The sequence below is a fragment of the Anaerobacillus alkaliphilus genome (assembly GCF_004116265.1).
Taxonomy (GTDB): Bacteria; Bacillota; Bacilli; order Bacillales; family Anaerobacillaceae; genus Anaerobacillus; species Anaerobacillus alkaliphilus.
Window position 1 is genome coordinate 115,343 of record NZ_QOUX01000042.1, and the last position, 57,671, is coordinate 173,013.

General features: G+C 36.9%; 53 protein-coding genes, 1 other RNA gene, 1 riboswitch and 1 other annotated feature (2 of these 56 running past the window's edge). Of the genes, 47 read left to right on the forward strand and 7 right to left on the reverse strand.

Features of this window, described 5'->3' with window-relative positions:
• The 9 genes from DS745_RS13455 to DS745_RS13495 all read left to right on the forward strand — a co-directional run.
• Positions 1-1,002, forward strand: partial view of a transglycosylase domain-containing protein gene (locus DS745_RS13455; protein ID WP_129078753.1) — the 3' end only. The gene continues 1,146 nt to the left of window position 1, outside the view; only the last 1,002 of its 2,148 coding nucleotides appear in the window; the start codon falls outside the window, past its left edge; the stop codon is at positions 1,000-1,002.
• Between the two features lie 142 nt (positions 1,003-1,144).
• The gene (locus DS745_RS13460) at positions 1,145-1,342 is read left to right on the forward strand and encodes a hypothetical protein (RefSeq protein WP_129078754.1); all 198 of its coding nucleotides are present in this window, start codon (positions 1,145-1,147) and stop codon (positions 1,340-1,342) included.
• Between the two features lie 7 nt (positions 1,343-1,349).
• Entirely contained in the window at positions 1,350-2,471 is a 1,122-nt protein-coding gene (locus DS745_RS13465; RefSeq protein ID WP_129078755.1) for a GerAB/ArcD/ProY family transporter, read from the forward strand.
• A 1-nt stretch (position 2,472) separates the two neighbouring features.
• On the forward strand, positions 2,473-3,666 hold the full coding sequence (locus DS745_RS13470) for a Ger(x)C family spore germination protein (protein WP_129078756.1): 1,194 nt from the start codon (positions 2,473-2,475) through the stop codon (positions 3,664-3,666).
• A gap of 10 nt (positions 3,667-3,676) precedes the next feature.
• Positions 3,677-5,194 (forward strand): spore germination protein, encoded by a 1,518-nt coding sequence (locus tag DS745_RS13475; RefSeq protein WP_129078757.1) that lies wholly within the window; start codon positions 3,677-3,679, stop codon positions 5,192-5,194.
• Positions 5,195-5,441: 247 nt separating this feature from the next.
• Entirely contained in the window at positions 5,442-6,476 is a 1,035-nt protein-coding gene (hemE, locus tag DS745_RS13480; RefSeq protein ID WP_129078758.1) for a uroporphyrinogen decarboxylase, read from the forward strand.
• Positions 6,477-6,594: 118 nt separating this feature from the next.
• A complete protein-coding gene (gene hemH, locus DS745_RS13485; RefSeq protein ID WP_129078759.1) occupies positions 6,595-7,539 on the forward strand; it encodes a ferrochelatase in 945 nt (314 codons plus the stop codon).
• The gene (gene hemY / locus DS745_RS13490) at positions 7,539-8,948 is read left to right on the forward strand and encodes a protoporphyrinogen oxidase (protein ID WP_129078760.1); all 1,410 of its coding nucleotides are present in this window, start codon (positions 7,539-7,541) and stop codon (positions 8,946-8,948) included. The genes hemH and hemY overlap by 1 nt, the downstream gene beginning before the upstream one ends.
• 345 nt (positions 8,949-9,293) lie before the next feature.
• Positions 9,294-9,890 carry a polysaccharide deacetylase family protein gene (locus DS745_RS13495; protein ID WP_129078761.1) on the forward strand — a complete coding sequence of 199 codons (597 nt, stop codon included), beginning with the start codon at positions 9,294-9,296 and terminating at the stop codon, positions 9,888-9,890.
• 67 nt (positions 9,891-9,957) lie between these two features.
• Here DS745_RS13495 and DS745_RS13500 read toward each other — a convergent pair whose 3' ends face one another.
• The 3 genes from DS745_RS13500 to DS745_RS13510 are packed head-to-tail and all read right to left on the reverse strand — an operon-like array spanning position 9,958 to position 12,555.
• The gene (locus DS745_RS13500) at positions 9,958-10,953 is read right to left on the reverse strand and encodes an aliphatic sulfonate ABC transporter substrate-binding protein (protein ID WP_129078762.1); all 996 of its coding nucleotides are present in this window, start codon (positions 10,951-10,953) and stop codon (positions 9,958-9,960) included.
• A 53-nt stretch (positions 10,954-11,006) separates the two neighbouring features.
• Positions 11,007-11,774, reverse strand: a complete 768-nt coding sequence (locus DS745_RS13505; RefSeq protein WP_129078763.1) for an ABC transporter permease — start codon at positions 11,772-11,774, stop codon at positions 11,007-11,009.
• On the reverse strand, positions 11,707-12,555 hold the full coding sequence (locus DS745_RS13510; protein WP_129078764.1) for an ABC transporter ATP-binding protein: 849 nt from the start codon (positions 12,553-12,555) through the stop codon (positions 11,707-11,709). Before DS745_RS13510 ends, DS745_RS13505 begins: the two co-directional genes overlap by 68 nt.
• 392 nt (positions 12,556-12,947) lie before the next feature.
• Here DS745_RS13510 and DS745_RS13515 point away from each other — a divergent pair, with 392 nt between their 5' ends.
• The 4 genes from DS745_RS13515 (at position 12,948) to pheA (ending at position 16,362) form a co-directional block, all read left to right on the forward strand.
• A complete protein-coding gene (locus tag DS745_RS13515; protein WP_129078765.1) occupies positions 12,948-13,493 on the forward strand; it encodes a Spo0B C-terminal domain-containing protein in 546 nt (181 codons plus the stop codon).
• A 42-nt stretch (positions 13,494-13,535) separates the two neighbouring features.
• Positions 13,536-14,819 carry a GTPase ObgE gene (obgE, locus tag DS745_RS13520; protein ID WP_129078766.1) on the forward strand — a complete coding sequence of 428 codons (1,284 nt, stop codon included), beginning with the start codon at positions 13,536-13,538 and terminating at the stop codon, positions 14,817-14,819.
• A 181-nt stretch (positions 14,820-15,000) separates the two neighbouring features.
• Positions 15,001-15,453, forward strand: a complete 453-nt coding sequence (locus DS745_RS13525; protein WP_129078767.1) for an ACT domain-containing protein — start codon at positions 15,001-15,003, stop codon at positions 15,451-15,453.
• Positions 15,454-15,477: 24 nt separating this feature from the next.
• On the forward strand, positions 15,478-16,362 hold the full coding sequence (gene pheA / locus DS745_RS13530; protein ID WP_129078768.1) for a prephenate dehydratase: 885 nt from the start codon (positions 15,478-15,480) through the stop codon (positions 16,360-16,362).
• Positions 16,363-16,402: 40 nt separating this feature from the next.
• Here pheA and DS745_RS13535 read toward each other — a convergent pair whose 3' ends face one another.
• Together DS745_RS13535 and DS745_RS13540 are read right to left on the reverse strand one after the other, a co-directional pair.
• Positions 16,403-16,954 (reverse strand): transcription repressor NadR, encoded by a 552-nt coding sequence (locus DS745_RS13535; protein ID WP_129078769.1) that lies wholly within the window; start codon positions 16,952-16,954, stop codon positions 16,403-16,405.
• 14 nt (positions 16,955-16,968) lie between these two features.
• Positions 16,969-18,093 carry an IscS subfamily cysteine desulfurase gene (locus DS745_RS13540; RefSeq protein WP_129078770.1) on the reverse strand — a complete coding sequence of 375 codons (1,125 nt, stop codon included), beginning with the start codon at positions 18,091-18,093 and terminating at the stop codon, positions 16,969-16,971.
• Positions 18,094-18,386: 293 nt separating this feature from the next.
• On the opposite strand from DS745_RS13540, the gene nadB reads away from it, so the two are divergent.
• The 12 genes from nadB to yajC all read left to right on the forward strand — a co-directional run bounded on the left by nadB (position 18,387) and on the right by yajC (position 30,612).
• Complete coding sequence (nadB, locus tag DS745_RS13545) at positions 18,387-19,961, forward strand: L-aspartate oxidase (protein ID WP_241657818.1); 1,575 nt, start codon at positions 18,387-18,389, stop codon at positions 19,959-19,961.
• A gap of 20 nt (positions 19,962-19,981) precedes the next feature.
• On the forward strand, positions 19,982-20,815 hold the full coding sequence (gene nadC / locus DS745_RS13550) for a carboxylating nicotinate-nucleotide diphosphorylase (RefSeq protein ID WP_129078771.1): 834 nt from the start codon (positions 19,982-19,984) through the stop codon (positions 20,813-20,815).
• Positions 20,816-20,889: 74 nt separating this feature from the next.
• Complete coding sequence (nadA, locus tag DS745_RS13555) at positions 20,890-21,993, forward strand: quinolinate synthase NadA (protein ID WP_129078772.1); 1,104 nt, start codon at positions 20,890-20,892, stop codon at positions 21,991-21,993.
• Between the two features lie 259 nt (positions 21,994-22,252).
• On the forward strand, positions 22,253-23,500 hold the full coding sequence (safA, locus tag DS745_RS13560) for a SafA/ExsA family spore coat assembly protein (RefSeq protein ID WP_129078773.1): 1,248 nt from the start codon (positions 22,253-22,255) through the stop codon (positions 23,498-23,500).
• 142 nt (positions 23,501-23,642) lie between these two features.
• Positions 23,643-25,076: a YhcN/YlaJ family sporulation lipoprotein gene (locus DS745_RS13565; RefSeq protein WP_161568265.1), complete on the forward strand. Its 1,434-nt coding sequence runs from the start codon at positions 23,643-23,645 to the stop codon at positions 25,074-25,076.
• A gap of 173 nt (positions 25,077-25,249) precedes the next feature.
• Entirely contained in the window at positions 25,250-25,858 is a 609-nt protein-coding gene (locus DS745_RS13570) for a BofC C-terminal domain-containing protein (protein WP_338324540.1), read from the forward strand.
• A 152-nt stretch (positions 25,859-26,010) separates the two neighbouring features.
• Positions 26,011-26,619, forward strand: a complete 609-nt coding sequence (ruvA, locus tag DS745_RS13575) for a Holliday junction branch migration protein RuvA (protein ID WP_129078775.1) — start codon at positions 26,011-26,013, stop codon at positions 26,617-26,619.
• Between the two features lie 133 nt (positions 26,620-26,752).
• On the forward strand, positions 26,753-27,751 hold the full coding sequence (gene ruvB / locus DS745_RS13580; RefSeq protein WP_129078776.1) for a Holliday junction branch migration DNA helicase RuvB: 999 nt from the start codon (positions 26,753-26,755) through the stop codon (positions 27,749-27,751).
• Positions 27,751-27,969, forward strand: a complete 219-nt coding sequence (locus DS745_RS13585) for a DUF2905 domain-containing protein (protein WP_129078777.1) — start codon at positions 27,751-27,753, stop codon at positions 27,967-27,969. The genes ruvB and DS745_RS13585 overlap by 1 nt, the downstream gene beginning before the upstream one ends.
• Positions 27,970-28,096: 127 nt before the next feature.
• A complete protein-coding gene (queA, locus tag DS745_RS13590) occupies positions 28,097-29,140 on the forward strand; it encodes a tRNA preQ1(34) S-adenosylmethionine ribosyltransferase-isomerase QueA (RefSeq protein WP_129078778.1) in 1,044 nt (347 codons plus the stop codon).
• Entirely contained in the window at positions 29,141-30,280 is a 1,140-nt protein-coding gene (gene tgt, locus DS745_RS13595; RefSeq protein WP_129078779.1) for a tRNA guanosine(34) transglycosylase Tgt, read from the forward strand.
• A gap of 68 nt (positions 30,281-30,348) precedes the next feature.
• Positions 30,349-30,612, forward strand: coding sequence for a preprotein translocase subunit YajC (gene yajC / locus DS745_RS13600; RefSeq protein ID WP_129078780.1), 264 nt, complete (start codon positions 30,349-30,351; stop codon positions 30,610-30,612).
• 130 nt (positions 30,613-30,742) lie between these two features.
• Here the strand turns inward: yajC and DS745_RS13605 are convergent, their stop codons facing one another.
• A complete protein-coding gene (locus tag DS745_RS13605; protein ID WP_129078878.1) occupies positions 30,743-31,102 on the reverse strand; it encodes a TIGR04086 family membrane protein in 360 nt (119 codons plus the stop codon).
• Positions 31,103-31,320: 218 nt separating this feature from the next.
• Between DS745_RS13605 and DS745_RS13610 the strand changes: the two genes are divergently transcribed.
• Both DS745_RS13610 and DS745_RS13615 read left to right on the forward strand, forming a co-directional pair.
• Positions 31,321-32,607: an ArsB/NhaD family transporter gene (locus DS745_RS13610; protein ID WP_129078879.1), complete on the forward strand. Its 1,287-nt coding sequence runs from the start codon at positions 31,321-31,323 to the stop codon at positions 32,605-32,607.
• Between the two features lie 374 nt (positions 32,608-32,981).
• Positions 32,982-33,653: a DUF421 domain-containing protein gene (locus DS745_RS13615; RefSeq protein ID WP_129078781.1), complete on the forward strand. Its 672-nt coding sequence runs from the start codon at positions 32,982-32,984 to the stop codon at positions 33,651-33,653.
• Between the two features lie 44 nt (positions 33,654-33,697).
• On the opposite strand, the gene spoVB is transcribed toward DS745_RS13615, so the two are convergent.
• A complete protein-coding gene (spoVB, locus tag DS745_RS13620) occupies positions 33,698-35,272 on the reverse strand; it encodes a stage V sporulation protein B (protein WP_129078782.1) in 1,575 nt (524 codons plus the stop codon).
• Between the two features lie 153 nt (positions 35,273-35,425).
• Between spoVB and DS745_RS13625 the strand changes: the two genes are divergently transcribed.
• From DS745_RS13625 to DS745_RS13715, 20 genes are all read left to right on the forward strand, one after another.
• Complete coding sequence (locus tag DS745_RS13625) at positions 35,426-35,911, forward strand: COG2426 family protein (protein WP_241657819.1); 486 nt, start codon at positions 35,426-35,428, stop codon at positions 35,909-35,911.
• Positions 35,912-36,128: 217 nt separating this feature from the next.
• A complete protein-coding gene (locus DS745_RS13630) occupies positions 36,129-36,419 on the forward strand; it encodes a post-transcriptional regulator (RefSeq protein WP_129078783.1) in 291 nt (96 codons plus the stop codon).
• Between the two features lie 224 nt (positions 36,420-36,643).
• Positions 36,644-37,933: a protein translocase subunit SecD gene (gene secD / locus DS745_RS24930; protein WP_196121263.1), complete on the forward strand. Its 1,290-nt coding sequence runs from the start codon at positions 36,644-36,646 to the stop codon at positions 37,931-37,933.
• Complete coding sequence (secF, locus tag DS745_RS24935) at positions 37,923-38,846, forward strand: protein translocase subunit SecF (RefSeq protein ID WP_196121265.1); 924 nt, start codon at positions 37,923-37,925, stop codon at positions 38,844-38,846. Before secD ends, secF begins: the two co-directional genes overlap by 11 nt.
• A gap of 129 nt (positions 38,847-38,975) precedes the next feature.
• Entirely contained in the window at positions 38,976-39,875 is a 900-nt protein-coding gene (locus DS745_RS13640) for a cation diffusion facilitator family transporter (RefSeq protein WP_129078881.1), read from the forward strand.
• A gap of 107 nt (positions 39,876-39,982) precedes the next feature.
• A complete protein-coding gene (locus tag DS745_RS13645) occupies positions 39,983-40,297 on the forward strand; it encodes a LapA family protein (protein WP_129078784.1) in 315 nt (104 codons plus the stop codon).
• A 63-nt stretch (positions 40,298-40,360) separates the two neighbouring features.
• Positions 40,361-42,706 carry a single-stranded-DNA-specific exonuclease RecJ gene (recJ, locus tag DS745_RS13650; protein ID WP_129078785.1) on the forward strand — a complete coding sequence of 782 codons (2,346 nt, stop codon included), beginning with the start codon at positions 40,361-40,363 and terminating at the stop codon, positions 42,704-42,706.
• Between the two features lie 37 nt (positions 42,707-42,743).
• The gene (locus DS745_RS13655) at positions 42,744-43,259 is read left to right on the forward strand and encodes an adenine phosphoribosyltransferase (RefSeq protein ID WP_129078786.1); all 516 of its coding nucleotides are present in this window, start codon (positions 42,744-42,746) and stop codon (positions 43,257-43,259) included.
• A gap of 242 nt (positions 43,260-43,501) precedes the next feature.
• On the forward strand, positions 43,502-45,679 hold the full coding sequence (locus DS745_RS13660; RefSeq protein WP_421721820.1) for a RelA/SpoT family protein: 2,178 nt from the start codon (positions 43,502-43,504) through the stop codon (positions 45,677-45,679).
• Positions 45,680-45,694: 15 nt separating this feature from the next.
• Positions 45,695-46,135: a D-aminoacyl-tRNA deacylase gene (gene dtd, locus DS745_RS13665; protein ID WP_129078787.1), complete on the forward strand. Its 441-nt coding sequence runs from the start codon at positions 45,695-45,697 to the stop codon at positions 46,133-46,135.
• Between the two features lie 87 nt (positions 46,136-46,222).
• A complete protein-coding gene (locus DS745_RS13670; RefSeq protein ID WP_129078788.1) occupies positions 46,223-46,399 on the forward strand; it encodes an RNA polymerase subunit sigma-70 in 177 nt (58 codons plus the stop codon).
• A 69-nt stretch (positions 46,400-46,468) separates the two neighbouring features.
• Positions 46,469-46,709: a binding site (T-box leader), on the forward strand.
• A 239-nt stretch (positions 46,710-46,948) separates the two neighbouring features.
• Positions 46,949-48,223: a histidine--tRNA ligase gene (hisS, locus tag DS745_RS13675; RefSeq protein WP_129078789.1), complete on the forward strand. Its 1,275-nt coding sequence runs from the start codon at positions 46,949-46,951 to the stop codon at positions 48,221-48,223.
• Between the two features lie 12 nt (positions 48,224-48,235).
• Complete coding sequence (aspS, locus tag DS745_RS13680; RefSeq protein WP_129078790.1) at positions 48,236-50,023, forward strand: aspartate--tRNA ligase; 1,788 nt, start codon at positions 48,236-48,238, stop codon at positions 50,021-50,023.
• A gap of 187 nt (positions 50,024-50,210) precedes the next feature.
• Positions 50,211-50,366, forward strand: a riboswitch (SAM riboswitch).
• Positions 50,367-50,465: 99 nt separating this feature from the next.
• Positions 50,466-51,716: a homoserine dehydrogenase gene (locus DS745_RS13685; protein WP_161568266.1), complete on the forward strand. Its 1,251-nt coding sequence runs from the start codon at positions 50,466-50,468 to the stop codon at positions 51,714-51,716.
• A gap of 91 nt (positions 51,717-51,807) precedes the next feature.
• A non-coding RNA gene (gene ssrS / locus DS745_RS13690) (6S RNA) lies at positions 51,808-51,985 on the forward strand.
• 196 nt (positions 51,986-52,181) lie between these two features.
• Entirely contained in the window at positions 52,182-52,943 is a 762-nt protein-coding gene (locus tag DS745_RS13695; protein WP_129078792.1) for a tRNA threonylcarbamoyladenosine dehydratase, read from the forward strand.
• A 356-nt stretch (positions 52,944-53,299) separates the two neighbouring features.
• A complete protein-coding gene (locus tag DS745_RS13700) occupies positions 53,300-55,087 on the forward strand; it encodes an L-lactate permease (RefSeq protein WP_129078793.1) in 1,788 nt (595 codons plus the stop codon).
• Between the two features lie 161 nt (positions 55,088-55,248).
• Complete coding sequence (locus tag DS745_RS13705; RefSeq protein ID WP_129078794.1) at positions 55,249-55,968, forward strand: (Fe-S)-binding protein; 720 nt, start codon at positions 55,249-55,251, stop codon at positions 55,966-55,968.
• Positions 55,969-55,981: 13 nt separating this feature from the next.
• Positions 55,982-57,412 (forward strand): LutB/LldF family L-lactate oxidation iron-sulfur protein, encoded by a 1,431-nt coding sequence (locus tag DS745_RS13710; protein ID WP_129078795.1) that lies wholly within the window; start codon positions 55,982-55,984, stop codon positions 57,410-57,412.
• 1 nt (position 57,413) lies between these two features.
• A protein-coding gene (locus DS745_RS13715; protein ID WP_129078796.1) for a LutC/YkgG family protein crosses the window boundary here: on the forward strand, positions 57,414-57,671 show its start. Its footprint extends 462 nt past the window's final position; only the first 258 of its 720 coding nucleotides appear in the window; the start codon lies at positions 57,414-57,416; its stop codon lies off the right edge, out of view.

Consider the following 57,671-nt stretch of genomic DNA (forward strand, 5'->3'; position numbering starts at 1 on the left):
GAGTTATTGAATTATGGTGGTTATGAACCTCGAAACTATAATAACAGCTATGAAGGCATGCTTACGATGTATGATGCCTTAAAAGACTCATCAAATGCGTCTGCAGTCTGGTTGTTAAATGAGCTAACAGTTAATAAAGGTAAAAGTTATTTAGAAAAACTAAACATACCGATTGAAGATGATGGGTTAGCATTAGCACTAGGAGGAATGGCAGAGGGACTAAGTCCGCTTCAATTAGCAACAGCCTACCGCCCCTTTTCTAGGGATGGAAAAAAGATAGAGCCTTATTTTATACAGAAGATTTATGATCGAAATGGCAAACTAGTTGGTGAGAGAGTTACGTTTGAAGAACAAGTTCTTTCTCCCCAAACTGCATGGTATATGACAAGAATGCTAGAAGCTGTCGTTAATGAAGGTACTGGCAGGCATGGTAAAGCTGACATTGCGATTGCTGGGAAGACGGGTACAACATCGTATCAAGGAGTTAAAGGTGGAGCAAGAGATGTTTGGTTTGTAGGGTACACTTCCAAATTCGTTGGTGCTTTATGGATGGGGTTCGATAGAACGGATAATCAGCATTATTTAACTGTTGGAAGCTCTTATCCTACAAAGCTATTTAAGGAGATTGTAAACGATGAAAGTAGCTTAGTAGCTTTCGAAAAACCTGACCATGTTCAGGAATTAGAGTCACCGGTCAGATTTGTTGAAATCAATGACTTGAAGGCAGACCTTACTTTTAAAGGGTTGGGATTAAATGTCAGACTGAATTGGACTACTTCGGATGATGAGAGACTACGTTATCATATATACGAAGTTAGTAATAACGGTATCCTTCTGAAGGTTGGTCAAGTTGATGGAGTAGGAGAATATATCATTCATGGCGTTAACTTATTTTCACTAAACGACTATGTTGTGAAACCTTATAATCCACAAACAAACACGGAAGGTGGCCTATCAAACCAAGCAAGGGTTAATTTTGCTTTTAGGAATGTTGTAGATTGATAAAAAAATAGCATTGCTCATGTAAACTTCACGTTCATATTGAAACGTGAAGTTTTTTGTAATTCTGAGTTTTATGCTATTACATAAATTAGGTTAAATGGTGAAAAATACTATTACGCTAAAACTAATTAAGGTGATAATAATGATTGAAATTGAATATAGACTCTTGGGATTTTTGCCCCAAATGGCAACTTTCGTAATTGCGGTTGGCTTGATAATTTCTTTATTAATCATACAACGAGTGAATGACTGGGTGAATGAAAAGGTGAAATTGCCTTGGATGGAAGAGACAAATCTTCAACAGAGAAAGAGAATGGAACAAAGAAAAGGAAGCGAGTAGTGGATAAATGAACTCTGAAAGTTATCAAATTACAAAATTGGAAATGACGATTACCCTAATTTCAATGATTATTGGTGTAGGTATATTAACTTTGCCTAGAGTACTAGCCAATGTAGTTGGAACTCCTGATGGTTGGATATCACTTATTATTGGGGCAGTTCTTAATATGATCATCGTTTTTCTTATTGTTCATCTTCACCGGCAATTCAGTGGTAAAACATTTATCGGTTTTTTTGGGGACAAACATTTCGGTAAGTGGATTGGGAAACTATTCAGTATAATTTTCCTTTTATACTTTCTTGCTTTGACAGCTTATGAAGCCCGAATTTTATTAGTAGTAGTGAAGATCTACTTGCTGGATCGCACCCCTTCAGAAGTAGTGGCAATTCTGATCTTATTGACAACAACATTTGCTGTTACGAAAGGTGTTCAAGGAATTATCCATTTGAATTTAATGTTCTTTCCTATTGTTATGTTTATCATATTTCTCATCATTATCTTTAATATTCCACAAGCAAATGTAGATGAAATTTTACCGATTCTATCAGAAGGACTTACCCCAATTTTTATGGGGGTTTCGGAGACAGCACTTGCCTTTTTAGGTATTGAAATATTATTTTTCTTTTTAGCATATGTGAAGTCTCAAGATCTGAAAGCTACTACGTTAAACATGGGAATTGGCTTTATTGGATTTTTGTATGTAAGTATTACTTTGTTGTGTTTTACGGTTTTGGGTTTTAACTCTACAGAAACGATTACTTTTCCGTTTGTCGCTTTAGCAAAGGAAGTTGAAATAATTGAAGGGGTAGTCGAAAGGATCGAGCCCTTTATGATAGCTGTCTGGATTATGTCTATTTTTAATACGATGGCTATTATACATTTTCTTGCTTCCAAAATAGTCAAGGATGAGATGTTGAAAAAGGTTAGGTTATCAAGTATTGCCATTTACTTATCAGGTATTATTTTCATTCTCATCTTTATTCCTAATTCTGTGCAAGAAACATTTCTTTTTGGTGATTATATTTCATATTTGGGTTTTGGTCTTACATGTTTGTCATTAGTTACAGGCTACCTTCTGTTATTTTTCAGGAAGAAAGTTTTGAAAAAAGACAAAAGCGAGGCGGTGTAATGTGTATAGATTAGCTCTGGTAGTTATCGTAAGTTTACTTCTACTAACGTCTTGCTGGGATCGAAGAGAAATTGAGGATATTAGCTTTGTCTTGGCCGTAGCACTAGACCCCCTTGAAGATAATGAACGGGAACACTTTGAAGGCCAATTTAGAAAAGAAACAGGTAAAGAACCTGAGCAATTATTTAAGTCGACATTTCAAATTGTAATTCCAGGTACGCTTACAGAAGGGCCTAAATTTGAACAAAAACCCTTTTTTACTATAAGTTCAGTAGGCCGAAATAACTTCAAAATTCTTCGAAGTATAGCAGCAAGAAGAAGTAGGCGTTTAAACTTTGAACACTTAAAAGCAATTATTATTAATGAGGAAATAGCTAGATCTGGGAACATAGGCAAAATGATTGACCTATATGTTAGAGATCATGAGATGCGTAGAAGTACGTTAATGTTTGTCTCAAATGGGAAAGCAGAAGAGGTTTTAGAAAAAAAGCTTCCACTAGAAATGATGACGGCCATCTCCATTAAGATGATTCAAGAAAATTATCCAGCCCATCAAGGGATGCCTTATCCAGTCGAGATTGGAACATTAGGAACAGCTATCATTGGTCACAGGAGTTTCATCATTCCTCGTATTACGGCTAAAAAAGGGACGGATGTTATCGTTTCCGGTGCAGGGATATTTCTTGGAAAGACTAATGAATTCATTGGTTGGTTAGGCGAAGAAGATCTTGAAGGATATAATTTTATTTTAGGGGAAGCAGAAAATTCAATTGTGGAAGCAAGGTTTGAAGAAAATCTATTTGTCTATGAGCTCGACAATATGGATACAGAAGTTGACTATTACAGAAAAAATGAAGCGAATTATTTCAAAGTTAAAATAAAGACTGAGGGAACGTTCGTTGAGAATTGGTTAGAAGGAGTCGAGATTGGTAACCAAACGGAATTGGAAAAGCTTGAGAAGGCATTAGAAGAGGAAATAAAATATGTAGCAGAAAAAATAATCAAGAAAATGCAACAAGAATTTCATGCTGATATTTTTAAATTCCATAGTTTTGTAAAAAAGAAAAATTATCAATATTGGAAAGAAGTTGAAGATCAATGGGACGGAGAAAATGGTGTTTTTTCAAAAGCAGTCGTCGAAATTGATGTGAAAGCAAAGATAAGACACTACATGACTAAAGAAAGATTAACATAGGGTGATACGTATGCTAAAGAAGCTACTTTCTAAATTAAATGCCAAAAGTGTAAGTAAAGAGAATGATTATACAATTGCTTTAACAGGTGATCTAGAAGAAACTGTTCGATCATTAAAAAAGATTGTTGGAGAAAGTGATGATATTTTACATCGAAGATTTCTAATAGGTAAAAAAATACCAGCAATTCTTTTCTTTGTTGATGGGCTTTGTGACAGTCAGAGTATAGAAGAGGACATTATCCGTCCGCTTATGTACTTTGTAGAAAGCCTCGATAAAAGTCAACTTCTGACCTATATTGAAAATGAAGTAGTTACATTAAGTGAGGTTAGAACAGAAGAGTCATTAGAGAAGTCAATGCTACCTTTATTATCTGGAGAAACAATACTAATTGTTGACGGGATAAAGGAATTAATTCTTTTTGAGACACGGAAATTTAACGAGCGTAGTATTGCTGAACCAGAAAGTGAAATTGTTGTTCGCGGTCCTAGAGATGGATTTGTTGAGACTTTGCACACAAATATCTTGCAAATTCGCCGCAGAGTAAGAGATCCCAACCTTGTTGTGCAGTTTGGAACGTTGGGTAGACGTGGTAAAAGTGATTTTGCAATTCTATATCTTAAAGGTATTGCAAATGAGAAACATATCAATGAAATGCGCTATCGAATTGCATGCATTGATAATGATCAAGTGTCTGAAACAGGGACTTTAGAACAATTTATTGAGGATAATGTTCTTTCGATTTTTCCACAAATGCTAAGAACTGAACGACCGGACAAAACAGTCTCCGCCTTGATGGCTGGGCAAGTGGTCGTCTTAAAGGATGGTAGTCCTTTTAGTCTAATGGCTCCTGTGACATTTCATATGTTGTTTCGGTCTCCTGAAGATTACTATGACCGTTGGCAGATTAGTTCTCTAATCAGACTTCTAAGATATTTAGCTGCTTTTATTGCTGTTTTTCTTCCAGCTATATATATTGCCATGGTTTCTTATCACCAAGGAATGATTCCGACATTATTAGCTATATCTATTGCAGGGACAAGAGAAGGGGTACCGTTCCCAGCTTTTGTTGAAGCAATTATAATGGAAGTTACAATTGAGCTCTTAAGAGAGGCGGGGGTACGTTTACCTAGGGCTGTAGGGCAGACGATTGGCATCGTGGGCGGCCTTGTAATAGGGGATGCTGCAGTCCGAGCAGGGATTGTAAGTCCTATTATGGTTATTGTAGTTGCCCTCACTGCAATAGCATCGTTTGCTATACCGGCTTACAACGTGAGTATTACGCTACGAATTCTTCGTTTTGTGATGATGCTAAGCGCTGCATCATTTGGTTTATATGGGATAGTTATTGTCTATATTTTTTTGAATATCCATTTAGTCGGGTTACGCAGTTTAGGCACATATTATACGTCTCCTTTTGCACCTTATCGCTTTAAGGAATGGAAGGATTTAATTGTTCGTCTACCATTAAGTGTTTTAACAAATCGTTTTTCGGAAATAAAGCCTAAAGACAAACAAAAACAAGTCTAGCTTTCATAATTTTTATCAATATTATGAACACTACGTGTAAATAGCTTGTAATGTAAAAAAAATCACATTGAGTTTCTAGTAGTAACTGTAAGATAAAAATAAATCAATTTTATGACATCTTAAGCTAAATTCTATACACTTATTACGAGAAAGGATATATTTATTAGGGTGTATAGAAAAATTACTGAAATAAAATGTTAACATGTACTAGTTTACATAAAGTACCAGTAAGAAGGGTGAGGGTATAATGACAAAGCAATTTAATGATAACTTTTTAAAGGCGACTAGAGGAGAAGAGGTTTCCCACGTTCCAGTTTGGTATATGAGGCAAGCTGGAAGATCACAACCAGAATATCGCGAAATTAAAGAAAAATATTCACTTTTTGAAATTACACATCAACCAGAGCTCTGTGCTTATGTTACTAAGCTACCTGTTGATCAATATAATAATGACGCAGCAATACTTTATAAGGATATTATGACACCTCTTCCTGCAATTGGTGTGGATGTAGAAATTAAGGCCGGGATCGGACCAGTAATTGCAAATCCAATCCGAACGTTTCAGGATGTAGAAAAATTAGGGACTATTAACCCTGAAGCAGATGTACCGTATGTATTAGACACGATTAAACTATTAAGAGAACAATTAACAGTTCCGTTAATTTCATTCGGAGGTGCCCCATTCACACTCGCAAGCTATATGATTGAAGGTGGCCCATCAAAAAATTATAATAAGACCAAGGCTTTTATGTATTCACAACCTGAAAGCTGGTTCTTACTAATGGATAAACTCGCAGAAATGACAATTACGTACTGTAAATCCCAAATACGAGCAGGTTCACAAGCAATCCAAATTTTTGATTCTTGGGTAGGGGCACTTAATGTTCAAGACTACCGCACATTTATTAAACCTGTTATGCACAAGATTTTTACTGCCTTAAAAGAAGAGAATGTACCTTTAATCATGTTTGGTGTTGGAGCTAGTCATTTAGCAAACGAGTGGCATGACCTTCCACTAGATGTCGTTGGTTTAGATTGGAGATTATCGATAAAAGAGGCAGGCGAGCGCGGAATTCAAAAAGCAGTCCAAGGAAACTTGGATCCATCCATGTTACTTGCTCCATGGGAGGTAATCGAGGCTAGAGCTAAGGAAATTCTTGACCAAGGATTAGCACATAAAGGTGGATTTGTGTTTAATCTTGGACACGGAGTTTTCCCGCAAGTTAACCCTGACACACTACGTAGATTAACTGCGTTTGTTCATGAGTATACGGCGAAATAAACTTTGAATTATGAATTATGAATTATGAATTATGAATTGCCTGTTAGTAATGCTAAGAAGCTTCTATACAAAATTCCATATTTCATAATTCGATTTTAGGAAAGAAAGGTGAAAGCAAATGTCAAAAAAAACGATCGGATTACTAGTTATGGCATACGGTACTCCTCGCAGTGTCGAGGAAATAGAACCGTATTATACACATATTAGACGTGGGAGAAAACCTTCTGAAGAAGCTCTAAATGAATTGACAGAGCGTTACGAAGCAATTGGTGGTATTTCTCCTTTAGCACGAATTACAGAAGAACAAGCACAAGCATTAGAAGATAAATTGAATGAACTGAATACAGATGTTCAATTTAAACATTATTTAGGCTTAAAGCACATTGATCCTTTTATTGAAGATGCTGTTGATCAAATGAAGGCAGATGGTATTGAAGAAGCCGTTAGTATTGTGTTAGCTCCACACTATTCAACGTTTAGTGTAAAGTCATACAATGGCCGTGCTAAGGAGCATTCAGAGAACATAGGAGGGCCGACAATACATAGCATTGATAGCTGGTATGATCATCCTAAGTTTATCCAATATTGGGTAGAACAAATTCAGAAAACAATGAGTGATATGACTGAAGAACAGCAAAATCAATCTGTAGTTATCTTCTCTGCACATAGTTTACCAGAGAAAATTTTGCAAAACGGGGATCCTTACGTAGCTCAATTGCAAGAAACTGCAGACTTAATTGCAAAAGCAGCAGAAGTAAAAAATTACACAATTGGTTGGCAAAGTGAGGGAAATACACCTGACCCTTGGATTGGCCCAGACGTTCAAGATTTAACTAGAGATCTATACAATGACCATGGCTATAAAGCATTTGTATACTGTCCAGTTGGGTTTGTGGCAGATCATTTAGAAGTTCTTTATGATAATGATATCGAATGTAAAATTGTTACTGACGAGTTAGGTGTTAATTATTTTCGTCCAGAAATGCCAAATGCTAAGCCACTATTTATCGAGTGTTTAGCAGATGTCGTTATGACCAAACTAAAGAAGGATAGTGGACGCTAATGACCAAAAAGAGGGTAGCCATTATTGGCGGGGGAATTACGGGGTTAACGGTTGCTTATTACTTACAAAAAGAAATCCTCTCGAAACATTTAAACTGTGAATATAAGCTATATGAAAAATCGACAAAGCTTGGTGGGAAAGTTTCAACAGATTACAGAAACGGTTTTGTGATTGAAATGGGGCCGGATTCATTTTTAGCAAGAAAGCAAAGTGCATCACGATTAGCCAGGGAAGTTGGACTAGAAAATGAATTAGTTTCTAACGGAGGCGGGGGTGCATTTATTCTCAATAATGAAAAGCTTTATCCTATACCAGGAGGAGCAATTATGGGGATTCCAACACAAATGGCGCCATTTGCTACGACTAAGCTTTTCTCTCCAATCGGAAAACTCAGAGCCGCAGGTGATTTAATTTTGCCAAGAGCTAGTGATCCGGAAGTTGATATGTCGTTAGGAAGTTTTTTTCGGAAACGATTAGGGAATGAGGTCGTTGACAATCTAATTGAACCTCTGTTATCAGGCATTTATGCTGGAGACATAGATCAGTTAAGTTTAATGGCGACCTTTCCACAATTTCATCAAGTAGAGCAAAAGCACCGTAGTTTAATCTTAGGAATGAAAAAAGCTACTCCACCGAAACCAAAAACACCATCTGCAACAAAGAAGTCTAAAGGGATGTTTCTTTCGTTTAAGAGAGGCTTACAGTCATTAGTTGATGGCGTAGAGAAGTATTTAGATGAAGAAGCAATTATTAAAGGTGTTGGTCTAAATAAAATAGAGAAAAAGGCTGATGCCTATGAGCTTACTTTTTCAAACGGAATTGTTGAAACGTTTGATTTAGTTGTAATGGCTACCCCTCATGCTGTGACAGAGGAAGCGTTAAGGAACTATTCTTTTGTAAAACCTTTGGCACATATTCCTTCAACTTCAGTTGCAACAATCGCGATGGCGTTCAAGCAAAACGCCATAAAAAAAGACATTAATGGCACTGGATTTGTAGTCTCAAAGAAAAATGATTATAATATCACTGCCTGTACATGGACCCATAAAAAATGGCATCATTCAACTCCAGAAGGGTACGCACTTTTACGCTGTTATGTTGGTCGAGCCGGGAATGATGCGATTGTTGATTGGTCTGATGAAGAAATCAGTAATGCTGTCTTAGCGGATTTAAATAAGACGATGCAAATTGATGAGAAGCCTGAATTCACGATCATAAGAAGATGGAAAGAAGCAATGCCTCAGTATGTAGTCGGTCATAAGCAACGTATGGAAGAATTGAAAGAACAGCTACAAAAGCAACTGCCAGGAGTTTATGTTGCCGGTGGTTCTTTTGAAGGAATTGGTTTACCTGATTGTATTGATCAAGGTGAGGCTGTCGTTGCGAAATTGAAGAACCATTTACAATAATAATTTCTGTAAGCTCAACGAGTTACTTATAACAAAAGCGCATGGATTTAACCAATAAATCCGTGCGCTTGTTCTTTTCTTACATAATTAATTGGCTGATATCTTCATCTAGGGTATTTTTCCGATTATTTTAGGATAAAAAAGCCACAATGTTTACGAAAAGAGCCTTTCTATAATCAATTCTTGTTATGCTTCATATAGTGACATTATAGCCCGTGTAAATTGTTTCAATAGCTACTTAACAAAGGAGTGTTGGAGGACAATTAGCTCTATTCAGCTAAATGTAATGTTATATATGGAGGTGATGGTGATTTGAATAGTCCATGAGTAGTCAAAAATGAGGTCGTGTACGACCTTCAAGATCAGCGCTGGATCAAAAATAGTAAGCAACTAGACAGTAGCATAGAAATGAAAGTAGTGCTTACTTTCGATGACGGCCCTAGTCGTCAATTAAATAGGATATTGGACATTCTAAGGGATAGGAAAGTTTCAGCTATTTTCTTTTGGCAGTCTAAATTACTCTACAAAGAAAGACCATGGAAACGAGTGATTGAGGAAGGGCATGCAATTGGAGCACATACCTATAGTCACAAAAATTTAGTTAAACTTAGAAGAGATCAACAGTTGAAGCAAATTAAAATGAACATCTCTCAAATTGAGGATATAACAGGCTATAAAGTAAACTACTTTAGACCACCGTTTGGACAATACAACGAAGATACCATGTCAATCTTAGATGAGTTAGACCTAATCCCGATGATGTGGGAAATATCTTCATATGATTGGGAAAATAAATTGACACCTAACAGAATCATATACAATGTTGTTGAAAATATTATGGATGGCTCGATTATTCTTTTGCATGAATTAGAACAAACGGTAACAATCTTGCCCCAACTTATTGATGAAGTAAGAGGGAAAGGATTTGAGTTTATTGTGTAGCTGTTCTCATATTTATGTTTTAAACGAACGAAAAAAGAGAATGGCTCTTCACCATTCTCTTCTTATACTACTTAGTGTCAGCAATAATTTTATCTAATTTTGAAGTATCAACAAAGCCTTCTAGATTTGGTTCTTTATCAATGAAATTTAGTTCATATGATGCAGTCGCCCATGCTTGAAGTGCATCAGCATGTGTTTCAGTTGTAACAACCATACGCTTCCAAGCATTTTCTAAAACAGACTGTGGAAGTCTTTGTTGTGATAAGTTAAATAATAAGTCGTTAATTGTTACTAAAGTGTCTGCTGTATTTTCATACGTGTAATCAACTGCACGCTTATGAGCTTTTAGGAATTGATCGACAGTTTCAGGGTTTTCTTTTAAGAATTTTGGAGTTGTAACAACAACTACACTTGCTAATGTTTCGCCAAGGTATACTTCATTCCATTCAGTAATTACCTTTGCTCCGAATTCTTCAACTAAATAAGTTCCCCAAGGTTCAGGTGCAGCAGCAGCATCAATTTCACCAGACTCAAACATAATCATCATATTTGCAGGGTTTACACGTGGTTGGTGATCAACAACTCCACCACGTCTAGTTGTTGTTAAGCCCATATCTTGTAACATAATTTCTAATTGTACATTGTGTGTGCATCCATTTCCAGGAGTACAAAATGATTTGCCAGCAAAATCTTCTAACGTTTCAATCCCAGAACCTTCACGTGCAACAATAAGAGTAGCACCATTAGCAGCAGCGCCTAATACTACAATGTCTCCACCTGCTAAGAAGTAGTTAATAGCAGGTCCTGGTCCTACATAACCAATTTGGATAGCATTATTGTCTAACGCATCAATAAAGTCGTTTCCGTTAGGGAAAGAAGTATATTCAACGGTAGTTTCTTTCATTTCCTCTTCAAAAAATCCTTTTTCTTTTCCAACGATTGCAGCTGCATGGTCTAGATTTGGAAAAAAACCAATCGATACTGTATCAGCTTTGTTAGATCCACAAGCTGCTAATACTCCAATAACTAACGATAACATCATTACCAATAAAAACTTTTTCAACTTACATTCCTCCATATAATATATTTATCATAATCTATGAAACTGCTATAAACTTACTTTGAGAGACCCCAACGAGTCATTACTTTTCTTTCAATAGGAGCGAAAATTAAATACTCTACAATTAATCCAATGACTGAGATTATGACCATAATGGCAATAACTAGGTCCATATTAAACATGTCTCTTGCATCAAGTAGTGTTCTACCTAATCCGCCACGGCCCAAAAGCTCCCCTGCCATTAATGCGCGCCAACCAAAAGCCCAAGCTAGACGAGCACCAGTTAAGGCAGCTGGAATTGAAGCGGGGATCATTACCTTCCAAACGAGTTCTGAGCCACTATAGCCCATGGTCCTGGCAGCTCTTATTAGTAATGGTGGGACGTTTTTGATACCCATGCGGACATTCATAGTCATGGCCCAAGTACCACCTAAAACAATAATAAAGATAATTGCTGTATTTCCTTGGCCAAAGAAGATCAGTGCAATTGGGAGCCAGACGATACTTGGTATTGATTGAAGCGCTATAACTAAAGAACCAAGAGTTTCGTCTGCAAGCTTTGATCGTCCTAATAGAATTCCTAATGAAACACCGATTATTAAGGCTAAAGCAAATCCGAAAGTAATCCTTTGTAAACTTGTAATTAAAGCACTACTTAAAATGCCAGTTTCAAAGAATCCTCTATATAATTGCACGACTGCGCCACTTGGCGAAGGGAAAAATCTCGTTTGGAGAAAGCCGAATTCTACATTTAGTCTATATATGCTCTCCCATATTGCGATTAGAGCCGTAAAGAAGACTAGCCTTCTTACTATTGTAGTCATCACCCATTTCCTCCTTCATTACTTTCTCAATCTCCCCAGCTAATAAGCTCATAATATCTTCTTCAATTTTTAGGAACTCTGGGGAAGAAGGTTTACGCGGTCTTGGAAGATCGACTTTAAATTCTTGAATAATACCACCGGGTCTTGTGCCCATTAAGACAATCCGATCTGAGAGAAGAACCGATTCACGAATATTGTGAGTTACAAAGATAATTGTTTTTCCTGTTTGTTCCCAAATGAATTGAACTTCTTTGTGTAACATCGAACGAGTTTGTTCATCTAATGCCCCAAACGGTTCATCCATTAATAGAATTTCAGGATCCATCGCAAGTGCTCTTGCAATCGATACTCGCTGCTTCATCCCACCTGATAATTCATGAGGATAAGATCCTACGAATTTACTTAAATGTACAAGTTTAAGATATTCAAGCGCTTTTTTCTCAGCAACTTCCTTGCTAAGTTTTTGCTTTTTAAGTCCAAACATGACATTTTCTAAGACGGTTAACCAAGGCATTAACGCCGCTTCTTGAAAAACGACACCACGATCAGGTCCAGGACCATTTATCTCTTTTGTTCCAATCGTCACAATTCCATTAGTTGCTTTGTCTAACCCAGCGATAATATTTAACAGTGTTGACTTTCCACAGCCAGATGGACCTAGTAGAGACAAAAACTCACCTTTTTTAATCGTTAGATTAATGTCATTGAAGACTGTAAACGTAGTATTTTCTTCTTTATTAGAAAACGTTTTTTCAACGTTCTTAATCGTAACGTGTTCCATATAAAAACCTCCAAACACATTAATAAGATAAAACATATATTTTTACTCGGAATTAAACTATTACTAGTATATGACGGATAGTGAAAACTGTCAATCATATAATTGCACCTAAAAAAACAGTGACAAAGGGATTTTTTTTTGGTTTATGGAGAAAATGTTGGTAAAAAACAATGAATTCGATTGTTTATTACTATTTTTATGATAACATATAGTGTAGCGCATAGACCGGAATATCTTGGTAGCAGTTAATTCTGGGTTGAATAATTTTCTACTCTTGTTTATTATGCTTTGTTGTCTAACAAGGCATTCTTTTTATAGGAAGTTTGTTTGGAAGGTAGAAAGGGTTTTGTTAATACAGGCAAAACTAAATCTAGTGGAAATAGGTGTTGGATATGAAAGAGGATCGAAATATCTTACAAATACTTCGACATTCTAGGCATGATTGGCTTAATGTCATACAGTTGATCAAAGGAAATCTTACTTTGAAGAAATATGATCGAGTCGAGGAAATTATACAAGAGATTGTAAATCAAACACAAAATGAAAGTAAGCTTTCGAATTTAAATATGCCTAAATTTGCAAGTGATCTATTAGTTTTCAACTGGGTAAACAAAAATCACTTTCAATTAGAGTTTGAGGTTATTGGTGATTGTGTCGATCTTCAATCATATGATGAAAGGCTATTACAATGGTTCATGGAATTTTCAAATCACTTAAACGAAAGCTGTGAGCGGTATGGAGAAAATCACCTACAATTAACAGTTGAGTTAATGGAAGAGGAACTTCCCCGCTTTACATTTGATTTCCATGGGAGTTTACAAGAAGTGGAAAAAATAAATAAATTTCTTGGAAACGAGCAGAATTGGAATGAACAGTTGCAATTAGTGGAATCTTATATTAATAAAGAAGAGTTTTATATAACAATTCAGTTAGTCTAACAGGCTAAGCTAACTGGATAATGATAATTTTGAGGTGAAAAGATGTTTGTAGATAAGGTTACAGTGTATGTTAAAGGTGGCGACGGTGGTAATGGAATGGTTGCATTCCGTCGTGAAAAGTATATTCCTGATGGTGGTCCCGCTGGTGGGGACGGTGGAAGTGGAGCAAATGTTGTCTTTGAGGTAGAGGAAGGTTTAAGAACATTAATGGACTTCCGCTATCAACGCCATTTCAAGGGTGACCGTGGCGAGCATGGAAGATCCAAAAGTCAACACGGCAAAAATGCTAGTGATTTTGTTATAAAAGTGCCTCCAGGGACGACAGTGATTGATGAAGAAACGAAGATAACGATTGCTGACCTAGTGAAACATGGACAAAGGGCCGTAATTGCAAAAGGTGGCCGTGGAGGTCGGGGAAACAGTCGCTTTGCAACTCCAACAAACCCAGCACCAGAAATAGCTGAGAATGGTGAACCAGGTCAAGAGAGAAATATCACGTTAGAATTAAAGCTTCTTGCTGATGTTGGCCTTGTTGGCTTCCCAAGTGTTGGGAAATCAACATTACTATCGGTTGTTTCGGCAGCAAGACCAAAAATTGCAGAGTACCACTTTACTACAATAAAACCTAATTTAGGTATGGTGGAAGTTGAAGAAGGCCGAAGCTTTGTTATGGCGGACTTACCGGGATTAATCGAGGGTGCTCATTTAGGAGTCGGATTAGGGCATCAGTTCCTAAGACATATTGAGCGGACAAAAGTAATTGTGCACGTTATTGATATGTCTGGCCTAGAAGGTCGCGATCCTTATGATGATTACGTAAAGATTAAACAAGAATTGAAAGAATATAATCTTCGTTTAACTGAACGTCCAGAAATTATCGTTGCAAATAAAATGGACATGCCAAGTTCAGAGGAAAACTTAACGTTATTTAAAGAGCAGCTAGGAGAAGATATTCCAATATTCCCAATTTCAGCTCTTACGAAACAAGGTTTGAGAGAACTAATTCTAGCTATTGCTGATAAAGTGGATGTTACTGGTGAATTTCCGCTTACTGAACCAGAAGAAGAAGAAAGTAGAATTGTTTATCGTCATGAAAGAGCCGAGGCTCCATTTAAAATTAGTAGGGATGATGATGGTGCATATGTTCTTTCTGGTGATGCATTAGAGAAGTTATTTAAAATGACTGATTTTAGCCGAGATGAGTCAGTACGTAGATTTGCTCGTCAAATGCGCGGGATGGGTGTTGATGAAGCACTTCGTGAACGCGGTGCAAAAGACGGAGACCTTGTCCGAATTATGAAGTTTGAGTTTGAATTCATTGAATAATTCTAAAAAAGCTACCTTCAAAGGTAGCTTTTTAATTACTAATTATGAATTTTGAATTGGAGAATTTAAAATACTTACATTAAAGCACTAAAATAATGTTCATAATTCATAATTGAATAGTTGTCAAAATAGTCTTGCAAATTTATAATGTAGTAATAGGAAATTTCAGGTGGTGTTGTCATTGTCGAAAAATAGTAGTGATGAATACTATTTGGTAAGGGCTGATATTTTGCCGGAAGCTATGCAAAAGACGTTAGAGGCAAAAGCCCTACTAGATAGTGGAAAAGTGAAAAAAATAAATGAAGCTGTTCAAGCAGTGGATTTAAGTAGAAGTGCTTTTTATAAATATAAGGATGGGATTTTCCCTTTTCATACAATGGTGAAGGAGAAGATCATTACTCTTTCAATACATCTTGAAGACCGTTCTGGGACACTATCACGCTTACTGTCAGTTGTTGCTGAAGCGGGTTCGAACGTATTAACGATCAATCAAACAATTCCGCTTCAAGGTCGTGCAACCATCACGTTATCCATTGAAACAGCTTCAATGAGTATTGGGATTGATCAGTTGGTTAAACAAATTCAACATCTTGATGCAGTGGAGAAAGTAGAGTTAATTGGATCAGGTGCTTAGGTTAGGACCAGGAAGGAGAACAGGATGAACAAAATTGCTTATTTAGGCCCGAAAGGAACCTTTACTGAAGTTGCTGCAAAAGCTGTGTTTCCTAATGATAAACGTGTTCCCTTTTCTTCAATTCCTGATTGTATGGATGGTGTTGCAAAAGGACTTGTAGAGTTTGCAGTAGTTCCGATTGAAAATGCTATTGAAGGCTCGGTCAATCTCACGTTAGATTATTTAATTCATAACCAAAAGCTACTAATTCATGGTGAGGTTATCGTACCAATAGAGCAGCATTTACTCGTACACAAGAACCATGTTTCGAAATGGACAAAAATTGAGAAGGTGTACTCGCATCCACATGCAATTGCTCAATGTCATCAATTTTTACGAACAACATTACCAAATGCAAGCTCAGAGTATATGAATTCAACAGGTGCAGCAGCAGAGTTTGTTGCTAACCATCCAGAGCTGCCTATCGCTGCGATCGGCAATCTTTTAGCGGCCGATCAATATGATTTGGAGATTGCTCAACAGAAAATACACGATTACGAAAATAATCATACTCGTTTTGTTATTTTGAAAAGTGATGAAAGTGACTTTACTACTCAATCGCCATTTTATACTGGAGATAAAACTACACTTATGGTTACCTTACCTGCGGATTACCCAGGTGCGCTTCATCAAGTATTGTCAGCGTTCGCTTGGAGAAAACTAAATTTATCAAAGATAGAGTCAAGACCAATGAAGACTGGTTTAGGAAACTATTTCTTTGTCATAGATGTAGCTATGAAAATGGACGATGTTTTAATTCCAGGAGTAATGGCTGAATTAGAAGCACTCCAATGTCAGGTAAAGCTATTAGGTAGTTACCCATGTTTTTCACTATCAAAAAAGTTTAGTGAGGTTAAAATAAAATCATAAAACAGCTAGGATAGCAGTCCTAGCTGTTTTTGTTTTTTTCCTAACTATCCTCTGCTTTTAACAAGAAGCCTGCTTCCTCTAACGCTTGGCAGATTTCCTCAAGTATACTTATATTTCTTGCTTCTATCGTATGAAGATGAACCCCATCCGTGAGTTGAGACAACAGTGCTGCTTTTGTTGTTGCCATTCTTGTAATAAACTCTTTGACATCTCGGCGATTTCGAAGCATAAGTGATGCAGTTAAATCTCCGTATACGGGGTGTTCTACAACTACATCCTTAACAATGCCTCCAAAATCAACGATGATGTTCAACTCATCTTCTGTTTGCTCGGGAAGATGCTTGCAGGCAACAACCTTTGATACAAAATTCGTCTTTGTTTGTTCTTTCATGTACACATACCCTTGAGCGGTTGCTAAGATTGGGTAGTTTCGCGCTTTAAGAAGTGAGATGTCTTGAACAATTACTTGTCGACTTACATTTGTCTTAGAGGCTAAATGGGTACCGGTAATTGGTTGTTCCTTATCCATAAGCCATTTAAGGATTAGTTCTCTTCGTTCTTCTCCTAATATTTTTTTAGATTGTTGCTTCATTCGCTTGCCCCCTATTACTGAAAGAATTCCTTCACAGTTGCTTCAATAGCTGCTGCTGTTCTTTCTATATGTTCTTCCGTCGTTTGTTTTCCCATGGAAATACGAATTAATTCTGTTGCAGCTTCTTTTATGTAACCTAGTTGGAGCATCGTTTTCGAAGCATTTTGTTCGCCAACTTTACATGCAGTACCAGTAGAAATGGCTATATTTTTCTGATTAAGTTGTAACATGACCCATTGCCCTTCTATTCCATGGATTTGAAGTGACAGATGGTGAGCTAATCGATTTGAGCTGTGGCCGACAAGACTATAAGAGATATTCTTTCCCGATAGTCTTTGAAGCAATAGCTGACTTAATTTCTTAAGGCGAATAGCTTCATGATCTTGATATTTAACAATTTCTATTGCAGCTTCGGCAAAGCTTGCAATTGCTGGTACGTTTACAGTTCCTGCCCTAAATCCTTTTTCGTGTGAAGTATTTGGTATAATTGGTTTCCAGTTTACATGAGGAGAGATATATACTGCTCCAACACCCTTTGGACCATATATTTTATGGCTAGATAGGGAAATGCTATCTAGATTTAGAGCTTTGACATCAACAGGAATCTTTCCAAATGATTGAACGCAATCACTATGAAACAGGATGTTATGTTGTTTTAAGAATAAACCAATTTCAGCTATACTTTGGATAGTGCCTATATCCGAGTTAGCATGTCCAATTGAAACGAGTATGGTATTCTCTTTAATCTCATCCTTTAATTTTGAGATGGATACTAAACCTTCACGGTCTACGTCTAAAAAGGTCACGTCAAATCCTTCTTCTTCTAGTTGTAGAAAAGTATTTAAAACTGAAAAGTGTTCAATGCTTGTAGTGATAATATGGCCCTTTTTTCCCTTAACAAGTGACTTAATTGCCAAGTTGTTAGAGTCAGATCCACCTCCTGTAAAGTAAACCCCACTTGCTTCCCCGTTAATACAGTTAGCGATAGCTGTTCTTGATTGTTCAAGCAAGCTGTTAGCCTTTGATCCTTCGTCGTGTAAACTACTAGGGTTTCCGAAGAAATTCTTGGATGCCTTTGTAAAAACTTCTAACGAACGTTCTGACATTGGTGTTGTGGCACAATAATCTAAATAAATCATGAAAGTCCCCCTGAATGTTTTATCAGAAATTCATAAAATTTTAATTAATACTTTAATTTTTTCACATTTTATGCGCATTAGTAAAGTTTGGAGTAATAACCTGATAAAAAAAGTCTTGTCACTAGTTTAAAAGTATGTAAATATAGGTGTCAAGACAGTTGTGTATTTAGTCTGTATAATTGTAACTAATGACCAACTTAGTAGTCAGTGGTAGTCTCACTTTGCATTTAGAATAGTATTCACCTAATACTCATAAAAAGTTGTTTAGTTTCCTTTATGAAAGGGGGATAAGCATGGATATTAAAAAAGCAGATGTTTTAATAGTCGGCAGTGGGCTTGCAGGCTTAATGACTGCAGATTACCTTTGCAACGACAAAAATGTGATACTTATCACAAAGTCGGAATTAAATCATAGCAATTCATGGCTTGCACAAGGTGGGATTGCTGCTGCAATAAACAAGGAAGATCATTGGCATCACCATTACCATGATACGGTTATGGCAGGAGTGTTTCATAATCGGAAAGAAACGACCGAATTACTTGTGAAACATGGAACTAGATTAATTAAAAGACTAATAGATGCTGGAGTATCATTCGATAAAAATGAAAATAATGAACTGGCTTTAGGTATGGAGGGAGCTCATGGCAAAAGGAGAATTCTCCATGCAGGCGGGGATTCAACTGGAAAAGTGATTGTGGAAGCCATTATGGCTAGAGTCTTGCCAAATATAACGGTTTATGAAAACGAAATGGCATATGATTTGTTCGTAGAGAATGGAGTTTGTCACGGTGTCTTTACTAAAGATACAGATGGAAATCCTAGGTTGTTTAAAGCTGATCACGTTATTTTGGCTACAGGTGGTGTCGGTCAACTGTATTCGGCTACCTCAAACTGCTTAGAAGCTACAGGCGATGGAATTGCTATGGCGTATCGAGCAGGTGCAAGTCTGGCAGATATGGAATTTGTTCAGTTCCACCCAACGTTACTTATGAATGGTGAGAGTAGTTGTGGTCTAGTTTCAGAAGCAGTTCGTGGCGAAGGAGCTCGTCTTGTTACAGAAGATCGTGTTCCTTTAATGACTGGAAAGCATCCAATGGAAGACTTAGCTCCTCGTGATGTTGTTGCAAGAGAAATCTTTCAAGCGAATTTGGCTCATAAAAAAGTATATCTTGATATTTCCAATGTTTGTAATTTTAAAGTTCGGTTCCCATCTATTCATAAAATGTGTGTTAGTACTCCTGAGATTTTAGAGACGGGATTATTACCTGTTCAGCCTGGAGCCCATTTTATTATGGGGGGAATTAAAGTTGATACTGAAGGACGCTCCTCGGTTCAAAATTTATATGCAGTAGGCGAATGTGCCTATACTGGGGTACACGGTGCGAACCGCTTAGCTAGTAACTCATTGTTGGAGGCTATTGTTTTTGCTGAACGACTCTCATCTGCAATATTAACAGCTAAAACTTACAATCATTGTGAACAACCTCCAATAAGTCTAAGTTCTAACCCAACAGTAAAACTTCCTTCTAAGCAGGAGATCCAGGAAGTCATGGATCGGTATGTTGGAATTAATAGAGACCACAATGGGTTAGAAAAAGCTGTACAATGGTTCCAACAATTTGAATCAATAATAGATGGAAAGAACCACTTTCACTTAACAGGGAATGAAAAAGTGATCTCTAATATGTTGACAGTAGGACTATTAATATCAAAAGCAAGTTTAATGAGAAATGAGAGTCGTGGCGGTCATTTTCGTGTAGATTACTCAAAATCAAATGACATTGAGTGGTATGGAAATAGAATCATTCATAGAACTGGTGAAATGTATCGTGAACAGTTCTTGGAACCTTCTGAAATGATCTGCTGAAAATAAAGGAGAGTCTATTCATGAATAAATTGAAATTAAACAATCTTCTTAGTTCGTTTTTTGAGGAAGATATTGGCTTTGGTGATCTAACAAGCGAATCTATTTTTAATGAAAAAGATTGTGGCTTTGGAGTTTTTATCGCTAAGAGCGAGGGAGTTTTTTGTGGAATTGATATTATCAAACAAGGTTTTAATATATTAAACGATCGAATTTCGATTGACTTTCATGTAGAAGATGGATCTATCGTAAAAAAAGGTGACAAAATCGCTACAGTAGAAGGTCCAGTTATTTATCTCCTAACTGGAGAACGTGTAATCTTAAATCTCATTCAGAGAATGAGTGGCATTGCTACAGTAACTAAGCAAGCAGTAACGAACGCGAATAGCACGCATACAAAAATCTGTGATACACGAAAAACTACCCCAGGGCTGAGAATGGTCGAAAAATATGCGGTCGCTTGCGGTGGTGGCTTCAATCATCGTTTTGGCCTTTTTGATGCAGTGATGATTAAAGATAATCATATTGCAGCGGCTGGTGGAATTGAAAAAGCTGTAGATAAGGTTAGAAAGAAGTTAGGTCATACGGTAAAAGTTGAAGTAGAAACAGAGTCTCGTGAAGATGTACTGGCTGCTGTAAAAGCAAAGGCAGACATTATTATGTTTGATAATCGTACACCAGAAGAAATCGTACAATTGCTAGAGCTAGTACCCGAAGGTATAGTGACAGAAGCTTCCGGTGGGATAACGATTGATAATGTAGCGAGTTATGCGGCTACTGGTGTGGATTACATTTCACTAGGTTTCCTAACACATTCGGCAAAAGCGTTAGATATTAGTTTTAATATTGAAGTTTAATAAAGTTTAATAAATGATGTTGACCAAAACGATTACTCAAAAAATTTACATTCACATTGAGAGGGGTTGGACCAATGAGCATTTTAGAAGCAATGAATGACCAACTGACTATACCAGAACGATATAAAACATTGTCCGTGGAGGAAATGGAAGCTAGGATTATTGAAATAAAAAATAAATTTGGAACACGCTTGTACATCCCGGGCCACCATTATCAGAAAGATGAGGTTATTCAATTTGCTGATGATACAGGAGATTCTCTAAAGCTTGCGCAACTTTCAGCAAATAATAAATCAGCTGAATATATCGTTTTCTGTGGAGTTCACTTTATGGCGGAAACTGCTGATATTTTGACAAACGAAAACCAAAAAGTTTTATTACCAGATATGAGGGCAGGCTGCTCTATGGCTGATATGGCTAACCTTGAGCAGACTGAAAGATCTTGGGTAAAATTACAAGAGTTGTTCGGTGATACGATGTTGCCGTTAACTTACGTAAATAGCACAGCTGCAATTAAAGCTTTTGTAGGGAAGTATGAGGGTGCTACTGTAACTTCTTCTAATGCCAAAAAGATGGTTGAATGGGCATTTACACAAAAGGAACGAATTTTCTTTCTGCCAGATCAACATTTAGGGCGGAATACTGCATTTGAATTAGGTATTCCACTAGATGCTATGGCTGTTTGGGATCCTCACACAGAACAACTTGAATACACTGGAGAATTAACAGATATAAAGGTAATTTTATGGAAAGGTCATTGTTCAGTTCATGAAAAGTTTACAGTTGAAAACATTGAACAAATGAGAAGTGATTATCCTGGTATTAATATTATTGTTCATCCAGAATGCAGTCATGAGGTAGTTCAGTTGGCGGATTATGCTGGTTCAACTAATTATATAATTGATAAGTTAAATGAGGCTGAACCTGGTAGTATCTGGGCTGTTGGTACAGAAATGAATTTAGTAAAAAGGCTAGGGCAAGTTCACAACGATAAAAAGGTTCTTTCATTAAATCCTAATATGTGTCCATGTTTAACCATGAATCGAATTGATCTTCCACATTTATTATGGTCATTAGAAAGCATTGAAAATGGTGCACCGATCAATCAAATTTCTGTAGATAAAGACATTGCTTATCATGCTGTTTTGGCAGTAAATCGTATGCTTGATAGAGCGTAATTAAAAATATGACACCAAGGGTGTCATTTTTTTTGTCTTAGTTCGTCCTAAAATAAGTTGGAATTAACCTTAATAAAGTAGACATAAGTTAGTTTAGTATAGGATATTTTTTAAATTTTTCTCAAATAAATTCAGGGTAGTTTGGTTATATCTTCCTTTATTATCGCATAAATTGTGCTGAAGGACTTTATTGAACGGTGGCATGTAACATATGAATATATGCTATTGCTGAAGAATTAGCTTAGGGAGGGAACATGACGTGAAAATTCATATTGTTCAGCAAGGAGACACATTGTGGAAGTTGGCAAAGAAGTATGATGTTGATTTCGAGCAATTAAAAGCTGTTAATAATCATTTAAGTAATCCGGACGTCATCATGCCAGGAATGAAGATAAAAATTCCTGCTGCTGGTGTACCGGTAAAAAAACAAGCGGCTAAGAAAGAAGAACCGGTAAAAGAACTACAACCTAAGGAAGCACCAATTGTAAAAGAAGCTCCTGTTAAAAAAGAAGAATATAAAATTCCAGCACCACCACCTGCACCACCAGTGCAACAGCCGATTCAAGTTCAACCAATTCAACAACCAGTTACGCAACAACAATATTTACATCATATGAATATGAACTTTAATGTATATAAACCACAGGTTCCACCTGCACCTGTTGAAAAGCCATTACCGCCAAAATTACCTGAGATCAAGGAATTACCTAAAATGGAAAAACCAAAGCCTATGGTTCCTCCGCCTCTACCAAAAAAGGAAATGCCAATGCCAAAGCCAATGCCTAAACCGGTAGAAAAACCGGTAGCAGCTCCAATTGCACAAAAACCGGTAGCAGCTCCAACGGCACAAAAACCTATGTATCAGATGCCGGTCCAACAAGACTGTTACCCAATTACTGGAGTTATGCCTGGATGTGCGCCATATTCTCCAGCGATGTACCAACCTGGATGTGCGCCATATTCTCCAGGAATCTTCCAACCAGGATATCCACAGTATCCAGGAATGGCACCAATGGGTTATCAGGCACCACCACCAATGGGAGGCTTCGGAGCACCAACAATGCCTGGATATCAAGGCATGATGCCGCAAATGCCTGCATACCCTACTCAAATGCAACCAGGGCAGTTTGCACCTCCAGGCATGATGCCACCATCGCCTATGGGATTTGATGACGATCATGATGATGATGCGGTATCACCAACCGTCCCTAGTGGGACAGCTCAAGTTCCACCTATGCAGGTTCCGCAAAGTCAACCATGGAGTATGCCGAATAACCAAGGGCTATATGGAGATATTACAATGCAGCAGCCAATGATGCAGCAGCAACCAATGATGCAACAACCAATGATGCAACAACCAATGATGCAACAACCTATGATGCAACAACAACCAATGATGCCGCAAGGTCAACCATGGGGGTATCAACCACAGCCAATGTATCCACAACAATTTTCACCTTATCCAGGACAGCAGTCAAGAGATGAGGAAGATGAGGATAAGGAATAAGTTTTATTGAGAAGCCAACTAAAGTCATCTTTAGTTGGCTTTTAGCTTTATAACCAACAAAATTCCCCCATTCTTCCTAGATATAACAGATTAATTTGACATGAAGAATGACAAATTAACTGTGAAAGGAGGAATACAACCAATGAAAAAAATTGCGATTACATTATCAGCAGCAACACTTTTACTAGGTGGTTTAGTTGGATGTGGTGTTGATCAACAAGGCACAACAGGACAAGGTGGCGTAAACCAACGAGGTTTTGGTTACCATGCAACTGAACAGCAACAAGACGCTGGATTTACAGGTCAACGTGCAGGTGAAGGTCCAATTACTGATATGTTTACCCGTGATGACCGTCGAGGAGCTAGAGGCTTTGGGAGAGATGTACGTCAGCCAGCTACTGGTTTAGCAGGAGATAGAGCTGGAACAAGAGGAACTGGTCAAGGAACAGGTTTATTTGGTGGTAATGCAGGCAGAGGTGGAATGACAGGCCAAGGAACAGGTTTATTTGGTGGAAATAGAGGAACAACAGGCTTTGGAGCTGGTGGTGGAGCTGGCATGACAGGTCACGGAGCAGGAACAGGCTTTGGAGCTGGTGGTGGAGCTGGCATGACAGGTCACGGAGCAGGAACAGGCTTTGGAGCTGGTGGTGGAGCTGGCATGACAGGTCATGGAGCAGGAACAGGTCTAGGAGCAGCAGGTAGACATGGGCTAACAGATCATGGACTTGGTACAGGAGCTGGGACTGGTGGAGTTGGCTTAGGTGCTGATGTTGGAAGACGAGGTATGACAGGTCATGGTACTGCAGCTAGCCCAGGCTGGCAAGGTGAAACAGGTTATACTGGTGGAACTCGAGGGTTAGGAGCAGGTTTAGGTATGAGAGGACATACAGGCTTAGGTGTTGGTAACCGAGCTGGTATGACAGGTGCTGGTCATGGACAAGCGTTCGGTGCTGGTGACCAACGTGGAGCTGGTATTGTAGGTAATCGACCAGGATATGTTGACGACCGTGGAATCCTAAGAGAACGTGCAGGAAATAGAGCAGGATTTGGTGGTTTAGGCCACGCAGGAAGAACAAACATGGGTCAACATGGGACAGGTACACAAGGCCTTGGTAGACAAGGTATGCATGGAACACAGGGCACACATGGTTTTGGTAGAAATGGTGCCAATGGTCGTGCTGGTGATCGAGTAGTACCAGGAACTGGAATGAGTGAATTCGCTTACCCAGACGGGTATGATAAGACAACTGTTAGAGATTACACAACTCGACTTGCGGATGTGGAAAATGTGAACGACTCACGCGTAATCGTTCATGGTAACAGAGTATTAGTTGGTGTTGATGCTGATCGTCAAAATGCACAACGTGCAGAACAGGATATTCGTCAAAGGCTAAGAGGAATGACAGGAGACCGTGAAGTTATCGTAGTAACTGAACGAGATCGTTATAATCAAATTCGAACTGCTGACGATAGACTTCGTGCAGGGGAACCTTTTGAAGAGGTTGGAGCAACAATTAATGACATGTTCCATGATTTTGGAAGAGCTATTCAACGTCCGTTTGAACGTTCTAGATAAAACTAATTAAATATTCAAAGAGGCTAGATGGCTAGCCTCTTTGTTTTTTATTTATCGAATGTCTGTAAAAAATAGGATAAATGGATAAAATTCTTTGTGATTGGCGATAATATTCATAGCCATGCATAAAGTTTTTTTATTATGGACTATTGTAAGTGGTGGTGGTTATACTTATGAAGTTGTTGTTAGGAAAACGCAAGTTATTGGGACTAATAATAATCATGTTAATTAGTAGTAGTTTTTTGTTTATATATGGAAACCATCAATCTAAAACTCAAACGACTGCCTTCGATATTCCCATCATGAGGGAAACAAATAAAGGCAAAATTGTAACTACAGTGCAGGTAATGGCCAAGCCATATCAAGTCATGGGTCCTAAAAGTGTTCAGGTAATCTTAGAGAGAATTTATCTTGATGGAGAAATTAGTGAAGAGATTGTTGAAGAAACAATTTTATCTATGGAAGATTTTTGGGCAGAGTACGCTGATTGGAATTTAATTGATCAAGATGAAGCTAAGGTTGTATTTCAACAGAAAGTTGACGACATATCTCCACTATTAAAAATTAATGGTTATTTCGGTATATCAGAGGATGGTATCCTAAATATTTATGAAGGGAAACCGTCAGATGAAAAAGTGATCCAGTCGTTTTTTCAAATAAATATGAAAAAACTTAAAAGTCATCAACAACAAGAGCTAGAAAATGGTATACCAGTATTGTCTAGAGATCGTTATGAAGAAGTCCTAAAAATGTACAAGAAGTATGCAAAACATGAGATGTAATAATAAGGAAGGCTGACTTAACAGTGTTGGATACACGTAAGTCAGCCTTATTTCTAATTAGGACATCCTTAATATCTTGTCCAGATAGACATTTATGGTAAAATGAATAAATAGAAATAGATGTTCGGCTTTTAAGGAGAGGAGAGGTTTTTGTGATAGAGTTTGTAAAAGGTTTTGTAAACTATATTGATCCACAATATATCGTTATTGAGGTTAATGGGATTGGATACCAAATAATTTGTGCCAATCCATTCGCCTATAATGTCGATCACTCGTCAGAAATAACAGTGTATACGTATCAGTATGTTAGAGAAGATGCATTGAAGTTATACGGGTTCCGTTCTAGAGATGAACGAGCTTTGTTTGAGAAGTTATTAAACGTATCGGGCATAGGTCCTAAGGGAGCTCTAGCTATATTAGCAACTGGACAGCCACAACAGGTAGTAAATGCTATTGAAGAAGAAAACGAAGCGTTTTTAACAAAGTTCCCTGGAGTTGGGAAAAAGACAGCTCGTCAAATGATCTTGGACTTGAAGGGTAAATTAGCTGATTTTATGCCAAGTTTAGTAGGTCCATTATATGAGTTGAAGACTGAAGCAAAGGAAAAATATCCACGAGAATTAGAAGACGCAATCGAGGCTCTTCAAGCCCTAGGCTATGTAGAGAGAGAGATTAAAAAAATTGCTCCTAAATTGGCTGAGGAACAGTTGTCTACGGATCAATATATAAAAAAGGCACTACAATTACTACTGAAATTATAAGAGCAATACTTATTAAATTAGTTTTGAATTTCAATATTTTGTGTAAAAATCGGCTTTTGGGATTTTTACGAAAGCAACAAACTTTGCGTAAACAGCCAATTATAAAGTAGTTGTTTTCTCAGGAGGTTAAATTATGGAAGAGAGAATGGTTTCAGCTGAGGTGCAACAGGAAGAAGAAAGTCTTGAAAACCAACTTAGACCTCAATTTCTTACTCAATATATTGGGCAAGAAAAAGTAAAAAATAATTTAAAGGTGTTTATTGAAGCGGCTAAGATTAGAAACGAAGCTTTAGACCATGTGTTGTTGTACGGGCCCCCTGGGTTAGGGAAAACCACACTCGCAACAATAATCGCTCACGAAATGAACGTGCAAATCCGAACTACTTCCGGACCTGCCATTGAAAGGCCAGGGGATTTAGCGGCAATATTGACTGCTTTAGAGCCTGGGGATGTATTGTTCATAGACGAGATTCACCGATTAAATCGTGTGGTTGAAGAAGTGCTTTATCCAGCTATGGAAGATTTTTGCTTAGATATTGTCATCGGAAAAGGTCCGACGGCTAGGTCTGTTCGTTTAGATTTACCACCATTTACCTTAGTAGGAGCAACAACAAGAGCTGGACTTTTATCCTCGCCATTACGTGATCGTTTTGGTGTGTTATCACGTTTAGAGTATTATACGAATGATGAACTCAGGAACATAGTCACAAGAACTGCTGAGGTCTATCAAGTTGAGATTGAGGATCAAGCCAGTATAGAAATAGCAAGACGTTCACGTGGCACACCGCGAATTGCTAATCGGCTTTTAAGAAGAGTACGTGATTTTGCGCAGGTTAAAGGCACGGGAACAATTGATGTTGAATTAGCTGTCAACGCCTTAGAAAGGCTACAAGTCGATCCACTTGGATTGGATCATATTGACCACAAACTCCTTAAAGGAATTATTGATAAATTTCGCGGAGGGCCTGTCGGGTTAGATACAATAGCAGCTACAATTGGTGAAGAGTCACATACGATTGAAGATGTTTATGAACCATATTTATTACAAATTGGTTTTTTACAACGGACTCCTAGGGGCAGAATGGTAACGTATAAAGTATACGAACATTTTAAAATGGAGGTTCCAGAATAATGCCAAATATACCAAAATTGCTGATAACATTAGGAATTGTCTTAATTATATTCGGAGCATTATGGCAAGTAGGTGGAAAATACATTTCCTTAGGCAAGTTGCCAGGAGATATTTTTGTAAAAAAAGGAAATACAACATTTTATTTTCCTATTGTCACTTCAATTGTTTTAAGTATAGTAATATCGTTAATCCTATATATAGTCGGCCGTTTCCGGTAAATATTTACTTGTCATTATTCTATAGCTTATGTATGCTTATATAGTTTCGGGTAGAAAATGTAGAATAATGTCCTTTTAAAAGTATGTTGCTACCGTTAAGTATTTATAGAAAAAGGTGAACTAATAGATGGAAGTAAAAGATTTTGATTTTGATTTACCTGAAGAACTTATTGCTCAAACACCATTAAAAGATCGAACTGCATCAAAACTAATGGTGTTACACTCAAAAACAGGTGAAATAATGCACAGAACTTTCTCAGATGTCCTCGAGTATTTAAACGAGGGAGATTGTCTTGTCTTAAATGATACAAGAGTGTTACCAGCAAGGTTATATGGTGTTAAAGAAGATACTGGGGCGAATATTGAATTTTTGTTGCTCAAGCAATTGGAGAATGACCAATGGGAAACTCTAGTAAAACCTGCAAAGCGAGTGAAAAAAGGGGCTATCATATCTTTTGGTGATGGGCGTCTTAAAGGCACATGTATTGAGGAATTGGATCATGGAGGACGAATTATTGAATTTCAATATGAAGGCATCTTTCATGAGATTCTAGACTCTCTTGGTGAAATGCCGTTGCCACCATACATAACGGAACAGTTAGAGGATAAAGAGCGGTATCAAACTGTCTTTGCGAAACACAGTGGTTCGGCTGCAGCACCAACAGCAGGTCTTCATTTCACTGAAGAGCTATTAGAGAGCATCGCAGCAAAGGGTGTAAATATTGTTTATATTACACTGCATGTAGGACTAGGAACTTTTCGTCCAGTGAGTGTAGAAGATATTGAAGAACACGAAATGCATGCGGAATTTTATCAGATGACAAGAGAGACTGCAGAAGTATTAAACAATGCCAAAAGTACTGGTAAAAAGATAATTACAGTAGGGACGACATCAACCAGGACGTTAGAAACCATTGCCCATGCAAACGATGGTAACTTTACTGAAAGCTCAGGTTGGACTAGCATTTTTATCTATCCTGGGTTTGAGTTTAAAGCCATTAACGGATTAATTACGAATTTTCACTTGCCGAAGTCAACATTAATTATGCTTGTGAGTGCACTTGCTGGTAGAGAGCATACATTGCATGCTTATAAAGAAGCCGTAAAAGAAAAATATCGCTTTTTTAGCTTTGGAGACGCAATGTTGATTGTAGAAGGGAGCAATAACTAGATGGTAGCAGTTCGCTATGAACATATTAAAACTTGTCGACAATCAGGAGCTCGACTTGGAAGGGTCCATACCCCGCATGGAACGTTTGAAACACCAATTTTTATGCCTGTAGGGACATTGGCAACAGTAAAGACAATGAGTCCAGAGGAACTTAAAGAAATTGGTTCGCAAATAATATTAAGTAATACCTATCATCTATGGCTTCGACCTGGTCACGAGATAATTAAAGAGGCAGGCGGACTTCATAAATTCATGAACTGGGATCGTCCGATTTTAACAGATTCCGGAGGGTTTCAAGTATTTAGTTTAAGTGCACTTCGTAAAATTGAAGAAGAAGGTGTTACGTTCCGAAATCACTTGAGTGGAGAAAAACTCTTTTTAAGTCCTGAGGGAGCTATGGAAATACAAAATGCACTGGGTTCTGATATTATGATGGCATTTGACGAGTGCCCTCCTTATCCTGCAACATATGAGTACATGCTAAAATCAGTAGAACGTACTAGTAGGTGGGCAGAGCGTTGTTTAGAAGGCCATAAACGTCCTAATGACCAAGGCTTATTTGGTATTGTTCAAGGTGGAGAGTACGAAGATTTACGTAAGAAGAGTGCTCAGGACCTAGTTTCTTTAGATTTTCCGGGTTATGCAGTTGGGGGACTTTCTGTAGGAGAACCAAAAGATGTTATGAACCGTGTGCTAGAGTTTACGACACCGCATTTACCAACAGATAAGCCACGTTATTTAATGGGGGTAGGATCGCCAGACGCTTTAATTGACGGAGCAATTCGTGGGATTGATATGTTTGATTGTGTATTACCAACTCGTATTGGTAGAAACGGAACTTGTATGACAAGCACAGGAAGACTAGTTGTAAGAAACGCAAAGTATGCCCGAGACTTCAGACCATTAGATGAAAACTGCAGCTGTCATGTATGTAAGAATTACACTAGAGCTTACATTCGACATCTTGTAAAATGTGACGAAACGTTCGGATTTAGATTAACCTCTTACCATAATCTATATTTTTTGTTAAACTTAATGGAGCAAGTACGAGAAGCTATTCGACAAGATCGACTTTTAGATTTCCGTGAAGAGTTTTTTGAAATGTATGGTTTTAATAAACCAAATGCAAAAAACTTTTAAATTTATAAAATAAAAGGGATAATGGAGTTTATGCGAGAATTTTATTATATGAAAGGGGTGAAACATACATGGACTTTTTTACAGCGATATTACCTTTAGTATTTATGTTTGCGATTTTTTACTTCCTACTAATCAGACCTCAGCAAAAACGTCAGAAGAAGATTCAGCAAATGCATGCTGATCTTAAAAAGGGAGATAAAGTCATTACTATTGGTGGTCTTCATGCAACAATTGATGCAATTGATGAAGACAGAGTTATCCTATTAGTAACTGATAACAAAAAATTAACTTTTGACCGTAATGCCATACGTGAAGTAGTTAATCCAGACTAGTACATAGGCAAGAAGAAAAGGAATTCCATTAGGAATTCCTTTTCTTCTTGCAATTATGAATTGATAAGATATTTTGCTTCGAAGCGAAACAAAAACAATTCAAAATTCATAATTCAGCATTGACAATTAATTAAACCATTCTTGAATTCCTAACTACATTAACACCAAAAATTCCACCAATGATGGCAGCTAGGATGAAACCACCATGGAATAAATATTGTTCCATTGTAAATGTGGCGTTATAACCTAAGTATTGGACCAAGAATACGAGCAACGAATACAATAAACCCGTACCAGCTCCAACCATCCACCCTTTTTGTTTTGATTTACCTCCTGAGACAAATCCGCCTACCAGTAAAGCTAGAAATGTTAAAATCATTATTACCCAGCTGAACGATGTCTCTGTTAAGGCTGTAAACCTTAGAAGTAATGAGATGATAAAACTTACTGAAAGAATTATTCCTAGAATTGTTACTAAACCGTAGACCATGGAAGTTAAAATACCTCTATTCTCCAAGTCGTTTTCCCCCTTTTTAAGCCTGTTTTTTCGCCTACTAAAGCTTATTCACACTTGTACAAAAATAGAATTATTTTTTTGGACAGCATTTTTTAGGGGAAGGACTCTGTTAGATACGGTTTTCAAGGCTTCTAAATAAGACAACCTCTTCATACAATGTATTAATGGACAGGACATGAAAGGGGATTATGATGCAATTAACCTTTGCCTTTATCATATTCATTGTAAGTTATGCATTAATTATTTCTGAAAAATTAAACAGAGCATTAGTAGCATGTCTTGGTGGAGTACTAATGCTATTTTTTGGTGTCTTAGATTTAGATGCGGCCTTTATACATCATATAGACTGGCACACAATTACCTTGTTATTATCCATGATGATATTAGTTTCAATCACTAGTCAAAGTGGTCTCTTTGAGTACATAGCAATCAGCGTAGCAAAAAAAGTAAAAGGTAGACCTATTCCTTTATTAATTGTTATTTCAATAATTACTGGCCTTGGTTCAGCTTTTCTAAATAATGTCACTACTGTATTGTTAATTGTTCCAATTGTACTGACACTTACAAAGTTACTAAACATCTCGGCCATCCCATACCTACTTATGACAATCCTCGCTTCTAATATTGGTGGCACAGCGACATTAATTGGAGATCCGCCAAATTTAATGATTGGTCAAGCAGTTGAACATTTAAATTTTAATGCATTTTTAATACACTTAGCTCCAGTAGTAATCATTATTTTTGTTGTTGTTATGTTCGGAATGATAAAGTTCTATGGGAAAAAAATGCAAGTGACAGAGGAAAACAGAGGCAAGCTTATGAAGGTTGAGGAATTAAAATACTTAAAGAATAAACCTTTACTTTTTAAATCAGTAATTGTACTTTTACTTACCATTTTAGGTTTTATTATTCAGCCAATTTTAAAAGTAGAGTTGACCAGTGTCGCAATGGCAGGAGCATTGTTATTATTGCTTCTCACTTATGAAGAACAACAAGTCGAGGAAGTCTTTAAGTCAGTTGAATGGGTGACATTGTTTTTCTTTATTGGACTGTTTATGCTTGTTGGTGGCCTTAAAGAAGTTGGAATTATTGATGAAATTGCAAAGTCAATTATCTATTATACGGATGGTGATATTCCAAAAACTGCTATGTTAATGCTTTGGGCGTCAGGGATATTATCGGGATTCGTAGATAATATTCCATTTGTAGCAGCGATGATTCCTGTTATACTTGAATTTCAAAACTATGGGATGACTAACTTAGATCCACTATGGTGGGCACTTGCACTTGGAGCATGTTTAGGTGGAAATGCTACATTAATTGGTGCAACTTCTAATGTTATTGTAGCAGGATTAGCAGTCAGAGCTAAACAAGGTTTTAGCTACATGGAGTTTTTAAAAGTTGGAGCTCCAGTAGCATTGGTTTCCTTTATCATTTCTAGTATTTATATCTATTTTCGATATTTAATATTTTTTTAATATGCCGGGGTGACCGGCTTTTTTATTTGGAAAGGCTGTTTTCGCAAAGTTTGTTGCTTTCGTAAAAATCCCAAAAGCCGGATTTTTACACAAATTACTAAGAATTTACTACTAATTTAGTAAGTACTGCTCTTTTCTTACATAATTTTTTTTGGCTGATATCTTCATCTAGGGTTTTTTTCGATTATTTAGGATAAAAAGCCACAATGTTTACGAAAAGAGCCTTTGGGAAAAAGCTGATGACATTCCTTACTCTTTTTTTCCAGTTACTTTAACCAATTTTTTAAGCGGAAATGGGTCAAACTAATGGAAATTAGGTAAAGCAACGCAATTTTTGTTTGGTCGTTAAACTAGTAGAGGGGGGCGATCATTGCGTGGATTATTCAACGATTATCTTACGGACGGTGCTTATTTACTTCATCATTCTACTCATCTTACGTTTTATGGGTAAAAGGGAGATAGGTCAGCTTTCAGTTTTGGACTTTGTTGTATCCATTATGATCGCAGAACTCGCAGTTATCTCAATTGAAAATATTAAAGTACCGATGATGAATACAATCGTTCCTATTCTGGTATTGTCAATTATTCAAATAACATTAGCATGGGTGTCTTTAAAAAGTGAAAACCTGAGGAAAATGATTGATGGTAAACCATCAGTTTTAATTAGCAGGGGGAAAATTGATGAGGAAGAAATGCGGAAACAGCGTTATAATTTTGATGATTTATTAGTTCAGCTAAGACAAAGTAATATACGAAGTGTTTCCGATGTAGAATTTGCCATATTGGAACCCTCTGGGAAGTTATCTGTAATTGAAAAGACCGCGCAAGAAAAGGAAGATCCAGATTATGCCTCAAAAGTTAATTTACCTTTACCTTTAATTCTTGACGGGAAAGTTAAAGATGAGCATTTAGAAGAGATTGGCAAAACATCACTATGGTTAAGGCAAGAACTAAGAAAGTTGGGCTACAAGGACTTAAAGAAAATTTCATATTGTTCTTTGAATGATAATCAAACATTCTTTGTAGACGTAAAGGATGAAAAATAAGAAGCATTGGATTTTTGCTAATCCAATGCTTCTTTTGTTTTGTTTTATTTTTTGCTGATTATTAATTTTGATAATGGAATCCCTAAAAACGGAACACGTCTCATTTCATCTTTTCGAATAAGACCAAAAATCATGAGGATAAATACATAAACGATACTTACGATAGTTATCGAAATTAACGTCTTAACTAATAAGGATTGATTTAAGAAGGCATTATTGTATAAGAAGAAGGCTAACCAGCCGCTAAGAATAATCGCTATAAACCCTTTTAAGAACTCACGCACGTGTATAGTAAAGGAGATGGTCTTTACTAAAGTCGCGAAGTGAAGCAGTGTAACAAGAACAAAACCGGCAACGATCGCTAATGCGGCTCCCATAATTCCTAATTCTGGTCGTGATGCTAATACAAATACCGCAGATATTTTAACAACGGCTCCAATTAAACTATTGATCATTGCAGCCTTGGCAAGATTTAACGCTTGTAATGCTGCTTGAAGTGGTCCTTGGAAGTACAAGAAAATACTAAAAGGGGCCATTATTTTGATATAAGTGGCTACCGTCGGTGCATCATACATTAAACTCATGATTGGAACAGCAAATACATAGAGAATAACACAGGATATTCCACCGGAAACTAGCGCTAAGCGCAAAGCCTGGTCAAGTCGATGATGAATTAACTTATATTGTTTTCCTGCGGCAGCTTCACTTATAGCAGGTACAAGCGATACCGATAACGAATATGTAATAAAAGTCGGTAAGAATAGTAATGGAATAGCAAATCCAGCTAATTCACCGTATTGTTTTGTCGCAAGAACTGTCGTAACACCTGCAATTGCTAAACTTTGAGAAACAACAATTGGTTCAAAAAAGAAGGAAATGGAACCAATTAAGCGGCTTCCTGTTGTCGGTAAGGCTACAGCCATTAAGTCCTTAAAGGTGCGATTACCTTCTCTTAGACTTCCAAAGAAATTCTTTCTAATCTTAATTCTTTTCTTCGTCTTAAACATAAATAACATGTAAAGTAGTGACGCAAGCTCACCGATGACAACGGAAATCATAGCTCCAGCAGCGGCATATTCAATACCATATGGTAAAAATGCCTTTGTAAGAACTGCTACTAAAGTAATTCTTACAACCTGTTCAATAACCTGAGAGTATGCGGAGGGCCTCATGTTCTGTCTGCCTTGGAAATAGCCCCTGAGGACTGATGATAAGGCAACGATAGGGACGATTGGAGAAATTGCCACTAATGGGTAAAATGCCCTTGCGTCAGTTAGGAAATATTTTGATATAATTGGAGCAAATGCAATCATTCCAAAAGTAAAGATGATACTTAATGTTCCTGTAGTAGCTAAAGCCACCACTAAGATTTGTTTTATCTTTTTACGATTATTTACGGCTTCAGCTTCAGCGACTAGCTTTGATATCGCTACAGGTAACCCGATTTGCGTAATGGTTATTACGAGTAATAGAGTAGGTACTGCCATGGAATACAAGCCAACGCCTTCGGCTCCCATAATACGAGCTACTACTATTTTATTTACAAATCCTAAGATTTTTACTATTAATCCAGCTAAAATCAATATAAATGCACCTTGCAAAAAACTCTGTCTACTCAAGACTACCCCTACCTTCTAAAAAATAATGGATATTTTCCGTAATTATTTATATGCTTAATAGGGGACAAAGCATGACAAGTTATATTAAATTAGATTGTATATTCCAATTTTTATACTTTTCTTTACTACATTACATAAAAAGGAGCGTTTTCTTTGAAAGAGAGTTTTCAAAATTTTTTAGTTGAGAATTTAAGTTTTCTTCCGCCAGAAGTAATCGTAATCGTAATTTCAGCAATGCCAATTTTAGAATTAAGAGGAGGAATACCTTTTGCTTTTTTAGCAGGTCTGTCGTATAGTGAGGCATTGTTTTATAGTATTCTAGGAAACTTACTTCCTATTATCCCAATACTAATTTTATTTCGACCTTTAAGTACATTTTTTATGAGGTTTCCAATCTATAAAAGCTTTTTTGACTGGTTATACAATCGTACAATGAACAAAAGTGCTAACGTAGAAAAGTTTGGTGCCCTAGGATTAATATTATTTACTGCCGTGCCGCTACCAACAACAGGTGCGTGGTCGGCTTGCTTAGCGGCAATTCTTTTCTTTATTCCGTTTCGTGCAGCCTTTTTAGCGATAGCAACAGGTGTAATTATTGCAGGTGTTGGAGTAAGTCTATTTGTTTATTCAGTCTTTTAAATGGATGTTTTCGCAAAGTTTGTTGCTTTCGTCAAAATCCCAAAAGTCGGATTTTTACACAAAATACTTAGAATTCACAACTAAATTAGTAAGTATTGCTCTTTTCTTACATAATTTATTGGCTAATGTAACCGCAGGAGCAATGTTTTTTTGTGCGACGAGTAACCGCAGGAGCAAAGTTTACGAAAAGAGCCTTAAAAATAAAGGAGGGGCCCATATGGAAGAAAAACAACAGTTTGAGGTTTGGAAAGAGGATGTACAACCTGCATTAACTAGCAAGGTAGAAGAGTTTCATATGTTGGGGTATGACCGTGCAACAGAGGAAGAGCTATGGGAGTGTGTCATTGCTAAACTACGAAGAGAAAAAAAACTTGTACAAATCCACTACTTAGTTAGTAGTATCTTAACCCTTAAAGCTACTGATTATATGACCTGGCTAACTGTTGGAGCATATAAAGCGCCCAACTGGTTTTCTTCCGATGAAGAGTTGGTATTTGGAGGAAATTAGAAATTGGAATTTCTATGAATGAAATTGACAGTATAAACATTGCATCAGTATAATTGTAATATTGTAATTATGGACAAGCATTTTTAATTGTGAATTATTACTATTGTATTATTGAAGAAGCGATTAAAAGCTTTTAAAATTAAAAACTCAATTCATAATTCATAATTCACAATTCATAATTGCTTTAATACATAGAGAGAAGTAAATAAGGAGGCATTTGGAAAATGGTTAAAAAAGGTCGTATTGCAGCTTTTTTTCTTATTGTAGCTCTACTTGCAGGCTTAGTTGCCACAACGGTAATGGATGTTGCAAAAGAAATTAAGCTAGGCTTAGACCTTCAAGGTGGATTTGAAGTCTTATATGAAGTTCATCCTGCTCATGAAGGTGATGTAATAGATGATGAAGTATTAAAAAGCACGGTAACAGCGTTAAATCAAAGGATTAACGTAATTGGTGTTTCTGAACCAAACGTGGCCATTGAAGGTGAAAACAGAATTCGTGTTCAATTGGCAGGAATCGAAGATCAACAAGCTGCCCGCGAGCTTCTTTCTACCGAAGCGCAATTATCATTTCGTGATGTAAATGACAATTTAATGCTAGACGGTGCTGATTTAAAACAAGGTGGAGCGAATGTAACCTTTAGTGAAACAAACCAACCTTGGGTAGCTGTTACTTTGAATAGCGCAAGTCAGTTTGCTGACGTCACAAGACAGGTATTAGGAAGTCAGCTTGTTATTTGGATGGATTATGAAGAAGGCGACTCTTTCATGGAAGAAGTATTAAAGCCTGAAAGTGAGAGGAAATTCATTTCGGCCCCAAGTGTAGATGAAGTTCTAAATACAACAAATGTTGTTATACGAGGGACATTCACGTTAGAAGAAGCACAATTTTTAGCAGATGTTTTAAATGCAGGTTCTCTTCCTGTCAAACTTGAAGAAATGTATTCTAATTCTGTTGGTGCAGCGTTAGGTGAAAAAGCGATGGAAATGACGATCTACGCTGGATTTATTGGTGTAGCATTAATTTTCCTTTACATGTTAATTTACTACCGTTTTATGGGGATAATTGCAGTAATAACATTATCGTTTTATATCTACTTAGTATTGGTTATCTTTAATTGGATGAATGCAGTCTTAACATTACCAGGGATTGCAGCGTTAATCTTAGGAGTCGGTATGGCTGTTGACGCTAATATCATCACCTATGAGAGAATTAAGGACGAGCTAAGAACTGGGAAAACAACGATGTCAGCTTTTAAAGCAGGGAGCCGTCGATCGTTATCAACAATTCTTGATGCAAATATTACGACTATCTTAGCTGCATCGGTATTGTTCTATTTTGGAACAATGGCGGTTCAAGGATTTGCGGTTATGTTAATCGTCAGTATTCTAACAAGTTTCTTAACAGCAGTTTACGGTTCACGTTTGCTATTAGGTCTATGGGTAAATAGCCGAGCATTAAATAAAAAGCCACGTTTGTTTGGAGTAAAGGAGAGTGAGATCAGTGAACTTTAATTTTGGAAATTCAAACCTAGATTTTGTAAAACATCGTAAAAAGTTCTTTCTTTTCTCAAGTCTGCTTGTCATTATAGGAGCTATTCTTCTATCAACAATCGGTTTAAATCTAGGAATTGATTTTGAGAGTGGAACAAAGATAGAATTACTTAGTAGTGAAACGTTAACTACTGACCGAGTAAATGAAGAGTTTGCTTCAATTGGTTTAACACCAGATAGTGTTCTTCTAGCAGGTGATCGAAGTGAAATGGCCTATGCTTCTTTTATTGGAGTGCTCTCACAAGAAGATATTATTGCAGTCCAACGGCATTTTCATGCTTCATTTGGTGCAGAACCCAATATTAGTACAGTAACTCCTACAGTGGGAAGAGAGTTGGCAAGAAACGCATTTTATTCTGTGATCTTCGCTTCAATCGGAATCGTTATATATGTAACGATCCGTTTCGAACTGCTATATGGGGTTGCGGCAATTGTAGCATTATTACACGATGCATTTTTTATTCTTACAGTGTTTAGCATCACGCAAATGGAAGTAAACTTACCATTTATCGCGGCAGTACTAACAATTGTAGGTTACTCAATTAATGATACAATCGTTACATTTGATAGGATTAGGGAAAACATGAGCTATGAGAAAAAAATAAGAGGCTTTGAAGATCTAGCTCGTGTTGTTAACAAAAGTTTAGTTCAAACACTAGCACGTTCAATTAATACTGTACTAACAGTAGTTTTTGCTGCTGCAGCATTACTCTTATTCGGTGGTGAAGCCATCCGCACTTTTGCCTTTGCTTTATTAGTGGGATTAGTTGCGGGAACGTATTCTTCTCTATTTATTGCCGCACAGCTATGGTTAGTATGGAAAAGTAAAAGTTTAGAAAAAAATCGCTTTAAAACAGCTGAGAATGAAGCATAATAGTAGTAACATAAACCGTGGTTATGGAACCACGGTTTATTTTTACTAAAATAACCTAGGATGACGGTTTATTCTTTTTTGAATAGGATATTTATTTAGTAAATGAATACAAATGAAATAGGTGATGGCATGACAGAAGTAAAAGATGAACGATTTCAAAAGGTTCAATTTGCGGCATGGGTTGGAATTATTGGAAACATTATCTTAGCTATTTTAAAAGGAGTCATTGGTTGGATGGCAGGTAGTAGGGCACTAGTTGCTGATGCGGTCCATTCTGCTTCAGATGTAGTGGGGTCAGTAGCCGTTTTAATTGGCGTACGTGCTGCAAAACTCCCCCCAGATGAAGATCATCCCTATGGGCATGGGAAGGCAGAATCAATTGCTGCCATTATTGTATCGGTTTTATTATTTATTGTCGGGGTTGAGATTGCACTGTCTGCAATAAAATCTTTTAGTGAGCCTATTGAAGTTCCTGGGATCATTGCTATTTATGCTGTAATCTTTTCCATTGTGGTTAAAGAATTAATGTTTCGTTATAAGTACAATTTGGGTAAAAAGTATCGTAGTGAAGCTTTAATAACCGATGCTTGGCATCATCGATCAGATGTATTTTCTTCCATCGCTGCATTAATAGGTATTGGTGCTTCTATCATTGGTGGGCATATTGGTATTTCCTGGTTAGTGTATGCGGACCCACTTGCTGGTTTATTTGTCTCGATTTTAATATTAAAAATGGCTTGGAGTCTTGGAAAACAATCAATCCATAATGCAATGGATCATGTTCTTCATGACGAAGACACTGTAGAAATGCGTGAAACAGCTCTAAGTGTAGAGGGAGTTATGAAAATTAATGAATTCTTAGCAAGAGAACATGGTCACTATGTCATAATTGACCTAAAAATAGCTGTTAACCCCCATATAACAGTTGAGGAAGGTCATGCAATTGGTAAAAAAGTAAAAGAAGAGCTGATAAAAATAAACCATGTTCATGACGTCAGAGTTCATATAAATCCATACTCGGAAAATTGATAATTTTGAATTTGTATATTGTGTTTTTTTCTTCGAAGCTTTACCAGAAGTAATTACAATTCATAATTCATAATTCACAATTCAAAATTTATAAAGGGGGAAGAGAAATGAAAGGACAATGGGGATTAATTATTGGTTTAATTGTTGCCTTGATTATTACAATTTTTGCGGTAATAAATATGGATATGGTAACAGTAAATTATATGTTTGGTACTGCTCAATGGCCTCTTGTGATCGTCATTATTAGTTCAGTTTTAATGGGTGCAATCTTAGTTGGTGGAGTCGGTCTTTATCAATTCTACAAGCTGAAGTCACAATTGAAAAAATTGCAGATTGAAAATGATGAACTAAAAAACAAGAGTGGATCTCCTTCCAAAAAAACTATTGAGAAAAAACAGGAAATTAATACAAAAGAAAATTAGCATTCATGAATTGCCACACCCTCTAACCTCTTGTATACTAATAAGGTTGGGGGTGTGGTATTTATGTTAAGATCGAAAAAGAGATGGAAGGTAGAAGGAAAAGGCCATTCATTAGAGCAACAGTTTGTCACTGAATTAAAAATATCACCACTCGTGGCAAATTTATTATTAAATAGAGGAATTGCTTCAGTTGAAGAAGCACGTAACTTTCTATATATTGAAAAGTCCGAGTTTCATGACCCCTTTATGTTGAAAGGGATGAGGGAAGCGACAGAACGCATTCATCAGGCTATTGAAACTAACGAAAAAATCTTAATCTTTGGAGATTATGATGCAGATGGCGTGAGTAGTACAGCAGTAATGGTACATACTCTGAAGCGTTTAGGAGCAAATTTTGACTTCTATATTCCGAATCGTTTTACAGAAGGCTACGGTCCGAATGAACCAGCACTTAGGAAAGCAAAAGAAGAAGGGTATACGTTAGTCGTAACTGTTGATACAGGTATATCAGCTGTACATGAGGCAAATGTGGCAAAAGAAATAGGTTTAGATTTTATTGTAACTGACCACCATGAGCCACCACCGATCTTGCCTGATGCTCTGACAATCGTAAATCCAAAACAACATGACTGCTATTATCCGTTCAAAGGATTAGCGGGAGTTGGCGTGGCCTTTAAGTTATCGCATGCCTTATTAGGACAAGCACCAGAAGACCTGTTAGATATTGCTGTTATTGGAACGATTGCAGATTTAGTTCCCCTTGTTGATGAAAATCGTCTTATTGCCAAAAAAGGTATTAAGGCATTAGAGAAAACAAATCGCCCCGGGTTACAAGCATTGAAAAAGATAACAGGAATTGACGATAAAGAACTGAATGCTGATCATGTTGGTTTTAGTATAGGTCCAAGAATAAATGCTGCTGGGAGACTCGCATCTGCTACTCCGGCAGTGGAGTTGTTAATCTGTGAAGATAAGACTACAGCTGAACAACTTGCATCTGAAATTGATGAACAGAATAAAGCTAGACAAGGAATTGTTAACGAAATAACTGAAGAGGCCGTTGCAATGGTAGAAGAACACTATGCATCAATAGAAGATCATAAGGTGTTAATTGTTGCAAATGAAGGCTGGAATGCAGGCGTTATTGGTATTGTTGCCTCAAGGTTAGTTGAACGCTACTATCGTCCAACAATTGTCATGACAATTGATAAAGAAAAAGGTCTTGCTAAAGGTTCGGCTAGAAGTATTGAAGGTTTTGATATGTTTAAAAATTTATCAGAATGTCGTGATATTCTTCCACACTTTGGTGGTCATCCGATGGCAGCTGGTTTAACAATGAAGGTAGAGGATGTCGACTTGCTTAGGATGCGTTTAAATAGTATTGCAGGTGAGGTATTAACCGAGGCAGATTACATCCCCATTACAAAAGTTGATTTAGAAGTTTCTTTGCCAGAGGTCACTCTTAAAGTTATTGAGGAAATGAGTTTACTAGCTCCTTTTGGAGTTAGTAATCCTACACCGAAAGTAATGGTCGATGGTGTAAGCTTGGCACAAATGAAGAGAATTGGTAGCGAAGAGACACATTTAAAAATGCTTTTAGAGCAAAATGGGAACACTATTGATTGTGTTGGTTTTCATTTTGGATATCTCTATCAAGATATTTCAATGGCAGCTAAGATTTCAGCCGTAGGTACTCTTTCTATTAATGAGTGGAATGGCCACTGTAAACCGCAAATGATGTTAGAAGACGTGGCAGTAAATGAATGGCAATTATTCGATTGTCGTGGTAGTAAAAGTATGTCTAAGTTTCGCCACTTACCAGCCGAAAAAGTTGTCTGTGTATATTTCGATGAAGCAACATTAGGTTTATACAACATTGAAGATCAATATACTTGTGTACACGTTCCCTTCGAGTCTGAGTTGCCAAGCCTTGAGTTGACAGGTAAATATTTATTCTTTCTAGATTTACCCTATGAGAAAAGACAAATTGAAATGCTGTTTAAACGAGAACAAAAGCCAGAACGTATTTATCCAATGTTCTATCATAGTGAAAATCACTTTTTTACAACGATTCCATCACGAGATCATTTTAAATGGTTTTATGCATTTCTAACAAAAAGACAGACTTTTGACTTAACTAAGCATGGAGAACAACTAGCTAAGCATAAGGGTTGGTCAAAAGACACAATTGATTTCATGGTTAAGGTGTTTTTTGAGTTGGAATTTGTTACAATAAAAAATGGACTTATTTCCCTTTCTACAAGTATCGAGAAAAAAGACCTACAACATTCAAAAACGTATAAACGAAAACAAGAGCAAGCAAGTTTAGAAAACGACCTCTATTACTCTTCATATAACGAATTGAAACAGTGGTTCGAACATATATTTTCTGAAAATCTTGTCACATAATCTTGTCGGCATTTATTAATTAGGAGGAACAGTAAACATGGATTTTAAAGAATTTATTACAATTGTCCCAGATTTCCCGAAGGAAGGTATCAGGTTTAAAGATATTACAACCCTGATGCAAAACGGAGAAGCTTACAAAAAAGCAATCGATGAGATGGCAGCATTTGCAAAAGATAAGGAAATTGATGTTGTCGTTGGACCTGAAGCTCGTGGATTTGTTGTAGGGTGCCCTATTTCTTATGCATTAGAAATAGGCTTTGTTCCTGTTCGTAAAGCAGGAAAACTTCCGCGTGAAGTAATCAAAGTTGAGTACGGTTTAGAGTATGGAAAAGATACTTTAACCATTCATAAAGACTCAATTAAGCCTGGTCAACGAGTGTTGATTGCTGATGATCTATTAGCAACAGGAGGCACAATCGAAGCCACAATTAAAATGGTAGAGGAACTTGGTGGAATTGTAGCAGGGATTGTGTTTATGATTGAGTTAACATACTTAGACGGTCGCGAACGACTTGGGAAATATGATGTTTTCACATTAACACAGTATTCATAAGAAACCCTATATATCTTTACACGTAAGTGCGCTCATAATGGGCGCTCTTTGTTAATAAAGTGTAGAATGTAAAATGTATAATTTAGAATTTTCGAGTCACTGCTTCTAAAGTAATGCTCTCATCATTTTACATTCTACATTCTACATTTTTCATTCTGAAAAAGTTCTCCCTTTACATCATGATAAAATATAACGATAATAGAGAGAAATAAATTAAAGGCTGTAAGGTGATGGTGATTCCATTGATCGAACAAGTATTAGAAAAAGCACGTACTTATCTTTCCGATAAAGACGTCGAGTTTTTAAATAAGGCTTATGAGTTTGCAAACAAAGCTCATGGCGAACAATACCGTAAGTCAGGGGAGCCCTATATTCTACATCCTATTCAAGTTGCAGAAATCTTGGTTGACTTAGAAATGGATCCTGACACTGTTGCTGCTGCATTTCTGCATGACGTTGTTGAAGATACTGAGGTATCGTTAGATCAGTTACGAATCGAATTTAATGACGAAGTAGCAATGTTGGTAGATGGAGTCACAAAGCTTGGGAAGATTAAATATAAATCTCAAGAAGAGCAGCAAGCCGAAAACCATCGCAAGATGTTTGTAGCGATGGCTAAAGATATTCGCGTTATTTTAATTAAGCTTGCCGACCGTCTTCATAATATGCGTACGCTTAAACATTTACCTGCCGAAAAGCAAAGAAGAATAGCAAATGAAACGTTAGAAATATTTGCTCCTCTTGCTCATCGCTTAGGTATATCTACCATTAAGTGGGAACTTGAAGACACAGCGTTACGTTACTTAAATCCGCAGCAATATTATCGAATTGTCAATTTGATGAAGAAGAAACGGGCGGAACGTGAGGAATATATTAATGAGCTAGTTAGCAAGATTAATGAGCGACTAGATGACGTTGGTGTGAAAGCAGATATACATGGTCGTGCAAAGCATATCTATAGTATTTATCGGAAAATGGCTCTTCAAAACAAGCAATTTAACGAAATTTATGATTTACTAGCTGTCCGAATTATCGTCGAAAATATTAAAGACTGTTATGCAGTTTTAGGTGTTATTCATACCTGCTGGAAACCAATGCCAGGTCGTTTTAAAGATTATATTGCAATGCCAAAAGCAAACATGTACCAATCTCTTCATACCACTGTTATTGGACCAAAAGGAGAGCCTCTTGAAGTGCAAATTCGCTCGGAAGAAATGCACAAAATTGCTGAGTTCGGGGTAGCTGCTCACTGGGTTTATAAAGAAGGGAAAACTGTCTCAGATGGAAAATCTGTAGAAAAGAATATGACCTGGTTTAGAGAAATACTCGAATGGCAAAATGATACAAATGATGCCCAAGAATTTATGGAGTCTCTCAAAATTGATCTTTTCTCCGATACTGTATTTGTTTTTACACCAAAAGGTGATGTTATTGAATTACCTGCCGGTTCAGTACCTTTAGACTTTGCTTATCGTATTCATACTGAAATTGGAAACCGTTGCATAGGTGCCAAAGTAAATGGGAAAATGGTGACCTTAGATCATCGTCTGAAAACAGGTGATATCGTCGAAGTACTGACATCAAAACATTCCTACGGGCCTAGTCAGGATTGGATCAAGATTACTCAAAGTTCTCATGCCAAAAATAAAATACGGCAATGGTTTAAAAAAGAGAGACGTGATGAAAACGTCGCTAAAGGTAGAGACCTTGTTGAAAAGGAAATTAAAAAGCACGGGATTGAACCTAAAGAAGTTCTAACAAATGAAAATATAGAATTGGTAGCAAATAAGTTTAACTTTCAAGGCGAAGAGGATATGTATGCAGCTGTTGGGTATAACGGGATAACAGCTGCACAAATTGCCACTAGGTTAACTGAGAAAATCCGAAAAAAACGTGGACAAGAGTTGGAAGATCAAGCATTGTCTGAAAGAGTCTCGGATATTAAGAAATATACACCGACGAAGAAAACCAGTATTGGTGTGAGAGTTAAGGGAATTGACAATTTGTTAATCCGACTATCAAAATGCTGTAATCCTGTCCCAGGCGATGACATTATTGGCTTTATCACAAAAGGTAGAGGCGTTTCTATTCACCGTGCTGATTGTACAAATGTCATTACTGATGATGCTCAGACCAGACTACTCCCAGTTGAATGGGAAGGAAATAATCTTGAAACAAAAAACTACAATGTGGATATTGAAATTACAGGATATGATCGTCGAGGTCTTCTTAATGAAGTTCTTCAAGCTGTCACAGAGACGAGAACAAATATCAATGCGGTTTCAGGAAAGTCTGATAAAAATAAAATGGCTACCATTTTAATGACGATCTCTATCCATAATGTTGACCATTTACAAAAAGTTGTTGATAGGATTAAGCGGATCCGTGATATATACTCTGTTCGTAGAATTATGCACTAAAAGGGGTTAAGTAGAGTGAGAGTTGTTGTTCAAAGGACAAAACAAGCTAGTGTTGCTGTTGATGGAAAAACTGTTGGCGCAATTGACTTTGGCTTTATGCTTCTTGTAGGGATTACACATGAAGATACGGTAGATGATGTGGCTTTTCTAACAGATAAAATTGTAAATCTACGTATATTTGAAGATGAAAATGAAAAAATGAATTTGTCTTTGCTAGATGTAGGTGGACAAATTTTATCGATCTCTCAATTCACCTTATATGGTGACTGTCGTAAAGGAAGAAGACCGAACTTCATGAGTGCGGCTAAACCAGAACTAGCTGAAAGACTCTATGACCTGTTTAATGAGAAACTACGTGAAAAGGGAATTAAGGTGGAAACGGGGATTTTTGGTGCAATGATGGATGTTCAGCTTATTAATCATGGTCCTGTAACGTTAATTGTAGAAAGTAAATAATAATGTACCCTAACTTTTCCAAGTTAGGGTTTTTTATTTTAAAAACTGGACATGATAAAGGGAAAAGAGTTTGAAAGGAAGTCGATTATGAGAGCAGGAAGTAAACAATCAGGGGTAAACAATGGACATCATCAACTCATTGGAGTTGACTTTCATGATTTTATTCAAAAAGAGCAAAATAGCACAAATTTTGAGTTGGCAGAAGAATATGGAATTTCTTTAAGGTCAGTTAAAGACCTAAAAAAGAAGTTAGCAAGAAATTAAATATTATTTCTATATTGACAACCGTACTGTTAGTTCGTATGATAGAATACAACGATTAACATAATATTTATATAACCATTGAGGGAGCACAGTAGTTAAGATCTTACGTGGTAAGAGAGGAAATGTCGTGGCTGTAAACATTTCTCCATGTACTTAATGAATGAACACTCCTTAGGTTTTTCCCTGAACAAAGATTTTTTATTGATTAGTAGGGGGAAACGTTACAGGCGTTAACTGTTTAAAGTGGGATCTTTTTCTAATAAAGATCCAATTAGGGTGGCACCACGGGATTTAAACTCTCGTCCCTGATATATTCGTTATATCAGGGATGGGAGTTTTTTGTATTGTTAAGGCTGTTTTTGCAAAAAAATGTTATCTTCAAATCAAATAGTAAAGGCATTTCACAAGGTTTGGCGGGCATCTATTCTAACCTTTAAAACTGAGTAGTAACCAAAATACTTATCTATTTGTTGAACAACCACAAAGTTAACGAAAAGAGCCATTGTTATAAAAGAGTACATAGATGTTTAGATACAGGAGGAGTTTACTATGAATTTCAAAATACCGCGCGGCACACAAGATATATTGCCCGGGAAAGTAGAACTTTGGCAATATGTAGAAGAAAAAGCAAGAGATCTTTGTCGAAGGTACAATTATAAGGAAATCCGAACACCAATCTTTGAACAAACAGAATTATTTATGAGAGGTGTTGGGGATACCACGGATATCGTCCAAAAAGAAATGTACACATTTGAAGATCGTGGTGGTCGTAGCTTAACTCTAAGACCAGAAGGAACGGCATCTACGGTTAGATCTTTTGTTGAAAATAAACTATTTGGTAATCCAATTCAACCAACAAAGTTATATTATATTGGTCCTATGTTTCGCTATGAACGTCCACAGTCAGGGAGAATGCGTCAGTTTGTCCAATTTGGAGTAGAAGCATTAGGAAGCTCTGATCCAACGATAGATGCAGAAGTGATTGCCTTAGCGATGGAGTTTTATCGTGAGTTAGGATTGAAAAATTTAAAACTTGTCATCAATAGTCTTGGGGATACGGAAAGTAGAAATGCTCATCGTGAAGCACTTGTTCAACATTTTCAACCTAGAATTGAAGAGTTTTGCTCAGACTGCCAAGCAAGGTTAGCCAAAAATCCATTGCGAATTCTGGATTGTAAAAAGGATCGCGATCACGAACTAATGGCTACAGCACCTGCCATCCTAGATTATCTAAATGAGGAGTCTACAAACTACTTCGAAAAGGTAAAAAAGTTATTAACTGATATGGGGATTAGTTTTGAAGTAGACCCAAACCTTGTTCGTGGTTTGGATTATTATAATAATACTGCTTTTGAGATTATGATTGATGGTGATGGATTTGGATCTATTACAACACTTAGTGGCGGTGGTAGATATAACGGATTAGTTCAAGAAATTGGTGGACCTGAAACACCAGGAATAGGTTTTGCATTAAGTATTGAACGCCTGCTAATGGCGTTAGAAGTACAAAATATTTCATTGCCTGTTACTGAAAAAATCGATTGTTATGTGATCGCCTTAGGTGAAGAAGCAAAGCTCGCAGGAGCGAATATTAGTTTTAAGTTAAGACAGGCTGGTTTCTCGTGTGATCAGGATTATCTAGACAAGAAAATGAAAGCTCAAATGAAAGCTGCTGATCGTTTTCAAGCTACCTATGTCTTAATTATTGGAGATAGTGAATTAGAGCAAAATGTTGTTGTCGTAAAAGAAATGGCTACAGGTGAACAACAAGAGGTAGCATTGGATCAAATTACGGATTACTTACTAGAGAAAATGAATTTATAGGGGGTATTAGTAGTGATTGGAAGAACACATAAGTGTGGAGATGTATTAGAAACAACAATAGGCGAAAAAGTTCGTTTGAAAGGGTGGGTGCAAACTCGTCGTGACCTAGGTCAAGTTATTTTTATTGATTTGCGTGATCGTTCTGGTATTGTACAAGTAGTATTCCAACCAGAGACATCAAGAGAGGCACTTGAAATTGCTGACAAAATCCGTAGCGAATATGTAATCGATATCGAAGGAACAGTTTCTGCGCGAAATGAGGCGACAGTTAATCCTAAGATGAAGACTGGAAAAGTTGAAGTACTGGCAACAAAAATTGAAGTCCTTAATAAATCAAAAGCTTTACCATTTCAAATTGAGGACTCAACAACGGCTTCAGAAGACGTCCGTCTTAAATATCGCTACCTTGATTTAAGACGTCCTGAAATGCAAGAAACATTTATGTTACGTCATAAAACAACAAAATTAATTCGTGATTTTCTAGACAACAATACATTCTTAGAAGTTGAAACACCAATGCTTACAAAGAGTACGCCAGAAGGTGCACGTGATTATTTAGTTCCAAGTCGTGTTCATCATGGGGAATTTTATGCCTTACCACAGTCACCTCAAATCTTTAAGCAATTATTAATGGTTTCTGGCTTTGAGCGTTACTACCAAATAGTTAGATGTTTCCGTGACGAGGATCTACGAGCTGACCGCCAGCCTGAATTTACTCAAGTCGATATTGAAACTTCGTTCATGGATAAAGAAGATTTATTGGCGATGATGGAAGAAATGATGGTTAAGGTTATGAAAGAAGTCAAAGGATTAGATGTTCAAGCTCCTTTTCAGCGATTAACGTATGATGAAGCAATGAATCGTTACGGGTCAGATAAACCAGACACTCGTTTCGGAATGGAACTTGTCGAGTTATCACATATTGTTAAAAATTGCGGCTTTAAGGTGTTTACTTCAGCTATTGAGAACGGTGGAATTGTCAAAGGTATCAACGTGAAAGGTGGAGCTTTAAAGTATTCTCGTAAAGAGATCGATGACTTAGCAAAATTTGTTGCAATTTATGGAGCAAAAGGACTTGCCTGGCTGAAGGTTGAGGAAGATGGTTTAAAAGGTCCAATTGTGAAATTCCTTTCTGAAGAAGAGCAAACGGAAATGCGCTTAGCTCTTAATGCTGAAGTTGGAGACCTTCTATTCTTTGGGGCTGATAAAAAGAAAGTTGTATTTGATAGCTTAGGAGCACTACGTTTAAAGTTTGCGAAGGAATTACAACTAATCGATAAGACTCAATTCAATTTCCTATGGGTTACTGAGTTCCCGCTATTGTCGTATGATGAAGAAGCTAGTCGCTATGTAGCTGAACACCACCCATTTACTCGACCAGTTAAAGAAGACGAAGAGCTACTTACTTCTGCCCCAGAAAAAGTAAGAGCAGAAGCTTACGATTTAGTTTTAAACGGATATGAGCTTGGGGGAGGTTCACAACGTATTTATGAACGCGGGCTACAAGAAACAATGTTTAAAGCATTAGGTTTCTCTGATGAAGAAGCACGGAACCAATTTGGATTTTTACTAGAAGCCTTTGAATACGGAACTCCTCCACATGGTGGGATTGCACTTGGATTAGATCGTTTGATTATGTTGTTAGCAGGAAGAACAAATCTACGTGATACAATAGCATTTCCAAAAACCGCTAGTGCGAGTTGTTTACTTACAAACGCTCCAAGTGGCGTTAGTGAAGCACAGTTAAAAGAACTAAACCTATCAGTGCTTCCTAAAAAAGAAGAGAAAATAGAAGCGTAATTAATATGAATGTAAAACGTAAAATGTAGAATTACTTGGTTGGTTAATCACTAAAAAACCAACAAGAAAATTTAACATTTTATGTTTTACATTTTTTTCTTTTCATGCTATATTATTTTTACGTGAATTTTGAAGCTTTGAAATAATTTTACTATTTAAAAAACTAATGGCTGTAAAAAAATAAATATACTTATCAAGAGAGGCGGAGGGACTGACCCTATGAAGCCCGGCAACCTGTTAAGGTTATCTTTGGATAACCGTAGGGAGATTGTAAATACAATCTTCACTTATTTAACAAGGTGCTAATTTCAGCAGAGCTACTATTAGCTTTGGCAGATAAGTGAAGGAGTTAAAAACCTTTCCTTATCTGGAGAGGTTTTTTTATTTTGTAAGATTAGTCGTGCGGAAATTTTCAACTTGGAATGTTAAGGAGATGGTCTCGTTGATCAAAATTGGCTTATTAGGGTTTGGTACAGTAAATTCAGGGGTGTACGAGGGTATTACAGATACGTTAAGTTATTTAGAACAGCTATTAGGAGATTCCGTGTCTGTAGAGAAAATCCTGATAAGAGACAAACAAAAATATAGTAATAATTCTAATGATGAGTTACTAACAGATGTAGCTGATGACTTTTTCAAGCATGAGTATCATGTCGTTTTTGAAGCGATGGGTGGGGAGCAACCAGCACTAGATTATGTAACGTTTTTGTTAACAAAGAGAATTCCTGTCATTACAGCAAATAAGGAGCTAATAGCTAAACATGGTTCAAAACTTGAGAGTTTAGCAAAGAAGTATGAAACATTCATTGGTTTTGAAGCAACCGTTGCTGGTGGTATTCCAATTATTAATACGCTTAAAAGTCAGCTACAATGGACCTCCGTTGAAAAGGTGTCAGGAATTTTGAATGGAACAACCAATTATATTATCACAAGTCTACAAGAAGGAAATCGGACATTTGAAAGTGTTTTAAGAGAAGCTCAAGAACTTGGCTTTGCAGAAGCGGATCCGACCTCAGATGTAGAGGGGTATGATGCTCTATATAAGTTACAAATTCTCTGTAGGCTTTGTTTTGGTTCGTGGCCAACACCAGAACAATTCCAAAGAACTGGTATGTCTCACTTAAAGTCCTGGCATTTTAAAGCAGGTGACTATTTTCAGTTGAAATTAAAGTACATTGCTGAAGCATATTATGATGGTCATGAAGTAAAGGGATCTATTTCCCCTACTTTTGTTGAGGAGAAACATCCATTATCTTCAATTATTAACGAGAACAATGGAATCTTTTTGCAAGGAGATTGGTTAGGGAACTTTGTTGCTTCTGGACCAGGTGCAGGTAAAAAACCAACGGCAACAAGTATGATTGAAGATTATCTTCACCAGCTTCAGAACAAGACTTTTAAACAAACGCCCATTAAAAGAAAGGTTGTAAATCATGTAGATACTAAGGAATATTTAGTTTTGTATGATATAGCGAATGAAAAAGAAATTTACCAATTCCTAAAATTAGTAACCTATCGAGTAGATAAAGTAGTTCAGTTTGAAAATAAAGAAAAGGTAGCAATGTTAATTACAGCAAATCAACTACTACCTTCAATCAAGAGCGCTGATCAACCCGTTGACATTTTTCCAGTTTTACGAGTAAATACAAAGGTTGAAAAGTTTACCGTTGAAACGCAATTAAAAGCGTTATAATCAAAATTTGTCGAATTTGCAAATTTTAGTGGAATTCACCTCGTAAACTTGAATTCAAAAAAAAATCGTGATATGATAAAAACAACAAATGAGCATCCTGAGGTGTTAGTAGGATACTATAAGTTTTGAGCCAACATTTTTAATAAGGGAGCCTGAAGTTTTAGTTTGGCGTGCAAGCCTTCTCGAGAGGAAGTACTAAGAAATAAACAAGGCACCCACCTGCCGAGGCAGGTTCAAAACTATGTGTTTTACGGCATTTTGGGGCTCTAATTTCTTTTGTTTATGACCAACCTAGGAAAATTTCCTAGGTTTTTATTTATTCATAGGCTAGGAACAGAACTTCTAGTCCGAGGGTATAGACAGGTCTTAAAAAGGGAAATTTACAATTTATACAGCATATGATATATTTTTATTCGTGAGTGTAGATTTCCTATTGATTTAATAGGATTTGGAAGGAGAATAAACATGTTACATCAGTTTTCCAGGAATGAACTTGCCATCGGTCATGATGGTTTAAACATTTTAAAAAATAGTACTGTTGCTGTATTAGGAATTGGAGGAGTAGGTTCTTTCTCTGCAGAGGCTCTTGCACGTTCTGGAGTAGGGAGACTTGTGTTAGTCGATAAAGATGATGTTGATATTACAAACGTAAATCGCCAAGTACATGCCTTGCTATCGACAGTCGGTCAGCCGAAAGTTGATTTAATGAAGGCTAGAATTGCCGATATTAATCCTGAATGTGAAGTGATCGCTTTAAAAATGTTCTATACAGAAGAAACCTATGAATCATTCTTTGAGTATGGGCTTGATTTTGTTGTTGATGCTTCTGACACGATTTCATACAAAATCCATTTAATGAAAGAATGTTTAAGAAGAAAAATCCCTATCATCTCAAGTATGGGTGTCGCAAATAAAATGGACCCAACTAGACTAAGAATTGCAGATATCTCTAAAACAACTTATGATCCTATTGCAAAAGTTATCAGAACAAAATTACGTAAACAGGGCATACATAAAGGGATAAATGTTGTATTTTCTGATGAACAACCCATTAAAATTCGTGAAGAAATTAGAAAAGAAATTGTTTCGAAGGCTGCTGAAGAAGGTCAAATTAGAAAAGCAAAAATGCCACCATCATCAAATGCATTTGTCCCTTCAGTTTCTGGACTAATTATGGCAGGGCATGTTATTACAACACTGCTAAAAGACATCCACATTGAACGATAATAAAAAAATGTTGAATTAGTAGGAATTACTAATCCAACATTTTTTTTATTTACTGTTATTGTAATTTATTGTTTTTGTTTCAGATCCAGAATTGTACTTTAACCCAAATATTCTGGTAGTTTTGTGCTTAATTTTTTTATATAAGTATAAATTAGTTTAGTAGCCACAGTTTTTATGAACATTCTATTGATAAATTTCAGAACCTTTCATATAATGAAAGCACTTACATAAGTCATCTGATGACCTTAAGATTTGTTATCACTAAACTGGGGAGTTTAGATTATAAAGGAAACTTATAGGGTGCTATGTTGTTAGGTTATCAGATGACCGTATGAATTTTTCTAGGGGGAATTAAGTTGGGGACAGGGTTATTAGCTATTATTGCATTAGTACCAATTTTATCTGTATTACTTTTTTTGGTCATCTTAAGGTGGCCAGCTAGTCGAGCAATGCCAGTATCATTTTTGGTAACTGTTACAGTTGCACTATTTGTATGGAACGTTCCAATAATTCAAGTTTTTGCTGCATCGTTTCGTGGGGTTGTCATGTCTATTGATATTTTACTTATTGTTTTTGGAGCAATTTTACTATTAAACACATTAAAAGAGGGCGGTGCACTAAATACAATTAAACAAGGGTTTACTGATGTATCTCCTGACCGCCGTGTTCAAGCAATCATTATTGCTTGGTTATTTGGTTCCTTTATAGAAGGAGCTTCAGGTTTTGGTACGCCGGCAGCGATTGCCGCACCACTACTAGTTGCAATTGGCTTTCCGGCAATGGGAGCAGTATTGGTAGCATTAATTATTCAATCGACACCAGTAACGTTTGGAGCAATTGGAACTCCAATTCTAGTAGGAGTAAATGGTGCACTAGGTTCAATTGAATCTATAACCAATTTACCGAATACGTTGCTTCAAATCGCAGGGCAAGTTGCAATCCTTCATATGATTGTTGGTATTTTCCTACCATTAGTAATGGTAGCGATGCTAACTAGGTATTTCGGGAAAAATAAATCATTTGCAGAAGGTTTTGCTATCTGGAAGTTTGCAATCTTTGCAGGTGCAGCATTTACTGTGCCGTATGCGTTAATTGCCAACCTACTTGGACCTGAGTTTCCATCACTTTTTGGTGGGTTAATTGGTTTAGCTATTGTTGTCCCAGCTGCTAAAAAGAGATTTTTGTTACCAAAACATACTTGGACTTTTGAGAAAGAAGAAAAGTGGGATCCAGAATGGACTGGTAGTTTAAAAGTAGATACTAGTGATTTTAAAGGTCCAAAAGTTTCGATGGTTAAATCATGGTTTCCTTATGTATTAGTTGGAGTACTATTGGTGATAACACGCCTTGACTTTTTGCCTGTTAAGAAATTCTTACAAAATATTAAAATAGATTATGTTAAAGTTTTTGGAAATGAAAACGGTTTATTTGAAACCGGAATTCAATCTTCACAAACCCCATTTTATTTACCGGCAGCAATCTTTTTATTAGTATCACTTATATGTATCTTGTTATATGGAATGAGAGGCTCTTCATATAATAAGGCAATAAATGGAGCATTCAAGACAACAGTTAGTGCTGCACCTGCCTTACTATTTGCAGTACCTATGGTTCAAGTTTTCATTAACTCAAACGTTGCAACCAATGAATTCAGGGCAATGCCATTTCAATTAGCGGTAGGTGCAGCTGAAGTGTTTGGTGCACAATGGCCAATCATCTCACCAATAATTGGTGCACTTGGAGCATTCGTCGCAGGAAGTAATACAATCTCAAATATGATGTTTGCAGGATTTCAATATAACACAGCAGAATTAATTGGAGTTGGCTCAAGTGCAACAATAATCGTAGCCCTCCAAGCAATTGGTGGAGCAGCAGGTAACATGATTTGCGTACACAATGTAGTAGCCGCTTCGGCTGCGGCTGGTGTTGTAGGTCGTGAAGGTTCGATGATACGTAAAACACTTATTCCGATGATGTACTATGTCCTCTTTGCTGGTTCTCTAGGGTATGTATACTTATATGGTTTGGGTTTCAATATCGGTTCAGTCATCCTATTTGCAGTCATAGGCTTACTAATCTATATGATTATTACAGGCATTAAGAAAAACAAAGAGATGGATATAGAACAAAATAAAGTAGCGTAATTTATTTGTTAAAATACTGTTCCCCAGTCTATTATTTAGTATAATAGTTGGGGAATAGTAATTTATAATGTTGTTTAAAGCGGAATTTAGTAAGTATCGTTTTTTTTATTATCAAAGTCATCAGATGACCTGACTATATTGAATTGCTAGGGGGAAAGTAAATGAAAGTATCGTTGTTTTTAACTTGTTTAGCAGATGTTGTTTACCCAGCCTCAGTTGGTAAAAGTACAGTTGAAATATTGGAGCGTTTTGGCTGTGAAGTAGATTTTCCAAAAAAACAAACATGCTGTGGGCAGCCTGCTTTTAACAGTGGTTATCACCGTGAAACAAAAGAAGTAGCGAAGCATATGATTAATGTCTTTAAAGATGCAGAGTATGTGGTATCTCCATCTGGTTCATGTACAACCATGTTACATGAATATGTACACCTTTTTGAAGATGAACTAGAGTGGAAACAAAAAGCAGAAGATCTTAAAAATAAGTCTTATGAATTAACACAGTTTCTTGTAGATGTCTTAAATGTAAAAGATGTAGGTGCGAAGCTAGAAGTAAAAGCAACCTATCATACTTCTTGTCATATGACTCGATTATTAGGAGTGAAAACCGCACCAATTACCCTTTTGAAGAATGTAGAAGGTTTAAAGTATACGGAGTTGCCTAACAAAGAACAGTGTTGCGGGTTTGGTGGAACTTTCTCTGTAAAAATGCTTCCGATCTCAGAACAAATGGTAGACGAAAAAGTTCAGCATATTACAGAGACAGATGCGGAAGTTTTAATTGGAGCTGATCTTGGTTGCTTAATGAATATCGGGGGTAGAATTAATCGTCAAGGAAAACCAATAAAAGTGATGCATATAGCAGAAGTGTTAAATAGTCGCTAAGGGGGTGTTTTAGATGGGGATAAAAATTGGGGAAGAGAAATTTTTTGAGCGGGTAGAAAAAGGTATTAATAATGATTTCATGCGTAAAGCAGTTGCAGGAGCACAAGAGCGTATGCAAGGTCGCCGTCTAGATTCAATCAGTACGTTAGGGAATTGGGAGGAGTGGCGCAACCTTGCGGAAGAAATTCGTCAGCATACACTTGAAAATTTAGATTTTTACTTAGAACAATTAACTGAAAATGTGATAAAAAATGGCGGGAATGTCTTTTTTGCAGAAACAGCTGAGGACGCAAATGATTATATTAAGTCTGTAGTATCCAAGAAGAACGCTAAGAAAATTATTAAATCTAAGTCGATGGTTACTGAAGAGATTAGTATGAATCAAGCCTTAGAATCTATTGGCTGTGAAGTCATTGAAACAGATCTTGGCGAATGGATCTTACAATTAGATGACCATGACCCGCCTTCGCATATTGTTGTTCCTGCCCTTCATAAAAATAAAGAGCAAATTCGCGAAACGTTTAGTGAGAAAAGAGGGTACAACAAGTCTAGTGACCCAAAAGAGCTAGCATTGTTTGCTCGCGAAACATTACGTAAAGACTTCTTAGAAGGGGAAGTTGGTATTACTGGATGCAACTTTGCGGTAGCAGAATCAGGGTCGATTTCCCTTGTTACTAATGAAGGAAATGCCCGATTAGCAACAACAATTCCTAAAACTCAAATTACAGTAATGGGAATGGAAAGAATAGTGCCTACTTGGGAAGAATTGGATATTTTAATTAGCATGCTAGCAAGAAGTGCTGTAGGACAAAAATTAACTAGCTATGTAACAGGCTTAACTGGTCCTAAACAAAAAGGTGATGTAGACGGACCTGAAGAATTTCACTTAGTAATTGTAGATAACGGTAGGTCTAAAATCCTCGGAACGCAGTTTCAAAGTGCATTACAGTGTATAAGGTGTGCGGCTTGTATCAATGTTTGTCCTGTATACCGCCATGTAGGAGGACACTCCTATGGATCTATTTATCCTGGTCCAATAGGAGCGGTGTTAAATCCTCTATTAGGGGACTATGATGAATACAAAGAACTGCCGTATGCTTCTAGCTTATGCGCTGCCTGCACAGATGTTTGTCCAGTGAAAATCCCGCTTCATAACCTGTTAATTGAGCACCGCCGTGTCATGGTAGAAAATGAGGGTAAGGCACCTTTTGCCGAGAAATTGGCAATGAAAGGGTATGCATTTGCCGCTTCAACACCAACTGTTTATAACATGGGAACAAAAACTGCTCCTTCTGTTATGGGACCTTACACAAAAAATGGTTTTATCTCAGATGGACCTGGACCAGTTAAGCTCTGGACAGACATTCGAGACTTACCTGAACTTAGTAAAGGGAAAGATAAGTTTAGAACCTGGTTTGAGAACCGTGACAAGGGAGGGAATTAATATGACAATAGGAACAGCTTATAACAAAGATACGTTTCTAGATAACATTGCTAAATCACTTGGAAGAGAACGTAAAACAATTGGTGTTGAACGTCCGAAATGGAAGCATCGTCCTCAATATGAAGTATTTAAGGATCTGGGCCAAGATGAATTGCTAGATGAATTAGAAGATCAATGTGGACGTATTCATACAGTTTGTAAAAGAACGCAGTTAACAAATTTGCCTCATATCGTTAAAGAAGTGATAGAGGAGTTAGGT

Coding starts and splice junctions, on each gene's coding strand:
- DS745_RS13460 (WP_129078754.1), top strand. CDS start 1,145: ATGATTGAAATTGAATATAGACTCTTGGGATTTTTGCCCCAAATGGCA.
- DS745_RS13465 (WP_129078755.1), top strand. CDS start 1,350: ATGAACTCTGAAAGTTATCAAATTACAAAATTGGAAATGACGATTACC.
- DS745_RS13475 (WP_129078757.1), top strand. CDS start 3,677: ATGCTAAAGAAGCTACTTTCTAAATTAAATGCCAAAAGTGTAAGTAAA.
- hemE (WP_129078758.1), top strand. CDS start 5,442: ATGACAAAGCAATTTAATGATAACTTTTTAAAGGCGACTAGAGGAGAA.
- hemH (WP_129078759.1), top strand. CDS start 6,595: ATGTCAAAAAAAACGATCGGATTACTAGTTATGGCATACGGTACTCCT.
- hemY (WP_129078760.1), top strand. CDS start 7,539: ATGACCAAAAAGAGGGTAGCCATTATTGGCGGGGGAATTACGGGGTTA.
- DS745_RS13505 (WP_129078763.1), bottom strand. CDS start 11,774: ATGACTACAATAGTAAGAAGGCTAGTCTTCTTTACGGCTCTAATCGCA.
- DS745_RS13510 (WP_129078764.1), bottom strand. CDS start 12,555: ATGGAACACGTTACGATTAAGAACGTTGAAAAAACGTTTTCTAATAAA.
- DS745_RS13515 (WP_129078765.1), top strand. CDS start 12,948: ATGAAAGAGGATCGAAATATCTTACAAATACTTCGACATTCTAGGCAT.
- obgE (WP_129078766.1), top strand. CDS start 13,536: ATGTTTGTAGATAAGGTTACAGTGTATGTTAAAGGTGGCGACGGTGGT.
- pheA (WP_129078768.1), top strand. CDS start 15,478: ATGAACAAAATTGCTTATTTAGGCCCGAAAGGAACCTTTACTGAAGTT.
- DS745_RS13535 (WP_129078769.1), bottom strand. CDS start 16,954: ATGAAGCAACAATCTAAAAAAATATTAGGAGAAGAACGAAGAGAACTA.
- DS745_RS13540 (WP_129078770.1), bottom strand. CDS start 18,093: ATGATTTATTTAGATTATTGTGCCACAACACCAATGTCAGAACGTTCG.
- nadB (WP_241657818.1), top strand. CDS start 18,387: ATGGATATTAAAAAAGCAGATGTTTTAATAGTCGGCAGTGGGCTTGCA.
- nadC (WP_129078771.1), top strand. CDS start 19,982: ATGAATAAATTGAAATTAAACAATCTTCTTAGTTCGTTTTTTGAGGAA.
- nadA (WP_129078772.1), top strand. CDS start 20,890: ATGAGCATTTTAGAAGCAATGAATGACCAACTGACTATACCAGAACGA.
- DS745_RS13565 (WP_161568265.1), top strand. CDS start 23,643: ATGAAAAAAATTGCGATTACATTATCAGCAGCAACACTTTTACTAGGT.
- DS745_RS13570 (WP_338324540.1), top strand. CDS start 25,250: ATGAAGTTGTTGTTAGGAAAACGCAAGTTATTGGGACTAATAATAATC.
- ruvB (WP_129078776.1), top strand. CDS start 26,753: ATGGAAGAGAGAATGGTTTCAGCTGAGGTGCAACAGGAAGAAGAAAGT.
- DS745_RS13585 (WP_129078777.1), top strand. CDS start 27,751: ATGCCAAATATACCAAAATTGCTGATAACATTAGGAATTGTCTTAATT.
- queA (WP_129078778.1), top strand. CDS start 28,097: ATGGAAGTAAAAGATTTTGATTTTGATTTACCTGAAGAACTTATTGCT.
- tgt (WP_129078779.1), top strand. CDS start 29,141: ATGGTAGCAGTTCGCTATGAACATATTAAAACTTGTCGACAATCAGGA.
- yajC (WP_129078780.1), top strand. CDS start 30,349: ATGGACTTTTTTACAGCGATATTACCTTTAGTATTTATGTTTGCGATT.
- DS745_RS13605 (WP_129078878.1), bottom strand. CDS start 31,102: ATGGTCTACGGTTTAGTAACAATTCTAGGAATAATTCTTTCAGTAAGT.
- DS745_RS13610 (WP_129078879.1), top strand. CDS start 31,321: ATGCAATTAACCTTTGCCTTTATCATATTCATTGTAAGTTATGCATTA.
- DS745_RS13630 (WP_129078783.1), top strand. CDS start 36,129: ATGGAAGAAAAACAACAGTTTGAGGTTTGGAAAGAGGATGTACAACCT.
- secD (WP_196121263.1), top strand. CDS start 36,644: ATGGTTAAAAAAGGTCGTATTGCAGCTTTTTTTCTTATTGTAGCTCTA.
- DS745_RS13640 (WP_129078881.1), top strand. CDS start 38,976: ATGACAGAAGTAAAAGATGAACGATTTCAAAAGGTTCAATTTGCGGCA.
- DS745_RS13645 (WP_129078784.1), top strand. CDS start 39,983: ATGAAAGGACAATGGGGATTAATTATTGGTTTAATTGTTGCCTTGATT.
- recJ (WP_129078785.1), top strand. CDS start 40,361: ATGTTAAGATCGAAAAAGAGATGGAAGGTAGAAGGAAAAGGCCATTCA.
- DS745_RS13655 (WP_129078786.1), top strand. CDS start 42,744: ATGGATTTTAAAGAATTTATTACAATTGTCCCAGATTTCCCGAAGGAA.
- DS745_RS13670 (WP_129078788.1), top strand. CDS start 46,223: ATGAGAGCAGGAAGTAAACAATCAGGGGTAAACAATGGACATCATCAA.
- hisS (WP_129078789.1), top strand. CDS start 46,949: ATGAATTTCAAAATACCGCGCGGCACACAAGATATATTGCCCGGGAAA.
- DS745_RS13695 (WP_129078792.1), top strand. CDS start 52,182: ATGTTACATCAGTTTTCCAGGAATGAACTTGCCATCGGTCATGATGGT.
- DS745_RS13705 (WP_129078794.1), top strand. CDS start 55,249: ATGAAAGTATCGTTGTTTTTAACTTGTTTAGCAGATGTTGTTTACCCA.
- DS745_RS13710 (WP_129078795.1), top strand. CDS start 55,982: ATGGGGATAAAAATTGGGGAAGAGAAATTTTTTGAGCGGGTAGAAAAA.